Annotated in this window: 70 protein-coding genes (1 of these 70 running past the window's edge); 47 read left to right on the forward strand and 23 right to left on the reverse strand. The window is 69.0% G+C overall.

From position 1 onward, the window contains the following. The 22 genes from FJM51_RS11310 to rpmD all read left to right on the forward strand — a co-directional run. Positions 1-93: EF-Tu C-terminal domain-related protein (locus FJM51_RS11310; protein ID WP_140454258.1), on the forward strand; the 93-nt coding region annotated here is incomplete at its 5' end. A gap of 81 nt (positions 94-174) precedes the next feature. Then, entirely contained in the window at positions 175-483 is a 309-nt protein-coding gene (gene rpsJ, locus FJM51_RS11315) for a 30S ribosomal protein S10 (protein WP_140454259.1), read from the forward strand. Between the two features lie 13 nt (positions 484-496). Further along, on the forward strand, positions 497-1,327 hold the full coding sequence (rplC, locus tag FJM51_RS11320) for a 50S ribosomal protein L3 (RefSeq protein WP_140454260.1): 831 nt from the start codon (positions 497-499) through the stop codon (positions 1,325-1,327). After that, entirely contained in the window at positions 1,324-1,944 is a 621-nt protein-coding gene (gene rplD, locus FJM51_RS11325) for a 50S ribosomal protein L4 (protein ID WP_140454261.1), read from the forward strand. The genes rplC and rplD overlap by 4 nt, the downstream gene beginning before the upstream one ends. Further along, the gene (locus tag FJM51_RS11330) at positions 1,941-2,237 is read left to right on the forward strand and encodes a 50S ribosomal protein L23 (RefSeq protein ID WP_140454262.1); all 297 of its coding nucleotides are present in this window, start codon (positions 1,941-1,943) and stop codon (positions 2,235-2,237) included. Before rplD ends, FJM51_RS11330 begins: the two co-directional genes overlap by 4 nt. Before the next feature lie 114 nt (positions 2,238-2,351). Next, complete coding sequence (gene rplB / locus FJM51_RS11335) at positions 2,352-3,188, forward strand: 50S ribosomal protein L2 (RefSeq protein WP_140454263.1); 837 nt, start codon at positions 2,352-2,354, stop codon at positions 3,186-3,188. A 9-nt stretch (positions 3,189-3,197) separates the two neighbouring features. Next, a complete protein-coding gene (gene rpsS, locus FJM51_RS11340) occupies positions 3,198-3,476 on the forward strand; it encodes a 30S ribosomal protein S19 (protein ID WP_140454264.1) in 279 nt (92 codons plus the stop codon). Between the two features lie 3 nt (positions 3,477-3,479). Next, on the forward strand, positions 3,480-3,863 hold the full coding sequence (gene rplV, locus FJM51_RS11345) for a 50S ribosomal protein L22 (protein ID WP_140454265.1): 384 nt from the start codon (positions 3,480-3,482) through the stop codon (positions 3,861-3,863). Then, positions 3,863-4,585 carry a 30S ribosomal protein S3 gene (gene rpsC, locus FJM51_RS11350; protein ID WP_140454266.1) on the forward strand — a complete coding sequence of 241 codons (723 nt, stop codon included), beginning with the start codon at positions 3,863-3,865 and terminating at the stop codon, positions 4,583-4,585. Before rplV ends, rpsC begins: the two co-directional genes overlap by 1 nt. Before the next feature lie 19 nt (positions 4,586-4,604). Further along, positions 4,605-5,018 carry a 50S ribosomal protein L16 gene (gene rplP, locus FJM51_RS11355; protein ID WP_140454267.1) on the forward strand — a complete coding sequence of 138 codons (414 nt, stop codon included), beginning with the start codon at positions 4,605-4,607 and terminating at the stop codon, positions 5,016-5,018. A 188-nt stretch (positions 5,019-5,206) separates the two neighbouring features. Next, on the forward strand, positions 5,207-6,721 hold the full coding sequence (locus FJM51_RS11360) for a peptide MFS transporter (RefSeq protein ID WP_140454268.1): 1,515 nt from the start codon (positions 5,207-5,209) through the stop codon (positions 6,719-6,721). Positions 6,722-6,882: 161 nt separating this feature from the next. After that, positions 6,883-7,095: a 50S ribosomal protein L29 gene (gene rpmC, locus FJM51_RS11365; protein WP_140454269.1), complete on the forward strand. Its 213-nt coding sequence runs from the start codon at positions 6,883-6,885 to the stop codon at positions 7,093-7,095. A 3-nt stretch (positions 7,096-7,098) separates the two neighbouring features. Continuing rightward, the gene (gene rpsQ, locus FJM51_RS11370) at positions 7,099-7,347 is read left to right on the forward strand and encodes a 30S ribosomal protein S17 (protein ID WP_140454270.1); all 249 of its coding nucleotides are present in this window, start codon (positions 7,099-7,101) and stop codon (positions 7,345-7,347) included. A gap of 58 nt (positions 7,348-7,405) precedes the next feature. Continuing rightward, the gene (gene rplN / locus FJM51_RS11375) at positions 7,406-7,774 is read left to right on the forward strand and encodes a 50S ribosomal protein L14 (protein ID WP_140454271.1); all 369 of its coding nucleotides are present in this window, start codon (positions 7,406-7,408) and stop codon (positions 7,772-7,774) included. Beyond that, positions 7,774-8,079 (forward strand): 50S ribosomal protein L24, encoded by a 306-nt coding sequence (gene rplX, locus FJM51_RS11380; protein ID WP_140454272.1) that lies wholly within the window; start codon positions 7,774-7,776, stop codon positions 8,077-8,079. The genes rplN and rplX overlap by 1 nt, the downstream gene beginning before the upstream one ends. After that, entirely contained in the window at positions 8,079-8,639 is a 561-nt protein-coding gene (gene rplE / locus FJM51_RS11385; protein WP_140454273.1) for a 50S ribosomal protein L5, read from the forward strand. Before rplX ends, rplE begins: the two co-directional genes overlap by 1 nt. 19 nt (positions 8,640-8,658) lie before the next feature. Then, a complete protein-coding gene (gene rpsN, locus FJM51_RS11390) occupies positions 8,659-8,964 on the forward strand; it encodes a 30S ribosomal protein S14 (RefSeq protein WP_140454274.1) in 306 nt (101 codons plus the stop codon). Between the two features lie 12 nt (positions 8,965-8,976). Beyond that, on the forward strand, positions 8,977-9,375 hold the full coding sequence (rpsH, locus tag FJM51_RS11395; protein ID WP_181164534.1) for a 30S ribosomal protein S8: 399 nt from the start codon (positions 8,977-8,979) through the stop codon (positions 9,373-9,375). 10 nt (positions 9,376-9,385) lie between these two features. Further along, positions 9,386-9,919 (forward strand): 50S ribosomal protein L6, encoded by a 534-nt coding sequence (rplF, locus tag FJM51_RS11400; RefSeq protein ID WP_140454276.1) that lies wholly within the window; start codon positions 9,386-9,388, stop codon positions 9,917-9,919. A gap of 11 nt (positions 9,920-9,930) precedes the next feature. After that, complete coding sequence (rplR, locus tag FJM51_RS11405) at positions 9,931-10,290, forward strand: 50S ribosomal protein L18 (RefSeq protein ID WP_140454277.1); 360 nt, start codon at positions 9,931-9,933, stop codon at positions 10,288-10,290. Between the two features lie 11 nt (positions 10,291-10,301). Further along, the gene (gene rpsE, locus FJM51_RS11410) at positions 10,302-10,877 is read left to right on the forward strand and encodes a 30S ribosomal protein S5 (RefSeq protein ID WP_140454278.1); all 576 of its coding nucleotides are present in this window, start codon (positions 10,302-10,304) and stop codon (positions 10,875-10,877) included. Positions 10,878-10,888: 11 nt separating this feature from the next. Then, positions 10,889-11,074: a 50S ribosomal protein L30 gene (rpmD, locus tag FJM51_RS11415; protein ID WP_140454279.1), complete on the forward strand. Its 186-nt coding sequence runs from the start codon at positions 10,889-10,891 to the stop codon at positions 11,072-11,074. A gap of 82 nt (positions 11,075-11,156) precedes the next feature. Here rpmD and FJM51_RS11420 read toward each other — a convergent pair whose 3' ends face one another. Continuing rightward, a complete protein-coding gene (locus FJM51_RS11420; protein WP_140454280.1) occupies positions 11,157-11,879 on the reverse strand; it encodes a carbonic anhydrase in 723 nt (240 codons plus the stop codon). A 274-nt stretch (positions 11,880-12,153) separates the two neighbouring features. Next, positions 12,154-12,963, reverse strand: coding sequence for a class I SAM-dependent methyltransferase (locus FJM51_RS11425; protein ID WP_140454281.1), 810 nt, complete (start codon positions 12,961-12,963; stop codon positions 12,154-12,156). A 272-nt stretch (positions 12,964-13,235) separates the two neighbouring features. Here FJM51_RS11425 and rplO point away from each other — a divergent pair, with 272 nt between their 5' ends. The 7 genes from rplO to rplQ all read left to right on the forward strand — a co-directional run bounded on the left by rplO (position 13,236) and on the right by rplQ (position 18,650). Continuing rightward, positions 13,236-13,721, forward strand: coding sequence for a 50S ribosomal protein L15 (gene rplO / locus FJM51_RS11430; protein ID WP_140454282.1), 486 nt, complete (start codon positions 13,236-13,238; stop codon positions 13,719-13,721). A gap of 103 nt (positions 13,722-13,824) precedes the next feature. Further along, complete coding sequence (gene secY, locus FJM51_RS11435) at positions 13,825-15,177, forward strand: preprotein translocase subunit SecY (protein ID WP_140454283.1); 1,353 nt, start codon at positions 13,825-13,827, stop codon at positions 15,175-15,177. Further along, entirely contained in the window at positions 15,174-15,821 is a 648-nt protein-coding gene (locus FJM51_RS11440) for an adenylate kinase (RefSeq protein ID WP_140454284.1), read from the forward strand. Before secY ends, FJM51_RS11440 begins: the two co-directional genes overlap by 4 nt. Before the next feature lie 338 nt (positions 15,822-16,159). Next, on the forward strand, positions 16,160-16,528 hold the full coding sequence (rpsM, locus tag FJM51_RS11445; protein WP_140454285.1) for a 30S ribosomal protein S13: 369 nt from the start codon (positions 16,160-16,162) through the stop codon (positions 16,526-16,528). 12 nt (positions 16,529-16,540) lie between these two features. Continuing rightward, positions 16,541-16,930, forward strand: a complete 390-nt coding sequence (gene rpsK / locus FJM51_RS11450; protein WP_140454286.1) for a 30S ribosomal protein S11 — start codon at positions 16,541-16,543, stop codon at positions 16,928-16,930. Positions 16,931-17,051: 121 nt separating this feature from the next. After that, complete coding sequence (locus tag FJM51_RS11455; protein WP_140454402.1) at positions 17,052-18,068, forward strand: DNA-directed RNA polymerase subunit alpha; 1,017 nt, start codon at positions 17,052-17,054, stop codon at positions 18,066-18,068. Positions 18,069-18,230: 162 nt separating this feature from the next. Continuing rightward, a complete protein-coding gene (gene rplQ, locus FJM51_RS11460; protein WP_140454287.1) occupies positions 18,231-18,650 on the forward strand; it encodes a 50S ribosomal protein L17 in 420 nt (139 codons plus the stop codon). 97 nt (positions 18,651-18,747) lie between these two features. On the opposite strand, the gene FJM51_RS11465 is transcribed toward rplQ, so the two are convergent. Beyond that, positions 18,748-19,245, reverse strand: coding sequence for a GNAT family N-acetyltransferase (locus FJM51_RS11465; RefSeq protein ID WP_140454288.1), 498 nt, complete (start codon positions 19,243-19,245; stop codon positions 18,748-18,750). A 105-nt stretch (positions 19,246-19,350) separates the two neighbouring features. Between FJM51_RS11465 and FJM51_RS11470 the strand changes: the two genes are divergently transcribed. The 10 genes from FJM51_RS11470 (at position 19,351) to FJM51_RS11515 (ending at position 28,992) form a co-directional block, all read left to right on the forward strand. Then, the gene (locus FJM51_RS11470) at positions 19,351-20,721 is read left to right on the forward strand and encodes a replication-associated recombination protein A (protein ID WP_140454289.1); all 1,371 of its coding nucleotides are present in this window, start codon (positions 19,351-19,353) and stop codon (positions 20,719-20,721) included. 41 nt (positions 20,722-20,762) lie between these two features. Continuing rightward, the gene (locus FJM51_RS11475) at positions 20,763-21,161 is read left to right on the forward strand and encodes a BLUF domain-containing protein (RefSeq protein ID WP_140454290.1); all 399 of its coding nucleotides are present in this window, start codon (positions 20,763-20,765) and stop codon (positions 21,159-21,161) included. Between the two features lie 209 nt (positions 21,162-21,370). Next, a complete protein-coding gene (locus FJM51_RS11480) occupies positions 21,371-21,817 on the forward strand; it encodes a BLUF domain-containing protein (protein WP_140454291.1) in 447 nt (148 codons plus the stop codon). 101 nt (positions 21,818-21,918) lie between these two features. Beyond that, positions 21,919-22,965: an RluA family pseudouridine synthase gene (locus FJM51_RS11485; protein ID WP_140454292.1), complete on the forward strand. Its 1,047-nt coding sequence runs from the start codon at positions 21,919-21,921 to the stop codon at positions 22,963-22,965. Further along, positions 22,962-23,648, forward strand: coding sequence for an HAD-IA family hydrolase (locus FJM51_RS11490; protein WP_140454293.1), 687 nt, complete (start codon positions 22,962-22,964; stop codon positions 23,646-23,648). Before FJM51_RS11485 ends, FJM51_RS11490 begins: the two co-directional genes overlap by 4 nt. Beyond that, on the forward strand, positions 23,645-24,370 hold the full coding sequence (locus tag FJM51_RS11495) for an ATP12 family chaperone protein (protein ID WP_140454294.1): 726 nt from the start codon (positions 23,645-23,647) through the stop codon (positions 24,368-24,370). Before FJM51_RS11490 ends, FJM51_RS11495 begins: the two co-directional genes overlap by 4 nt. A gap of 197 nt (positions 24,371-24,567) precedes the next feature. Continuing rightward, positions 24,568-25,584, forward strand: a complete 1,017-nt coding sequence (locus tag FJM51_RS11500; protein WP_140454295.1) for an amino acid ABC transporter substrate-binding protein — start codon at positions 24,568-24,570, stop codon at positions 25,582-25,584. Between the two features lie 75 nt (positions 25,585-25,659). After that, on the forward strand, positions 25,660-26,874 hold the full coding sequence (locus tag FJM51_RS11505) for an amino acid ABC transporter permease (protein ID WP_140454296.1): 1,215 nt from the start codon (positions 25,660-25,662) through the stop codon (positions 26,872-26,874). Position 26,875: 1 nt separating this feature from the next. Next, positions 26,876-28,174 (forward strand): amino acid ABC transporter permease, encoded by a 1,299-nt coding sequence (locus FJM51_RS11510; RefSeq protein ID WP_140454297.1) that lies wholly within the window; start codon positions 26,876-26,878, stop codon positions 28,172-28,174. A gap of 11 nt (positions 28,175-28,185) precedes the next feature. Beyond that, complete coding sequence (locus FJM51_RS11515; RefSeq protein WP_140454298.1) at positions 28,186-28,992, forward strand: amino acid ABC transporter ATP-binding protein; 807 nt, start codon at positions 28,186-28,188, stop codon at positions 28,990-28,992. Between the two features lie 28 nt (positions 28,993-29,020). Here the strand turns inward: FJM51_RS11515 and FJM51_RS11520 are convergent, their stop codons facing one another. The 3 genes from FJM51_RS11520 to argB are packed head-to-tail and all read right to left on the reverse strand — an operon-like array spanning position 29,021 to position 31,078. Next, complete coding sequence (locus FJM51_RS11520) at positions 29,021-29,518, reverse strand: SixA phosphatase family protein (RefSeq protein WP_140454299.1); 498 nt, start codon at positions 29,516-29,518, stop codon at positions 29,021-29,023. Next, entirely contained in the window at positions 29,515-30,180 is a 666-nt protein-coding gene (locus FJM51_RS11525; RefSeq protein WP_233713080.1) for a ferredoxin, read from the reverse strand. Before FJM51_RS11525 ends, FJM51_RS11520 begins: the two co-directional genes overlap by 4 nt. Position 30,181: 1 nt before the next feature. Beyond that, positions 30,182-31,078, reverse strand: coding sequence for an acetylglutamate kinase (argB, locus tag FJM51_RS11530; RefSeq protein WP_233713081.1), 897 nt, complete (start codon positions 31,076-31,078; stop codon positions 30,182-30,184). 120 nt (positions 31,079-31,198) lie between these two features. Here argB and FJM51_RS24390 point away from each other — a divergent pair, with 120 nt between their 5' ends. Both FJM51_RS24390 and FJM51_RS11540 read left to right on the forward strand, forming a co-directional pair. Then, on the forward strand, positions 31,199-31,729 hold the full coding sequence (locus tag FJM51_RS24390) for a hypothetical protein (RefSeq protein WP_233713082.1): 531 nt from the start codon (positions 31,199-31,201) through the stop codon (positions 31,727-31,729). Positions 31,730-31,739: 10 nt separating this feature from the next. Next, complete coding sequence (locus tag FJM51_RS11540; protein WP_140454302.1) at positions 31,740-32,306, forward strand: hypothetical protein; 567 nt, start codon at positions 31,740-31,742, stop codon at positions 32,304-32,306. 15 nt (positions 32,307-32,321) lie between these two features. On the opposite strand, the gene FJM51_RS11545 is transcribed toward FJM51_RS11540, so the two are convergent. The 9 genes from FJM51_RS11545 to FJM51_RS11585 form a co-directional block, all read right to left on the reverse strand. Further along, positions 32,322-32,777: a molybdenum cofactor biosynthesis protein MoaE gene (locus FJM51_RS11545; RefSeq protein WP_181164535.1), complete on the reverse strand. Its 456-nt coding sequence runs from the start codon at positions 32,775-32,777 to the stop codon at positions 32,322-32,324. 5 nt (positions 32,778-32,782) lie between these two features. Next, positions 32,783-33,028: a molybdopterin converting factor subunit 1 gene (gene moaD, locus FJM51_RS11550; RefSeq protein ID WP_140454404.1), complete on the reverse strand. Its 246-nt coding sequence runs from the start codon at positions 33,026-33,028 to the stop codon at positions 32,783-32,785. Positions 33,029-33,030: 2 nt separating this feature from the next. Further along, the gene (gene pgsA, locus FJM51_RS11555) at positions 33,031-33,648 is read right to left on the reverse strand and encodes a CDP-diacylglycerol--glycerol-3-phosphate 3-phosphatidyltransferase (RefSeq protein WP_140454304.1); all 618 of its coding nucleotides are present in this window, start codon (positions 33,646-33,648) and stop codon (positions 33,031-33,033) included. Positions 33,649-33,701: 53 nt separating this feature from the next. Further along, entirely contained in the window at positions 33,702-35,600 is a 1,899-nt protein-coding gene (gene uvrC, locus FJM51_RS11560) for an excinuclease ABC subunit UvrC (protein ID WP_438502753.1), read from the reverse strand. Between the two features lie 328 nt (positions 35,601-35,928). Continuing rightward, positions 35,929-36,711: an SDR family oxidoreductase gene (locus FJM51_RS11565; protein ID WP_140454305.1), complete on the reverse strand. Its 783-nt coding sequence runs from the start codon at positions 36,709-36,711 to the stop codon at positions 35,929-35,931. A 17-nt stretch (positions 36,712-36,728) separates the two neighbouring features. Beyond that, positions 36,729-36,923: a hypothetical protein gene (locus FJM51_RS11570; protein ID WP_140454306.1), complete on the reverse strand. Its 195-nt coding sequence runs from the start codon at positions 36,921-36,923 to the stop codon at positions 36,729-36,731. Next, the gene (locus tag FJM51_RS11575; RefSeq protein ID WP_140454307.1) at positions 36,923-37,741 is read right to left on the reverse strand and encodes a S49 family peptidase; all 819 of its coding nucleotides are present in this window, start codon (positions 37,739-37,741) and stop codon (positions 36,923-36,925) included. The genes FJM51_RS11570 and FJM51_RS11575 overlap by 1 nt, the downstream gene beginning before the upstream one ends. An 83-nt stretch (positions 37,742-37,824) precedes the next feature. Continuing rightward, complete coding sequence (locus FJM51_RS11580; RefSeq protein WP_140454308.1) at positions 37,825-38,643, reverse strand: metallophosphoesterase family protein; 819 nt, start codon at positions 38,641-38,643, stop codon at positions 37,825-37,827. A gap of 3 nt (positions 38,644-38,646) precedes the next feature. After that, complete coding sequence (locus FJM51_RS11585; protein ID WP_140454309.1) at positions 38,647-39,585, reverse strand: diacylglycerol/lipid kinase family protein; 939 nt, start codon at positions 39,583-39,585, stop codon at positions 38,647-38,649. A gap of 127 nt (positions 39,586-39,712) precedes the next feature. On the opposite strand from FJM51_RS11585, the gene FJM51_RS11590 reads away from it, so the two are divergent. Next, complete coding sequence (locus FJM51_RS11590; protein WP_140454310.1) at positions 39,713-40,849, forward strand: CaiB/BaiF CoA transferase family protein; 1,137 nt, start codon at positions 39,713-39,715, stop codon at positions 40,847-40,849. Positions 40,850-40,888: 39 nt separating this feature from the next. Here the strand turns inward: FJM51_RS11590 and FJM51_RS11595 are convergent, their stop codons facing one another. From FJM51_RS11595 to FJM51_RS11625, 7 genes are all read right to left on the reverse strand, one after another. Continuing rightward, positions 40,889-41,821 (reverse strand): pirin family protein, encoded by a 933-nt coding sequence (locus FJM51_RS11595; RefSeq protein ID WP_140454311.1) that lies wholly within the window; start codon positions 41,819-41,821, stop codon positions 40,889-40,891. A 58-nt stretch (positions 41,822-41,879) separates the two neighbouring features. Then, positions 41,880-42,173, reverse strand: coding sequence for a GNAT family N-acetyltransferase (locus tag FJM51_RS11600; protein WP_140454312.1), 294 nt, complete (start codon positions 42,171-42,173; stop codon positions 41,880-41,882). Continuing rightward, the gene (locus FJM51_RS11605; protein WP_140454313.1) at positions 42,170-42,799 is read right to left on the reverse strand and encodes an alpha/beta hydrolase; all 630 of its coding nucleotides are present in this window, start codon (positions 42,797-42,799) and stop codon (positions 42,170-42,172) included. Before FJM51_RS11605 ends, FJM51_RS11600 begins: the two co-directional genes overlap by 4 nt. After that, positions 42,796-43,722: a VOC family protein gene (locus tag FJM51_RS11610; protein WP_140454314.1), complete on the reverse strand. Its 927-nt coding sequence runs from the start codon at positions 43,720-43,722 to the stop codon at positions 42,796-42,798. Before FJM51_RS11610 ends, FJM51_RS11605 begins: the two co-directional genes overlap by 4 nt. Positions 43,723-44,051: 329 nt before the next feature. Then, positions 44,052-45,089, reverse strand: coding sequence for a choline ABC transporter ATP-binding protein (gene choV, locus FJM51_RS11615; RefSeq protein WP_140454315.1), 1,038 nt, complete (start codon positions 45,087-45,089; stop codon positions 44,052-44,054). A gap of 10 nt (positions 45,090-45,099) precedes the next feature. Further along, complete coding sequence (choW, locus tag FJM51_RS11620) at positions 45,100-45,921, reverse strand: choline ABC transporter permease subunit (RefSeq protein ID WP_140454316.1); 822 nt, start codon at positions 45,919-45,921, stop codon at positions 45,100-45,102. A 4-nt stretch (positions 45,922-45,925) separates the two neighbouring features. Beyond that, positions 45,926-46,870: a choline ABC transporter substrate-binding protein gene (locus tag FJM51_RS11625; RefSeq protein ID WP_140454317.1), complete on the reverse strand. Its 945-nt coding sequence runs from the start codon at positions 46,868-46,870 to the stop codon at positions 45,926-45,928. Positions 46,871-47,016: 146 nt separating this feature from the next. Between FJM51_RS11625 and betI the strand changes: the two genes are divergently transcribed. The 5 genes from betI (at position 47,017) to FJM51_RS11650 (ending at position 51,962) form a co-directional block, all read left to right on the forward strand. Then, a complete protein-coding gene (gene betI / locus FJM51_RS11630) occupies positions 47,017-47,625 on the forward strand; it encodes a choline-binding transcriptional repressor BetI (RefSeq protein WP_140454318.1) in 609 nt (202 codons plus the stop codon). Next, positions 47,622-49,094 (forward strand): betaine-aldehyde dehydrogenase, encoded by a 1,473-nt coding sequence (betB, locus tag FJM51_RS11635; RefSeq protein ID WP_140454319.1) that lies wholly within the window; start codon positions 47,622-47,624, stop codon positions 49,092-49,094. The genes betI and betB overlap by 4 nt, the downstream gene beginning before the upstream one ends. Then, positions 49,094-49,750 (forward strand): glutathione S-transferase family protein, encoded by a 657-nt coding sequence (locus FJM51_RS11640; RefSeq protein WP_140454320.1) that lies wholly within the window; start codon positions 49,094-49,096, stop codon positions 49,748-49,750. The genes betB and FJM51_RS11640 overlap by 1 nt, the downstream gene beginning before the upstream one ends. Then, positions 49,750-51,399, forward strand: a complete 1,650-nt coding sequence (betA, locus tag FJM51_RS11645; RefSeq protein ID WP_140454321.1) for a choline dehydrogenase — start codon at positions 49,750-49,752, stop codon at positions 51,397-51,399. Before FJM51_RS11640 ends, betA begins: the two co-directional genes overlap by 1 nt. A 77-nt stretch (positions 51,400-51,476) precedes the next feature. Further along, the gene (locus tag FJM51_RS11650) at positions 51,477-51,962 is read left to right on the forward strand and encodes a two pore domain potassium channel family protein (protein WP_140454322.1); all 486 of its coding nucleotides are present in this window, start codon (positions 51,477-51,479) and stop codon (positions 51,960-51,962) included. A 12-nt stretch (positions 51,963-51,974) separates the two neighbouring features. Here FJM51_RS11650 and FJM51_RS11655 read toward each other — a convergent pair whose 3' ends face one another. Beyond that, positions 51,975-52,397: the 3' end of a LysR family transcriptional regulator gene (locus tag FJM51_RS11655; protein ID WP_233713083.1), read on the reverse strand. 486 nt of this gene lie beyond the right edge of the window; only the last 423 of its 909 coding nucleotides appear in the window; its start codon lies off the right edge, out of view; the stop codon is at positions 51,975-51,977.

The raw sequence follows: 52,397 nt of genomic DNA on the forward strand, positions 1-52,397 counted from the left end.
TCGCCCATCGCCATGGAAGAGAAGCTCCGCTTCGCCATCCGCGAGGGCGGACGCACCGTCGGCGCCGGCGTCGTCTCCAAGATCATCGAGTAAATCGCCGAGAGGCATCCCCGTGGCCGGGGCGGAAGTCCCGGCCACGCGACGTTTCAACCCTTGAGCCGAGAGGCGAATAACATGCAAGGTCAGACTATCCGCATCCGGCTGAAGGCCTTCGACTACCGTGTCCTGGATGCCAGCACCTCGGAGATCGTGAACACCGCGCGGCGCACCGGCGCGCGCGTGCGTGGCCCGATCCCGCTGCCGAACAAGACCGAGAAATTCACCGTTCTGCGCGGGCCGCACATCGACAAGAAGAGCCGCGAGCAGTTCGAAATCCGGACGCACAAGCGTCTTCTCGACATCGTCGACCCGACGCCGCAGACGGTGGACGCGCTGATGAAGCTCGACCTCGCCGCCGGCGTCGACGTTGAAATCAAGCTCTGAGGGACTGGAAGAGATGCGTTCCGGAGTATTAGCAAGGAAGCTGGGCATGACCCGGCTGTTCATGGAAGACGGGAAGCAGATCCCCGTCACCGTTCTTCACATGGAGAACGTGCAGGTCGTCGCGCAGCGGACCGGCGAGAAGGACGGCTATTCCGCCGTTCAGCTCGGCGCGGGCGCCGCGAAGGCCAAGCGCACCAGCGCGGCCATGCGCGGCCACTTCGCCGCCGCCAAGGTCGAGCCGAAGCGCAAGCTCGTCGAGTTCCGGGTCTCCCCCGAGAACCTGATCGAGGTGGGCGAGGAGATCACGGCGGACCACTACTTCGCCGGCCAGTACGTCGACATCGCGGGCACCTCGATCGGCAAGGGCTTCGCGGGCGGCATGAAGCGGCACAACTTCGGCGGTCTGCGGGCCTCCCACGGCGTGTCGATCAGCCACCGCTCGCACGGTTCGGTCGGGCAGTGCCAGGACCCGGGCAAGATCTTCAAGGGCAAGAAGATGGCCGGCCACATGGGTTCGGTGCGGGTCACGACGCAGAACCTCGAGGTCGTGCGCACCGATGCCGACCGCGGCCTGATCATGGTCAAGGGCGCGGTCCCCGGTTCGAAGGGCGGCTGGGTCACGATCAAGGACGCCGTGAAGAAGGCGACGCCCGACAACGTCATCCTGCCGGCGGCGCTCCGCTCGGCGGCGAAGGCGGCGCACGAGGCGGCGATGAAGGCGGCCGAGGAAGCGGCGGCGGCCGAGGCCGAGGCGGCGCGTCTGGCGGCCGAGGCCGAGCAGGCCGCGATCGAGGCGGCCGAGACCCCGAACACGGCTCCGGGAGAAGGGACCGAAGAGAAATGAAGACCGATGTGATCAAGCTGGACGCGAGCGCGGCCGGGTCGATCGAGCTCGACGACTCGATCTTCGGCCTCGCGCCCCGCGCCGACATCCTGCACCGCGTCGTGCGCTGGCAGCTTGCGAAGCGCCAGCAGGGCACGCATTCGGTGCTCGGCAAGTCGGATGTGAGCTATTCGACGAAGAAGATCTACCGCCAGAAGGGCACCGGCGGCGCGCGGCACGGTTCGCGCAAGGCGCCGACCTTCCGGCACGGCGGCACCTACAAGGGGCCGACGCCGCGCAGCCACGCGCATGATCTGACGAAGAAGTTCCGGGCCCTCGGCCTGAAGCACGCGCTCTCGGCCAAGGCCGGCGCGGGCAACCTCGTCGTGATCGACACCGCCGAAGTCGCCGAGGCCAAGACGAAGTCGCTCGCCTCGACCCTGAAGAACCTGGGCTGGAAGCGCGTGCTCGTCATCGACGGCGCCGAGGTCAACGCGGATTTCGCGCGGGCCGCGCGCAACATCGAGGGCGTGGACGTGCTGCCGAGCATCGGCGCGAATGTCTACGACATCCTGCGCCGCGACACGCTCGTGCTGACGAAGTCCGCCGTCGAAGCGCTGGAGGCGCGTCTGAAATGAGCGTGAAGCCGGAACAGTACGACCTGATCCGCAGGCCGATCATCACCGAGAAGGCCACCCTGGCCTCGGAGAGCGGCGCCGTGGTGTTCGAGGTCCAGATGAGCGCGACGAAGCCGCAGATCAAGGAAGCGGTGGAGAAGCTCTTCAATGTCAAGGTGAAGGCGGTCAACACCACCGTCACCAAGGGCAAGGTGAAGCGCTTCCGCGGCCGCCCGGGCACCCGGCGCGACGTGAAGAAGGCCTATGTGACGCTGGTCGAGGGAAACACCATCGACGTCAGCACGGGTCTCTGATAAGGGGGCGCACCCCTCGGATCGACCGAGTCGCATGTCGCCGCCCCACCGGGCGGCGATTGAATTGAAGAGATCCCCTTCCCGAGGGGACGGAAAGCAACGGAAGACAGCAAGATGGCGTTGAAATCGTACAATCCTACGACGCCGGGCCAGCGAGGGCTGGTTCTGATCGACCGTTCGGAGCTGTGGAAAGGCCGTCCGGTCAAGACCCTCACCGAGGGTCTGTCGAGCCAGGGCGGACGCAACAACACCGGGCGGATCACGATGCGTCGGCGCGGCGGCGGGGCCAAGCGGCTCTACCGCATCGTGGACTTCAAGCGGCGCAAGTTCGATGTGCCCGGCAAGGTGATCCGGATCGAATACGATCCGAACCGCACCGCCTTCATCGCGCTCATCGGCTACGCCGACGGCGAGCAGGCCTACATCCTGGCGCCCCAGCGGCTCGCCCCCGGTGACTCGGTGGTCGCCGCGGCCAAGGCCGACATCAAGCCGGGCAATGCGATGCCCTTCACCGCGATGCCGATCGGCACGATCGTCCACAATGTCGAGCTGAAGGCCGGCAAGGGTGGCCAGATCGCCCGCGCCGCCGGCACCTACGCGCAGTTCGTGGGCCGCGACGGCGGCTACGCGCAGATCCGTCTCTCCTCGGGCGAGCTCCGCATGGTGCGCCAGGAGTGCATGGCGACGGTCGGCGCGGTCTCGAACCCCGACAACTCGAACCAGAACCTCGGCAAGGCCGGCCGCTCGCGCCACCTCGGCCTGCGGCCCAAGGTTCGCGGCGTCGTCATGAACCCGATCGACCACCCGCACGGCGGCGGCGAAGGCCGCACCTCCGGCGGCCGTCATCCGGTCACCCCCTGGGGCCGTCCGACCAAGGGCGCGCGCACCCGTTCGAACAAGGCGACCGCGAAGTTCATCCTGCGCTCGCGTCACCAGAAGAAGAAGCGGTAAGGAGCCATCATGTCACGTTCTGTCTGGAAGGGCCCCTTCGTCGACGCGTTCGTCCTGAAGAAGGCCGAGAAGGCCCGCGAATCGGGCCGCAACGAAGTCATCAAGATCTGGTCGCGCCGCTCGACGATCCTGCCGCAGTTCGTCGGCCTGACCTTCGGCGTCTACAACGGCAAGAAGCATATCCCGGTGAACGTCACCGAGGAGATGATCGGTCAGAAGTTCGGCGAGTACAGCCCGACCCGTACCTATTACGGGCACGCGGCCGACAAGAAAGCGAAGCGGAAGTAAGCCATGTCCAAGGAGAAGAATCCCCGTCGCGTGGCTGACAACGAGGCGATGGCCGTGAGCCGGATGCTGCGTACCAGCCCGCAGAAGCTGAACCTCGTCGCCGCGATGATCCGGAACAAGCCGGTCGACAAGGCGCTCTCCGATCTGACCTTCTCGAAGAAGCGGATCGCCGAGGACGTCAAGAAGACGCTGCAGTCCGCGATCGCCAACGCCGAGAACAACCACGGTCTCGACATCGACGAGCTGGTGGTGGCCGAGGCCTGGGTCGGCAAGAACATGGTCCTGAAGCGCGGCCGTCCGCGCGCCCGCGGCCGGTTCGGCAAGATCCTGAAGCCGTTCAGCCAGGTCACGATCAAGGTTCGTCAGGTCAGCGAGGAGACCGCGTAATGGGTCAGAAGATCAATCCGATCGGCCTGCGCCTGCAGGTCAACCGCACCTGGGACAGCCGCTGGTTCGCCGACGGCAAGGAATACGGCAAGCTGCTTCACGAGGACATCGCGATCCGCGACTACATCAAGAAGCACGCCTCCCAGGCCGGCATCAGCCGCGTCGTGATCGAGCGTCCGCACCGCAAGTGCCGCGTGTCGATCCATGCCGCGCGTCCGGGCGTCATCATCGGCAAGAAGGGCGCGGACATCGAGACGCTGAGGAAGGCGCTCTCGAAGTTCACCAAGTCCGAACTGCACCTCAACATCGTCGAGGTCCGCAAGCCCGAGATCGACGCCGCGCTGGTGGCCGAGAACATCGCGCAGCAGCTCGAGCGCCGCGTTTCGTTCCGCCGCGCGATGAAGCGCGCCGTGCAGAACGCGATGCGCATGGGCGCGCTCGGCATCCGCGTGAACGTCGGCGGCCGCCTCGGCGGCGCCGAGATCGCGCGCACCGAGTGGTATCGCGAGGGCCGGGTGCCGCTGCACACGCTCCGCGCCGATATCGACTACGCGCTCGCCGAGGCCTCGACCGCCTATGGCATCATCGGGATCAAGGTCTGGATCTTCAAGGGCGAGATCCTCGAGCACGATCCGCAGGCCCGCGACCGTCGCCACGCCGAGTTGCAGGAAGGCGGCGGCATGCGTCCGCAGCGCCGCGACCGCGACCGCGACGCGCGCTGAGCGGGGGAGATAGAGTAAGATGCTTTCACCGAAGCGCACCAAGTTCCGCAAGCAGTTCAAGGGCCGCATCCATGGCGATGCCAAGGGCGGCACCGAGATCACCTTCGGCCACTACGGCCTGAAGGCGACCGAGCCGGAACGCATCACCGCGCGTCAGATCGAGGCCGCCCGCCGCGCCCTGACCCGCCACATGAAGCGCCAGGGCCGCGTCTGGATCCGCATCTTCCCGGACGTGCCGGTCACGAAGAAGCCGACCGAGGTCCGCATGGGCAAGGGCAAGGGTTCGGTCGAATTCTGGGCCGCCAAGGTCAAGCCCGGCCGGATCATGTTCGAGATCGAGGGCGTGAACGAGGAGGTCGCCAAGGAGGCGCTCCGCCTCGCCGCGATGAAGCTCCCGATCAAGTGCCGGTTCGTCGCCCGCGAAGACTGGTAAGAGGCCGGCGGATCGCCGTCCCTCGGAAGGCCCCGGGAGACCGGGGCCTTTGTCGTTTCGATCCTCGGAACCGGCGGGCGCGGGTATCTTCGCGCGGCGCGTCGCGGTTGGGGGGAGCGGCCGAACGGATGGCGCGGACACTCGCTTTGCGCTAGGCTGATCCCGCGCGGCGACCGGGGGGACGGCCGATGAACTATCTCGCCAGATATCCGTCGGGGCTGCCCGCCCTGTTCCTCGTCGAGATGTGGGAACGGTTCAGCTACTACGGGATGCGCGCCATCCTCGTGCTGTTTCTCGTGGACAGGGCGGAGACCGGGGGGCTCGGCCTCGACACGGCCGAGGCCGCGGCGATCTACGGGCTCTATACCGCCTCGGTCTACATCCTCGCGCTGCCCGGCGGCTGGATCGCGGACCGCTTCTGGGGCTGCCGCCGCGCGATCCTGACGGGCTCCGTCGCGATCATGACCGGCCATGTGCTGCTCGCCGTCTCCGGCGAAAGGGCGGCGGTCTTCTACCTCGGCCTCGTCGCCATCGCGCTCGGCACCGGCCTGCTGAAGCCCAACATCTCGACCATGGTCGGCACGCTCTACGACAAGAACGACATCGGCGGGCGCGACGCGGGTTTCTCCTTCTTCTACATGGGCATCAATGTCGGGGCGATCCTCGGCGGGCTGATCGCCGGATATCTCGGCGAGACATGGGGCTGGCACTGGGGCTTCGGCGCCGCGGCGGTCGCCATGGCGCTCGGCTTCGTCAATTTCGTCCATGCCACGCGAACCTCGCTCAAGGGCAAGGGCGCGCCGCCGCGCCACCACGCCCATCCCGACACGGCCACCGGACGCCGCGACCACCTGTTCACGGCGCTGATCGTGGGCGCCGTCGCGCTCGTCATCGCGGCCGCGGCGCTGACCGGCCGGATCGACCTCGGCGGCGCCCAGGGGCTCGCGCGGGCGATGGGGCTGGTGATCGTCGCGGTGGCGGTCGGTTTCTTCCTCAACATCTATCTCGCCGGCGACCTGACCGGGCCGGAGAAGCGGCGAATGATCGTGCTCGCGATCCTCTTCGTCGCCGCGGCGCTGTTCTGGTCGGGGTTCGAGCAGGCCGGCTCCTCGCTCAGCATCTTCGCGAACGATCTCACCCAGCGACAGTTCGGGAGCTTCCTTGTTCCCGCGTCGTGGTTCCAGAACCTCAACCCGTTCTTCATCATCGTGCTGACGCCGGTCTTCGCCGGCTTCTGGATCTATGCCGAGAAGCGCTGGGAGATCCCGGTGATGGTGAAGTTCGGGATCGCGCTCATCGTCATGGGGCTCGGCTACCTGCTGCTCGTGCCGGCCGCGGGGACGGCGGCGACGGGCGCCAAGGTCTCGCTCCTCTTCCTCGTCGGCACCTATTTCCTCCACACGGTCGCCGAACTCCTGCTGAGCCCGGTCGGGCTCAGCACCTTCTCGCGGCTGGCGCCGGAGCGGTTCGTGAGCCAGATGATGGGCTTCTGGTTCGTCGCCGCCTCGCTCGGCAACCTGATGGCGGGGCTGCTCGCGGCCGGCATGGATACCGAACACGCCTCGGGCCTGCCCGAGGCCTTCTGGCGGATCTTCCTCACCAGCGCCGGTTTCGGTGTCGTGCTGCTCGTCCTCGCGCGGCCCGTCACCCGCTGGGCGCTCGGCGGGAGCGAGCGGCTGGAGGAGAGCGCCCCGGCGCGATAGCCTCCGCGCGCGCCGGCGAGACGCCGGGAGCCGCCGTTCCCGGCGTTTCGGCGTTGCATTTCCCCGCCGTTGCGGGTACACGGCCCGCTCACCATGAACTCCGCCAGAATCAGGGTGACCCAGCTTTGGGGGCCCTCTGGCGATGTTGAAAGGATAAACCGATGGCCACCAAATCGGCCGATCTGCGGGCGAAGACGCCCGACCAGCTGCGCGACCAGCTCGCCACCCTCAAGAAGGAATCGTTCAACCTGCGCTTCCAGCGGGCCACCGGCCAGCTCGAGAACACCGCGCGCATGGAAGCCGTCCGCCGCGACGCCGCCCGTGTCCTGACGATCCTGAACGAAAAGGCCGCCGCGGCGGCTTCGGAGGCCTGAGCCATGCCCAAGCGTATTCTCCAGGGTACCGTGACCAGCGACAAGAACGACCAGACGGTCACCGTCCTCGTCGAGCGTCGCTTCACCCACCCGGTGATGAAGAAGACCGTGCGTCAGTCGAAGAAGTATCGCGCGCACGATGCGAACAACCAGTTCAAGGTCGGCGACGTCGTGCGCATCCAGGAATGCGCGCCGGTGTCGAAGACCAAGCGCTGGGAAGTGCTCGTCGAGACGGCGCGGGCGGAAGCCTGAGTTCTCGGATTTTGACGAAACCGCGGGCTTCGTGCCCGCAGGTCGGGAGTAACGACTTATGATCCAGATGCAGACCAATCTGGATGTCGCTGACAACTCCGGCGCCCGCCGGGTTCAGTGCATCAAGGTTCTGGGCGGATCCAAGCGGAAGTACGCCTCCGTCGGCGACATCATCGTGGTGTCGGTGAAGGAGGCCATTCCGCGTGGCCGCGTGAAGAAGGGCGACGTGCGCAAGGCCGTGGTCGTGCGCACCGCCAAGGAAGTCCGCCGCGAGGATGGCACCGCCATCCGCTTCGATCGCAACGCCGCCGTGATCCTCAACAACCAGAACGAGCCGGTCGGCACCCGCATCTTCGGGCCGGTCGTGCGCGAGCTGCGGGCGAAGAACTTCATGAAGATCATCTCGCTCGCGCCGGAGGTGCTGTGATGGCCGCGAAACTCCGCAAGGGCGACAAGGTCGTCGTGCTCGCCGGCAAGGACAAGGGCAAGCAGGGCGAGATCACCCGGGTTCTGCCGAAGGACAACAAGGCCGTGGTCGAGGGCGTGAACGTCGCCATCCGCCACCAGCGCCAGACGCAGGCGAGCCAGGGCGGCCGGATCCCGACCGCCATGCCGATCGACCTCAGCAATCTCGCGCTCCTTGACGCGAACGGCAAGGCCACCCGCGTCGGCTTCCGTCTGGAAGGCGACCAGAAGGTGCGTTTCGCCAAGACCACCGGGGAGGCGATCTGATGCTCGACGCCACGAATTACACGCCGCGGCTTGAGACGCTCTACAAGGACACGATCCGCGCGGCGCTCAAGGAAGAGTTCTCCTACAAGAACGACATGCAGATCCCGCGTCTGGACAAGATCGTCCTGAACATGGGTGTCGGCGAGGCCGTGTCCGACTCGAAGAAGATCCGCTCGGCCGAGGCCGATCTCACGCTGATCGCCGGCCAGAAGCCGGTCATCACCAAGGCCAAGAAGTCGATCGCCGGCTTCAAGGTCCGCGAGGAGATGCCGCTCGGCGTCAAGGTCACGCTGCGCCGCGACCGGATGTACGAATTCCTCGACCGGCTGATCACCGTCGCGATGCCGCGCATCCGCGACTTCCGCGGGATCAACCCCAAGAGCTTCGACGGCCGCGGCAACTATGCCATGGGCCTGAAGGAGCACATCGTCTTCCCCGAGATCAACTTCGACAAGATCGATCAGGTCTGGGGCATGGACATTGTCATCACCACCACCGCGAAGACCGACGCGGAGGCGAAGGCGCTGTTGAAGGCTTTCAACATGCCCTTCACGGCGTGACGCGGGGGAAAGGTTAGAGATGGCCAAGGTTAGCATGATCAACCGCCAGAAGAAGCGTGAAGCTCTTGTGGCGAAATACGCGGACAAGCGCGCCGAGCTGAAGGCGATCGCCCGCGACGAATCCCGTCCGATGGAAGAGCGGTTCAAGGCGCAGCTCCGGCTCGCCAAGCTGCCGCGCAATTCCTCGGCGACGCGTCTTCACAACCGGTGCGAGGTCACCGGCCGTCCGAAGGCGTACTACCGCAAGCTCCGGATGTCGCGTATCGCGCTCCGCGACTTCGCCTCGCGGGGGCAGATCCCCGGCATGGTCAAGTCGAGCTGGTAAGGGGGAACGGATATGTCGATGAATGATCCCCTGGGCGATATGCTCACCCGCATCCGCAACGCCTCGATGCGCGGCAAGTCCACCGTCCGCACCCCGGCCTCGAAGATCCGCCGCTGGGTCCTCGACGTGCTGAAGGACGAGGGCTACATCCGCGGCTACGAGGACGTGACCTCGGCGAAGGGCCTGCCCGAGATCGAGATCTCGCTGAAGTATTTCGACGGCGCCCCGGTCATCCGGGAACTGAAGCGCGTGTCGAAGCCGGGCCGCCGCGTCTATTCGGCCGCGAAGGAGATTCCGCAGATCCGCCAGGGTCTCGGCGTCGCCATCGTCTCGACCCCGAAGGGCGTGATGACCGACGCGCATGCGCGCACCGCCAATGTCGGCGGTGAAGTGCTGTGCATGGTGTTCTGAGGAGAGGGCAATGTCTCGTATTGGGAAGAAACCGGTCGAGCTGCCTGGTGGCGTCAGCGCCACCGTCTCCGGCCAGACCGTCTCGGTGAAGGGGCCGAAGGGCACCCGCGAATTCACCGCGACCGACGACGTGACGATCGCGCTGGCGGAGAACGCGGTGACGGTGACGCCGCGCGGCACCTCCAAGCGCGCGCGCCAGCAGTGGGGCATGTCCCGCACGCAGGTCGCGAACCTCGTCGACGGCGTGACCAAGGGCTTCAAGAAGGAAATGGACATCACCGGCGTCGGTTACCGCGCCGCCGTCCAGGGCAAGGTCCTGAAGCTCTCGCTCGGCTACTCGCATGACGTGGATTTCGCGATCCCGGAAGGCGTGACGATCACCACCCCGAAGCCGACCGAGATCATCGTCGAGGGCATCGACCAGCAGGTCGTCGGCCAGGTGGCGGCGAACATCCGTGAGTGGCGGAAGCCGGAACCCTACAAGGGCAAGGGCATCAAGTACCGCGACGAATTCATCTTCCGCAAGGAAGGCAAGAAGAAGTAAGGAGCGCTCAAATGGCGAACAGCAAGAGAGAGTTGTTCCAGAAGCGCCGCCTGCGCGTCCGGAACAAGCTGCGGTCGATGGCCAATGGTCGTCCGCGCCTCAGCGTCCATCGGTCCTCGAAGAACATTTCCGTCCAGCTGATCGACGACGTCCAGGGCCGCACCCTGGCCGCCGCCTCGACGATGGAGAAGGATCTGGGCTTCGTCGGCAAGAACAACGTCGAAGCGGCCGCGAAGATCGGCGCCGCGATCGCCGAGCGCGCGAAGGCCGCCGGCGTCGAGGAGGTCTATTTCGACCGCGGCGGTTTCCTCTTTCACGGGAAGGTCAAGGCGCTCGCCGACGCCGCCCGTGAAGGCGGTCTGAAGTTCTGAGGGAGACGAGAATGGCAAGGGAAGACAATCGCCGGGATCGTCGCGACCGCGAGGAGAACCCGGAATTCGCCGACCGCCTGGTGGCGATCAACCGTGTGTCCAAGACCGTCAAGGGCGGAAAGCGCTTCGGTTTCGCCGCGCTCGTCGTCGTCGGCGACCAGAAGGGCCGCGTCGGTTACGGCAAGGGCAAGGCCCGCGAAGTGCCCGAGGCGATCCGCAAGGCGACCGAGCAGGCCAAGCGCCAGATGATCCGCGTGCCGCTGCGCGAGGGCCGGACGCTGCACCACGACATGGCCGGCCGTCACGGCGCGGGCAAGGTCGTGATGCGGGCGGCGCCCGCGGGTACCGGCATCATCGCCGGTGGTCCGATGCGCGCGGTCTTCGAGATGCTCGGCGTCCATGACGTCGTCTCGAAGTCGCTGGGCTCCCAGAACCCCTACAACATGATCCGCGCGACGATCGACGGGCTGCAGAGCCAGACCTCGCCGCGCCAGGTCGCGCAGCGCCGCGGCAAGAAGGTCGCGGACATCCTGCCGCGCACCGACGCGCCGGCGCCGGAGGCGACCGAAGTCGCCGCCGAGGCGTGAGGAGAGGGACAATGGCAACCATCGTCGTCAAGCAGATCGGCTCGCCGATCCGCCGCCCCAAGATCCAGCGCGCCACGCTGGTCGGCCTCGGGCTGAACAAGCTGAACCGCACCCGCGAGCTGCCGGATACCCCGGCTGTGCGCGGCATGGTCGAGAGCATCCCGCATCTCGTGACCATCGTCGAAGAGCGCGCCTGAGCGCGCCTTCGGGTTCCGGATCCGGCCCGCGGCGGAGACGCCGCGGGTTTCTTCGTTTCAGGGGGCGGGAAGTGCGCTCCGGTCACGCCTCGCCGAGGAAGCTCACGTGGCCGTCGTCGAGGTCGTAGACCGCGCCGACCACCTTCACCTTTCCCGCCGCGACGCCCTCGCGCACGATCGGGCTCTGGTCCGCGATGCTCGCGACCACGCGCCTCACGTTGGCGGCCACGGAATTGGCGATCAGGTCGCCCTCCATGCCGCGCGCGGCGAGGACCGCCGGCAGGATCGGCTCTACCATCTCGCCGATCCGCCCGGGAAACTCGGCATTCTCCTCCACGACCCCGATGGCGGCCTGGACCGCGCCGCAGCGCTCATGCCCGAGCACGACCACCAGCGGCACGCCGAGGGGGCCGACCGCGTATTCGATCGAGCCGAGCGCCGGAATGTCGACGGTGTTGCCGGCGACGCGGATGATGAAGAGCTCGCCCAGCCCCCGGCCGAACAGGAGTTCGGGTGAGACGCGGGAATCGGAACAGCCGACCAGGACCGCGAAGGGCATCTGGCCCGCCGCCAGTTCCAGGCGCCGCTTGCGGCCGATCGCGCCCCGGTAGGGGGCGTCGGTCTCGAAACTCGCGTTGCCCTCCTTGAGCAGGGCCAGGGCCTCGTCGGCGGTGAGCTGCGTGGTCACGGGATGCGAGGCCGTGTGCGCGGCCTGTTCCGCGCGGGCGGTGCCCGCGGTCAGCGCGGCGAGGCCGGCGACGGACCCGAAAAGCGCGCCCCGGCGCGTGGTTCCGGAATGGCTCATGTGGCGTTTCCTTCTGTATCATGCGTCGCGCCCTGGCGGAGCCCGGGGGCAGCCCCTCTAGGAGGGAACCGTCCCGTGAAGCGGTCGGGCGGGCGCGACGTGGTGTGTCGCTCCGCGCGGAACGATACTGGCATGCCAGATGCCAGAAAAAGACACTGAGCACCCTCCGCGGCGATTTGTCGCATGCGGCGCGATGGCGCCGCGGCGCGCCGCCGTCACGAGGAAGCGAGAGTGATGTTCCGGCCCCGTCGTTGGAGTCGCGGGGGTGCGAGGATCATGGCATCGCGGTCACGACCAAGGCGCGGATCCGGCCCGAGACCGGTCCGGCGCCATATTCCCGCTCGACCGCCCGCGCCGCGTGCGCGGTCACCGCTTCCAGCGAGGCGCCGCGCGCCTCGAGTTCGTTGCGCATCGGCGTTCCCTGGCAGAAGGCCGTCGCCACGTCCCAGGCTCGCGGCGCGGCGCTGATCGCGTCGAGGAAGTCGACGGCCACGGAGCCGAAGCCGGCGGCGGCGAGATCGCTCCGGATCCGCTCCGGATCATGGTATCCGTGGGGCGTGCGCTCCAGAAAGCGCGGCGGGTCGTCGGGATAGAGCTCGTCGACGGCGCGCGTCACGCAATGGGGCAGTTCGCTCAGTTCCAGCCGGTCCCAGGTGCTGAGGATGAAGCGCCCGCCCGGCCTCAGCACCCGCCGCGCCTCGCGGAAGCCCGCGACCCGGTCCGGGAAGAACATGACGCCGAACTGACAGCAGACCACGTCGAAGCTCGCCTCCTCGAAGGGCAGGGCGAGCGCGTCGGCCGCCTGCCAGACGAGGCGCGGAACTTCCGGCTGGCGGCTTCGGGCATGGTCGAGCATCGGCTGGTTCAGGTCGGGGACCACGTAGCGGCACTCCGGCCCGAGCCGGGGCGCGAGCGCGCGGGTCACGACTCCGGTCCCCGCCGCGATCTCGAGCACCGCGGCCGGATCGCCCTCGGCCACCCGCGCGGCCATGTCCTCCGCGGCCGCCTCGAAGATCAGCGGTACGAGGAACCGGTCGTAGAGCGCGGGAATCGATCCCGCGAAGAGCTTGTCGCCTTCCTGCATCGCGGCCCCTCCGACATCGCCGTCATCCTAGCAGGTTTCGACGCCTGCGCGCGGAGATTTCGCGGCATCCCGCCGTCTCGCAACCGCGACCAGCGACGGCGGGGGGAGAGCCGTGACGAGGCGAGCGGTGTGGCGCGTGGGGCGCGGAATCCCTTGCGGCCGCGCCCGGCCCGGTGTATCGACCGCTTTCCCTCCGGGGACTCATTGACACCAGTGCCGTGGCCGCCCGCATTCGTCGCTCATGGGGCGCGTCCGGCCAGAGGAGAAGCGACATGAAGCTGAACGAACTCCGGGACAATCCCGGCGCCTCCCCGTCGAAGAAGCGCGTGGCGCGCGGCCCGGGCTCGGGCAAGGGCAAGACCGCCGGCCGCGGCATCAAGGGCCAGAAGTCGCGCTCGGGCGTGGCGATCAACGCCTACGAGGGCGGCCAGATGCCGCTCTACATGCGGCTGCCGAAGCGCGGCTTCAACAAGCCGAACGCGAAGCATTTCGCCGTGATCAACCTCGGCATCCTGCAGAAGTTCGTCGAGGCGGGCAAGATCGACGCCGGCCAGCCGGTGACCGAGGAGATCCTCGTCGCCTCCGGCCTCGTCCGCCGCAAGCTCGACGGCGTGCGCCTGCTCGCCAAGGGCGAGATCACCTCGGCGATCAACCTGACCGTGACCGGCGCCTCGCAGGCCGCCGTCGACGCGATCGCGAAGGCGGGCGGCAGCGTGACCGTCACCGGCGCGAAGGCCGAGGCCGCGGCGCAGGAATAACGCTTGTGGCCGCTCCGGTGGCCGCATAAATCAGTGCTGTTTTCGCGCCGTCGGCTGCCCGGAAACCGGGTTCCGGCGGCGCTTCCACTTAAGGGGGCCTCGGATGGCATCGGCAGCGGAACAGATGGCCGCCAACCTGAGCTGGAGCACCTTCGGCAAGGCGAAGGACCTGCAGAGCCGCATTCTCTTCGCGATCGGGCTGCTGGTCGTCTACCGGATCGGCACCTACATTCCGGTGCCGGGCATCGACGCCTCCCGGCTGCAGAGCTTCTTCCAGCAGCAGAGCGCCGGCATCGGCGGCATGCTCAACATGTTCACCGGCGGCGCCGTGTCGCGGATGGCGATCTTCTCGCTCGGGATCATGCCCTATATCTCGGCCTCCATCATCGTGCAGCTGCTGACCTCGATGGTGCCCTCGCTCGGCGCGCTGAAGAAGGAGGGCGAGGCCGGACGGAAGAAGATCAACCAGTACACCCGCTACGGCACGGTGCTGCTCGCGACCTTCCAGGCCTACGGCCTCGCGGTCGGGCTCGAGAGCCAGGGGCTCGCGACGGATCCGGGCTGGTTCTTCCGCTTCGGCGTGATCATCACGCTCGTCGGCGGCACGATGTTCCTGATGTGGCTCGGCGAGCAGATCACCGCGCGCGGCATCGGCAACGGCATCTCGCTCATCATCTTCACCGGCATCGTCGCGAACTTCCCGCACGCGTTGGCGCTCTTCTTCACGCAGGGCCGCTCCGGCGCCCTCTCCCCGGCGCTCATCCTCGGCGTGATGGTGCTCGTGGTCGCGGTGATCGCCTTCGTGGTCTTCATGGAGCGGGCGCTGCGCAAGATCCACATCCAGTATCCCAAGCGCCAGGTCGGGATGAAGATCTATGGCGGCGAGAGCTCGAACCTGCCGATCAAGGTGAACCCGGCGGGCGTGATCCCGGCGATCTTCGCCTCCTCGCTGCTGCTCCTGCCCGCGACGATCACCACCTTCGCCGGCTCGGCGGGGAGCGGGTCGGGCTGGCTCAGCTACGTCGCGGCCTACATGGGCCACGGCCAGCCGCTCTATCTCGTGCTCTTCGGCGCGCTGATCGTCTTCTTCAGCTACTTCTATACGGCGAACGTCGCCTTCAAGTCGGACGACGTCGCGGACAATCTGAAGAAGCAGGGTGGCTTCATCCCGGGCATCCGGCCGGGACAGCAGACCATCGACCGTCTTGACTATATCGTCACGCGTATTCTCGTGATCGGTTCGGCCTATCTGGCGGCGGTCTGCATGCTGCCGGAGGTACTCATCTCGCGGTTTTCGCTGCCTTTCTACTTCGGGGGCACTTCCCTTCTGATCGTCGTCTCGGTAACCATGGACACGATCACGCAGATACAGTCCCACATGCTCGCGCACCAATACGAAGGACTGATCGAGAAATCGCGGCTTCGCGGGAAGGGACGAGGGAAACCGAGGCGATGAACATCATTCTGTTAGGCCCGCCCGGCGCCGGCAAGGGAACGCAGGCCCGGCGGCTGGTCGAGGAGCATGGCATGGTCCAGCTCTCCACCGGCGACATGCTCCGGGCGGCCAAGACCTCCGGCACCGAGATGGGCAACAAGGTGGCCGAGGTGATGGCGCGGGGCGATCTCGTCACCGATGACATCGTGATCGGCCTGATCGCGGAGCAGCTCGACGGCGAGGCCGGCAAGCAGGGGCTGATCTTCGACGGCTTCCCGCGCACGCTCGCCCAGGCCGACGCGCTCGACAAGCTGCTCGCCGAGAAGGGCAAGACGCTCGACGCGGTGATCGAGATGAAGGTCGACGACGAGGTTCTCGTCGACCGCGTCTCCGGACGCTTCACCTGCGCCAAGTGCGGCGAGGTCTACCACGACACGACCAAGCCGACGAAGGCGGAGGGCGTCTGCGACGTCTGCGGCTCGACCGAATTCACGCGCCGCGCCGACGACAACGCCGAGGCGATCCGCGTGCGGCTCATGGCCTACTACCGCTCGACCGCGCCGCTCATCGGCTACTACTACGCCAAGGGCAAGCTGGTCACCGTCGACGGACTCGCCGAGATCGAGACCGTGGCGAAGGAGATCAAGGCCGGCCTCGGCCTCTGAGCCGGTCCCGATTCGAAAAGGCCCCGGGTGCGCCGGGGCCTTCTTGCGTGGCGGCGGCGCCGCGGGGGCCGGGACGGCCTTGTTTTCCCGCCGATCGTCGCCATTTCGGCCTTGTGGGCCGGCGTCAAAATCCGTGCCAACCGCTCTTGACGCCGGATTAGGTATTTCTATACTCCGCGCTCTCTCGAAAGAGAGTCGTTCCCCTTCCTTTCACCTCGGGGGACGCGGGATGCTTGGCCCAGGGATGAGGGTACTCGAAAGCCCGCCGTCGGGATCGGCGGGCTATGGCTTTTGGATAGGGGCAGGCTGACGGCCCGAAGGATGAACGGAGCATAACCTTGGCGCGCATAGCTGGCGTTAACATTCCCACGAACAAGCGGGTGCAGATCGCACTCACCTACATCACCGGTATCGGCAACACGACCGCGAAGCAGATGTGCGAGGCTCTCGACATCGCCGACAATCGCCGTGTCAACGACCTGACCGATGCCGAGGTGCTGAAGATCCGCGAGTATATCGACGCGAACCTGATGGTCGAGGGCGACCTTCGGCGCGAGACGTCGATGAACATCAAGCGGCTCATGGATCTCGGCTGCTACCGCGGCCTGCGCCACCGCCGGGGCCTCCCCGTGCGCGGCCAGCGCACGCATACCAACGCTCGCACGCGCAAGGGCCCCGCGAAGGCCATCGCCGGCAAGAAGAAGTAAGGAGGCCGGACCATGGCTCGCGAAAAGGCGCGTCTGAAGCGCAAGGAACGCAAGAACATCTCGACCGGCGTCTGCCACGTCAACGCCAGCTTCAACAACACGAAGATCCTGATCGCCGACGCGCAGGGCAATGCCATTGCCTGGTCGTCCGCCGGCACGATGGGCTTCAAGGGCTCGCGCAAGTCGACCCCCTACGCCGCCCAGATGGCCGCCGAGGACGCGGGCAAGAAGGCGCAGGAGCACGGCGTGCGCACGCTCGAGGTCGAGGTCCAGGGTCCGGGTTCGGGCCGCGAGAGCGCGCTGCGCGCCCTCTCCGCCGTCGGGTTCCAGATCACCGCGATCCGCGACGTGACGCCGATCGCGCACAACGGCTGCCGTCCGCCGAAGCGCCGCCGCGTCTGACGGACCAGTCCATTCGGGCCGCCGCTCCGCGATCGGAGCGCGCGGCCCGTTTTCGCGTTTCCCTCGGGCGTTCGCTGGCTACCGGGATCGGCCAGCGGACAGGAATGGAGGATAGAGCATGCTGATCCACAAGAACTGGCAGGAGCTGATTCGGCCCACCGCCCTCGAAATCAAGGTCGGCGCCGACCCCCTCCGTCAGGCCACCGCCGTCGCCGAGCCGCTGGAGCGGGGCTTCGGCCTGACGCTCGGCAACGCGCTGCGCCGCGTGCTCCTGTCCTCGCTCCAGGGCGCCGCGATCACCAGCGTGCAGATCGACGGCGTGCTGCATGAATTCTCGTCGGTGCCGGGCGTTCGCGAGGACGTGACCGACATCGTGCTGAACCTCAAGGGCGTCGCGCTCAAGATGGAGGTCGAGGGTCCGAAGCGGGTCGAGATCCGCGCCACCGGCCCCGGCGTCGTCACCGCCGGCGACATCCAGGTGACGAACGGGATCGAGGTGCTGAACCGCGATCACGTGATCTGCCATCTCGACGACGGCGCCTCGCTCTTCATGGAACTGACCGTGGAGCAGGGCAAGGCCTACGTCCCGGCCGACCGCAACCGGCCAGAGGACGCGCCGATCGGCCTCATCTCGGTCGACGCGCTGTTCTCGCCGATCAAGAAGGTGAGCTACAAGGTCGAGCCGACCCGCGAGGGCCAGGTGCTCGATTACGACAAGCTCACGCTGAACGTCGAGACCGACGGCTCGGTGAAGCCCGAGGATGCGATCGCCTACGCGGCCCGCATCCTGCAGGACCAGCTCTCGGTCTTCGTCAACTTCGAGGAGCCGACCGCCGGCACCCGGATGGACGAGGCGGACGATCTCGAGTTCAACCCGCTCCTCCTGAAGAAGGTGGACGAGCTCGAGCTTTCGGTGCGTTCGGCGAACTGCCTGAAGAACGACAACATCGTCTATATCGGCGACCTGATCCAGAAGACCGAGGCGGAGATGCTCCGGACCCCGAACTTCGGCCGCAAGTCGCTGAACGAGATCAAGGAGGTCCTGACCACGATGGGCCTGCATCTCGGGATGGAGATCGTCGACTGGCCGCCGGAGAACATCGAGGATCTCGCGAAGAAGTACGAGGACCAGTTCTAAGGAGCAGGCGGACCGAAGTCCGCCCTACGGGCGCCGATGGGGGGCGGACCTTGGTCCGCCTGCTCCCGGCGCCCGACGACCCCGGGCAATCCCGCCCCAAGGAGGCGGTCCCACGAGAGGGCCGCCGGACAAAGCACAACCTGAGACGATAGGAAGAACGACATGCGCCACGGCAACGGCTACCGCAAGCTGAACCGCACCCACGAGCATCGCAAGGCGATGTTCGCCAACATGGTCTCCTCGCTCATCGAGCACGAGCAGATCAAGACCACGCTCCCGAAGGCCAAGGAGCTGAAGCGGATCGCGGACCGGATCATCACGCTCGGCAAGCGCGGCGACCTGAACTCGCGCCGCATCGCCAGCTCCGAGCTGCGTCAGGACGCGGCGGTGAAGAAGCTCTTCGACACGCTCGCGCCCCGCTACAAGGAGCGCAACGGCGGCTATACCCGTGTGCTGAAGGCCGGCTTCCGCTATGGCGACGCCGCGCCGATGGCGATCATCGAACTCGTGGATCGCGACCCGGCCGCGAAGGGCGCCGCCGACAAGGCCCGCGTCGAGGCGGAACTGGCCGCCGAGGCCTGATCGCCCGATCCATCCGGTTTCGCGGAAGGCCGTCCTTCGGGGCGGCCTTTGGTCTTTCCGGGGGGAGGCGTGGCGGACCGCGATCCGCCGTCGGACCTCAGAGCGTGCGGTACATCACCAGCGCGTCGACGTCGCCGAGCCGGGGATGCGCGAAGGCGCCGGGCAGGCGCCCGACGGTCTCGAACCCCATCCTCTCCCAGAGCCGGATCGCCCCTTCGTTGGTCGAGACGACGAAGTTGAACTGCATCGCGCGGTAGCCGCGCGCGCGGGCGAGATCGAGCGAATGCGCGCACATGGCCCGCGCAACCCCTTGGCCCCGCGCCGCCGCGCCGGTCACGTAGCCGCAGTTGCAGACATGCGCGCCGCCCCCCGGCTGGTTCGCCCGCAGGTAATAGGTGCCGAGCGCCTCGCCGTCGCGCTCGGCGATGAAGGTCTCGCGATCGGGGCCGAGCCAGTAGGCGAGGGTTTCCGCCTCGGAGAAGTCGCTCGGGATCGTGTAGGTGTCTCCCGCCCGGACCATCGGTTCGAGGATCGACCAGAGCGCGGCGCGGTCGCGCGCCTCGGCGGGGCGGATGACGAGGGGAGAAGCAGGCATCGGCATGTCCATCTGAATCCTGGGGCGCACCTGCGCACAATGCGCGCGCGGCGGCAAGACGCGCGCCCTTCCCCCCGGCGAAGCCAGGCCCTAGATGTCCTGATCATGGCCGACCTGTTCGACGACCTTCCCCCGCCCACGCCGAAGCCGCGCCGCGCCGCCGCCGCGCCGCCGCCCGCGGAGCCGCGCGCCCCCCGCCGCGAAGGGCCGCGGCCGCTCGCGGACCGGCTTCGCCCCGTCACGCTCGACGAGGTGGTGGGGCAGGATCACCTGCTCGGACCCGGCGCGCCGCTGCGACGCATGCTCGCCGAGGGCAAGCTCGGCTCGATCGTATTCTGGGGCCCGCCCGGGGTCGGCAAGACGACCATCGCGCGCCTGCTCGCCGATGCGACCGACCTCTCCTTCCAGCAGGTGAGCGCGATCTTCACCGGGGTCGCGGACCTGCGCAGGATCTTCGAGGCGGCGCGGATCCGGCACGACAACGGCAGGGCGACGCTGCTCTTCGTCGACGAGATCCACCGGTTCAACCGCGCGCAGCAGGATGCCTTCCTGCCGCTGATGGAGGACGGGACCATCGTCCTCGTCGGCGCGACGACCGAGAATCCCTCCTTCGAACTCAACGCGGCGCTCCTGTCGCGCGCGCGGGTGCTGACCCTGCGCCCGCTGGTACCCGAAGCCCTCGGAAAGCTCGCGGCTCGCGCGGAGGCGACCCTCGGCCATCCGCTGCCGCTGACGCCCGAGGCGCGGAGCCAGCTCTTCGAGATGGCCGATGGCGACGGGCGCGCTCTCCTCAACATGATCGAGCAGATCGCCGAGGCGCGCGAGACCCTCGATGCGACGGCGCTCGGCGAGCGGCTGAGCCGACGGGCGATGCGTTTCGACAAGTCGGGGGAGGAGCATTACAACCTCATCTCCGCCCTGCACAAATCGGTGCGCGGCTCGGATCCCGACGCCGCGCTCTACTGGTTCGCGCGCATGCTGCGGGGCGGCGAGGATCCGCGTTTCCTCGCCCGGCGGATCACCCGGATGGCGGTCGAGGACATCGGCCTCGCCGATCCCGCCGCGCAGCGCCTCTGTCTCGACGCCTGGAACACCTACGAACGCCTCGGCTCACCCGAGGGGGAACTCGCGCTGGCGGAGGCGGTTATCTATCTGGCGCTCGCGCCGAAATCGAACGCCGCCTACACCGCCTACAAGTCGGCGGTCGCCCTGGCGGAGAAGACAGGGTCGCTGACGCCGCCGAAGCACATTCTGAACGCGCCGACCCGGCTGATGAAGGACGAAGGATACGGCAAGGGCTACATCTACGATCACGATCTCGCCTCCGGTTTCTCCGGCCAGTCCTATTTTCCGGAGGAGATGGAGCGGCCCGCGCTCTACCGGCCGGCGGGACACGGGGTCGAGCAGGATCTGAGGCAAAGGCTGGACTTTCTGGCCGAGGAGCGTGAAAGACTGCGAGGTTCCGCCCCGGATTGATCTGAAACGTGTCCTTGCACGCGGAGGAGGAAACCGGCCAGATGGCGGCCAGAAACCCGAGGGCGACACGCCCCGTTCTGCGGCTCACCTATGTCAGCCGTGCTTCCCGCCCGCTCGATCCGGAGGAACTCGCCGCGATCGGCCGGGCGGGGGAGCGCCGGAACGCACCCCTCGAACTCACGGGAATGCTGATGCACAGGGGAGGGCGCTTCTTCGCCGTGCTGGAGGGACCGGAACCGGCGGTGCTCGGGCGGATGGAAGTCATCATCACCGACCCCCGTCACCGCGACCTCCGGATCCTCAGCGAGCAGCGGGTGCCGACGCGGCGATTCGAGAACTGGACCTTCGCCGCGCTGCCGGCGGCGGGCGGGACCGAGGCGGAAAGCGCGCTGCTCGCCATGCTCGCCGGAGGTTTGCCGCTTGGCATGCCTGATGACTGAATGCCGGATGGTCAAAATACCTCTCACGCGCGAAGGTTGCAGTGTGCTTCACCTGGACACTTGACATAAAACTTTATCGAATAAAAACATGGGCGCCGGAAGGGTTGTGGCTAATCGCATGACGCCACGTCGCCGTTTCGGAACAAAAATCGAGTGCCGGCCGCCTGGGTGACTGCCAGTCCCAAGTCGCCGCTTACGGGAGGGCGATCATGGGGTGCGGCGGCGACGTCTCATTCGTTCACTTCAGCTTCGTGTCGCGGGTCGCCCCCGCCTTGCCGGAGGCCGCGCTGCGGCGGATCGCCCGCGCCGCGACCCGGCGCAACCGGGAGCTGGGCCTGACGGGAGAGCTGCGCTTCGAGGGAAGCCGCTTCGCCCAGGTGATCGAAGGCCCCTGCGACGCGGTCATGGTCGTGGCCTGCGACATCCTGGCCGATCCCCGGCACCAGCGGATCGAGGTCCGGCGCTTCGAACCGGTCGAGAGCCGGAGCCACGCGGAATGGCAGGTGGTCGGGCTCGACGATTCGCAGCTGTTCTGCGCGCTGCGCGCCGCGAGCGCGACGCCGGCGGAGACCGCCGGACCGAGGATCGGCCGCCTCGCCGCCGTGGTGACGGAACCCCACGCCTCGCCGCGGGCGCTGGCCGACCGGCGCGCTTGACATTCGGCCGCGCGCGGCGCCTTTGAACGCCTCGGGAAAAGGGGGCGAACGGTGGACGTGCGCGATCTGACAGGCCGGGTTCCGGTGGGCGCGGGGCCGCGATGAGCGGGGTTCAGCGTATCCTGGTGACGCCGGACGAGGGCGAGCAGCGGCTGGACCGCTGGCTCCGCCGTCGCTATCCGCATGTGCCGCAATCGCTGGTGGAACGGCTCTGCCGCAAGGGCGAGATCCGGGTCGACGGCGGGCGGGTCCGCGCCGCGACGAAGCTCGAGCCCGGCCAGGAGGTGCGCCTGCCGCCGCTGCCCGAGGCGGCGCAGGCCTCCGAGCGTCCCCGGGAGACGCGGATCTCGGAGGCGGACGCGGAGATGATGCGCGCGAGCGTCATCTATCGCGACGCCGACGTGCTGGCGCTCAACAAGCCGCCGGGACTCGCGGTCCAGGGCGGCTCGGGGCAGAGCCGGCATGTCGACGCGCTGGCCGAGGCGCTGAGGTTCGAGCGAGAGGACAAGCCCCGCCTGGTCCACCGCCTCGACCGCGACACCTCCGGCGTGCTGCTCCTCGCGCGCAGCCCGAGGGCGGCGCAGGGGCTCGCGAAGGCCTTCCAGGCGCGGGACGCGCGCAAGATCTACTGGGCGGTGGTGGCCGGCAGGCCGGCGCCGGAACTCGGCACGATCCGCTACGGCCTCGTCAAGGCGCCGGGCCATGGCGCCGGCGGCGAGGGCGAGAAGATGCGGGTGGTCCCGCCCGATCAGGTCGCCGCGGTGGAAGGCGCGCGCCGCGCGACGACGGACTACCGCGTGATCGAGGCCGCGGGAAACCGCGCCGCCTGGGTCGCGCTGGCGCCGATCACGGGCCGCACGCACCAGTTGCGCGCGCATATGGCGGCGATCGGGCATCCGATCATCGGCGACGGCAAGTACGGCGGCAACAGCCAGGTGAACGAGGGCGAGGGCTGGGGGGCGCAGCTCGGCGGCGGGATCAGCCGCAAGCTGCACCTGCACGCCCGTCATCTCGAGATCCGCCACCCCGTCACCGGCGCGCGGCTGAGCCTGACCGCTCCCTTGCCCGAGCACATGCGGCGGACCTGGGACTTCTTTGGCTGGCGCGCCGAGGACGCCGCCAGCGATCCATTCGAGGAATTGAGATGACCGAGACGCAGCTTGTCGTCTTCGATGTCGACGGCACGCTCATCGACAGCCAGCACCTGATCGTCGCGGCGATGGAGGAGGGATTCCGCGCCGAGGGGCTCGCGCCGCCGTCGCGCGCGGAGATCCTCGGGATCGTCGGCCTCTCGCTGCCGCGCGCGGTCGAGGCGCTGGCCCCGGAGCTTCCGGAGGCGACGCTGGAACGGCTCGCGGAGGGCTATCGCCAGGCCTTCGTCGCGGCGCGCGAGCGCGGCGGGGCGGAGGCGCACGCGCCGCTTTATCCGGGCGCGCGGGAGGCGCTCGACCGGCTGCGCGCCGATCCCGGCGTCCTGCTCGGCGTCGCGACCGGCAAGGCGCGGCGCGGGCTCGACCATGTGCTGGAGAGCCACGACCTGCGGGATCTCTTCGTGACGACGCAGACGGCGGACGAGCATCCCTCGAAGCCGCATCCCTCGATGCTCGAGACCGCGCTCGTCGAGACCGGGGCGCGGGCGGAGCGCGCGGTGATGGTCGGCGACACGGAATTCGACATCGCGATGGGCCGGGCCGCGGGTTTCGCGACGATCGGCGTCGCCTGGGGCTATCATCCGCGCGCGCGGCTGGAGGCCGCCGGGGCCGACCGGGTGATCGAGGATTTCGCGGCGCTCGACGCCGCGCTGGCAGCGCTCCTGGGAGAGCGGGCATGAGCTGGAAGCCGCGGCGGAAGTTCTGGGACGAGGTCAGCGTCGCGCCGGCGGAGGCGGGCCACACGGTCCGGCTCGATGCCCGCGAACTCCGGACCCCGGGCCAGGCGCCGCTCGTCGTCCCGACCGCCGCGCTCGCCGAGGCGATCGCCGGCGAATGGCGCGCGATCACCGGCGAGATCGATCCCGAGATCCTGCACTATACCAAGGCGGCCAATACCGCGATCGACCGTGTCTCGCGCGAGCGGGAGGCGGTGATCGACGCGATCGCCGCCTATGGCGACAGCGACCTGCTCTGCTATCGCGCGGAGGAGCCGGAAGGGCTGGCGGCGCGGCAGAAGGCCGCGTGGCAGCCCTGGCTCGACTGGGCGGAGGCGGCATTCGGCGCGGCGCTGGTTCCCGTCCGGGGCGTGATGCACCGCGCCCAGGACGCGGCGAGCCTCGCGGCGCTGCGGCGCGAGGTCGCCCGCTTCGACGCGCTCGGCCTCACCGCGCTCTACGATCTGGTGACGCTCTCCGGTTCGCTCGTTCTCGGGCTCGCCGTCGCCCGGGGCGCGCTCGCCGGCGCCGAGGCCTGGGAGATCTCGCGCCTCGACGAGATCTGGCAGGCCGAGCAATGGGGCGTCGATCTGGAGGCCGAGCAGGCGGCGGAGGTGCGCCGCGTGGCGTTCCTGCGCGCCGAAACGCTGCTCGGGCTGCTGGGGACCGACGAGATATCGTCCTGATCTGCGCTAATACCACTCAAGCTTGTGCCCGGTTGCCTGAGGCGCGGACAGATCAGCGCGGGATTCATGGTCGCGCTGCCTTTTCCTTGACCTTTTGAACGGTCCTGTCAATTTTCTGGCAACGCCCGCGGGGAAACCACCCCCGGGCCTTGCCCCTCGCGTCCAGGCTGGCGCGCGACAGAACCAAAAGGGTAGCCATGAGACATTCTCTGATCCTCGGAACCACGCTCGCGCTGACGCTCGGGGCGGTGAGCGCGGCCTCGGCCGCGACGCTCGATGAAGTGAAGGCGCGTGGCACGCTCAAATGCGGCTCGAACCCCGGCCTCGCGGGCTTCGCGGCGCCCGACGCCAACGGCGTCTGGCACGGTTTCGACGTCGACGTGTGCTACGCGCTGGCCGCGGCCATCTTCGGCGATCCCGCGAAGGTCGAGTTCACGCCGCTCTCGGGCGAGACGCGCTTCACCGCGCTCGCCTCGGGCGAGGTCGACGTTCTGGTGCGCAACTCCACCTGGACCTTCTCCCGCGACGTCGACCTGAAGCTCGATTTCGTCGGCGTGAACTACTACGACGGGCAGGGCTTCATCGTCTCGAAGGATCTCGGCGTCACCTCGGCGAAGGAGCTCGACGGCGCCACGGTCTGCATCCAGACCGGCACCACGACCGAACTCAACCTCGCCGATTTCTTCAAGGCCAACGGCATGAGCTACCAGCCGGTGCCGATCCAGACCGAGGCCGAGGCGCGGCAGCAGTTCCTCGCCGGCGCCTGCGATTCCTATACGACCGACGCCTCCGGCCTCGCCGCCGTCCGCGCGACCTACCCGAACCCCGAGAACTACATCATCCTGCCCGAGATCATCTCGAAGGAGCCGCTCGGCCCGGCCGTGCGCCACGGCGACAACCAGTGGGGCGACATCGTCCGCTGGACATTCAACGCCCTGGTCGAGGCCGAGGAACTCGGCGTGACCAAGGACAATCTCGACGAGATGAAGAATTCCGACAATCCGGAGATCCGCCGGCTGCTCGGTGTCGAGGGCAATCTCGGCGGCATGTTCGGGCTCAGCCCCGACTGGGCCTATAACGCCATCAAGGCGAACGGCAACTACGGCGAGATCTTCGCCGCCACGATCGGCGAGGGCACCCCGTCCAACCTCGCCCGCGGGCTGAACGCCCAGTGGAAGGACGGCGGCCTGATGTACTCGCCGCCGTTCCGCTGATTCCGACGGCGGGCGGCCCGGGCGCACCTGCCCGGGCCGCGAATTCGAACCGGATTTCGCAGAGGGGGGTGTCGCATGGCCATTACCGAGGCTCACAGCCGGGAGCCATTCCGTCTCGGGATGCTCCTCTACGACACGCGATACCGATCGATCACCATCCAGATCATCGCGCTGATCGCCGTCCTGACCTTCTTCGGCTGGATCGTGCACAACACGGTCGCCAACCTGCACGCGCTCGGCAAGACCTTCGATTTCGGCTTCCTCGGCCAGCGGGCCGGCTATGACATCAGCCAGACCCTGATCCCCTATACCAACGACAGCACGCACGGGCGCGCCGCGCTGGTCGGGATCCTGAACACGCTGCTGGTCGCCTTCCTCGGCTGCGTCACCGCCACGATCATCGGCGTCTTCATGGGCGTGCTGCGCCTGTCGTCGAACTGGCTGATCGCCCGGCTCGCCTCCGTCTATGTCGAGATGTTCCGCAACGTGCCGGTCCTGCTCTGGATCCTGGCGCTGATGGCGATCATCACCGACACGCTTCCGGCGCCGAGCGCCTTCCGGGGCGAGAATGCGAGCGCTTCGATGCTGTTCGGCGACACCGTCGCCCTGACCAACCGGGGCGCCTATGTCCCCTGGCCGATCTTCGGACCGGGCTGGCAGGTGGTGGCCGGTGTCTTCATCCTCTCGCTGATCGCGATCCTCCTCTTCCGCCGCTACGCCCATGCGCGGCAGGAGGCGACGGGCCAGGCCCTGCCGGTCTTCTGGATCAGCCTCGCGCTCTTCTTCCTGCCCGCGCTCGCCGCGGACGCGGTGGTGGGCGCGGTCACCCTCGACGTCCCGACGCTGCAGCGGTTCAACTTCGAGGGGGGCGGCCTGATCGACAAGTCGCTGGTCGCGCTCTGGTTCGCCCTCGCCCTCTATACCGGCGCCTTCATCGCCGAGATCGTGCGCGGCGGCATCCAGGCGATCTCGCGCGGCCAGAGCGAGGCGGCGGGGGCGCTGGGGCTCCGGCCGAACCGGATCATGAGCCTCGTGATCCTGCCGCAGGCGCTGCGGATCATCATCCCGCCCCTGATCTCGCAATACCTGAACCTGACGAAGAACTCGTCGCTCGCCATCGTCGTCGGCTACGCGGACGTGCGCGCCACGCTCGGCGGCATCACGATGAACCAGACCGGGCGGGAGCTCGAATGCATGCTGCTGATGATGGGCTTCTACCTGCTCATCAGCCTCGCGATCTCGAGCCTGATGAACTGGTACAACTCCTCCATCGCCCTGAAGGAGCGCTGAGATGGCCAACCAAGCGATGCCCTTCAGCCGCTCCGAGATGCTGCCGCCCGAACCGCCCCCGGGCAGCGCGGTGGGCGTGGTCGGGTGGCTCCGCGCGAACCTCTTCTCCTCGATCGGCAACAGCATCCTGACGATCTTGGCGCTCGCGCTGATCTGGCTGGTGCTGTCCCATGTCTGGCCATGGCTCGCCCACGCGGTCTGGAACGCCGACTCCTACGCCCAGTGCCGCCAGATCATCGCGGACACCTGGGGCCCCGACGCGGGCGGCGCCTGCCTCGCGGTGATCCGCGAGCGATGGAAGCAGTTCATGTTCGGCTTCTATCCGATCGAGGCCTACTGGCGCCCGACGCTCGCCTTCATCCTGATGTTCGTGGCACTCGCGCCGATCCTGTTCTCGGCCCTGCCGCGGAAGATGCTGTGGTTCTCGCTGATCTTCCCCGGACTCGCCTACTGGCTGCTCTGGGGCGGGTCGATCTTCGTGCCGATCGTGATCTACGCCGGTTTCGCCGCCGGCTGGCTCGGCTTCCATCTCGGGGCGCGGGCGAGCGCCGCCTTCGTCGCGCCGCTGCTCGCCGCGGTATTCGCGCTCGTCTGGTGGTTCTTCATCGCCTCGCCGCTCATCAACCTGCTCCCCGACATCGGGCTCATGCCGGTGCAGTCGAAGCAGTTCGGCGGCTTCATGCTGTCGGTCACGATCGGCGTCACCGGCATCGCCTTCTCGCTGCCGCTCGGCGTGCTGCTGGCGCTCGGCCGGCGCTCCGACCTCGTCTTCGTGAAGGCGATCTGCGTCGGCTTCATCGAGTTCATCCGGGGCGTGCCGCTGATCGCGCTCTTGCTCGTCGCGTCGTTCCTGCTGAACATCTTCATGCCGCCGGGCACGAATTTCGACATCATCCTGCGCGTCATCATCATGGTCACGCTGTTCTCGGCCGCCTACATGGCCGAGGTGATCCGGGGCGGCCTCGCCGCGCTGCCGAGGGGCCAGTACGAGGGCGCGGACGCGCTCGGCCTGAATTTCTGGCAGGCGACGCGGCTCGTGATCATGCCGCAGGCGCTGAAGATCTCGATCCCCGGTATCGTCAACACCTTCATCGGGCTCTTCAAGGACACGACGCTGGTCGCGATCATCGGCCTGCTGGACCCGATCGGGCTCATCACCTCGATCCGGGCCAACGCGGCCTGGAACGGCATGGTCTGGGAGCTCTACGGCTTCGTCGCCGTGCTCTTCTTCGTCTGCTGCTTCGGCATGTCGAAATATTCGCAGTATCTGGAGCGCAAGCTCCGCACCGACCATCGCTGAGGAGGCCCGCCATGTCCGAACCCCACCCGCTCGACGCCTCCGATCTCGAACCCGTGCACCCGGACCGGCTCAAGGTCTCGGATCAGGTGGCGATCCAGATCATCGAGATGAACAAGTGGTACGGCCAGTTCCACGTGCTTCGTGACATCAACCTCACGGTGAACCGGGGCGAGCGGATCGTCATCGCCGGCCCCTCGGGCTCGGGCAAGTCGACGCTGATCCGCTGCGTCAACCGGCTGGAGGAGCATCAGAAGGGCAAGATCATCGTCGACGGGACGGAACTCACCTCCGACCTCAAGAACATCGACAAGATCCGCTCCGAGGTCGGGATGGTGTTCCAGCACTTCAACCTCTTCCCGCACCTCACGATCCTCGAGAACTGCACGCTGGCGCCGATCTGGGTCCGCAAGGTCCCGAAGAAGGAGGCGGAGGAGACGGCGATGCATTTCCTGCGCAAGGTCAAGATCCCGGAACAGGCGAACAAGTATCCCGGCCAGCTTTCGGGCGGGCAGCAGCAGCGCGTGGCGATCGCCCGCTCGCTCTGCATGAAGCCCCGGATCATGCTCTTCGACGAGCCGACCTCCGCGCTCGATCCCGAGATGATCAAGGAGGTGCTCGACACGATGATCGAGCTCGCCGAGGAGGGGATGACGATGCTCTGCGTGACCCACGAGATGGGCTTCGCCCAGGCGGTGGCGAACCGGGTCATCTTCATGGACCAGGGCCAGATCGTCGAGCAGAACGAGCCGCGGGAATTCTTCAACAACCCGCGCAACGAACGCACCAAGCTGTTCCTGAGCCAGATCCTCGGGCACTGAGGCGCGCGGAGCGGGCCCCGGCCCGCTTCTACCGAGCGAGCCGCTTCGGGGTCATGAAGTCCACGAGCCGCCCCGAATGCCAGTCCACCGCGTCCCAGCCGGAGGCGAAGTCGATCACCGCCGTCGCGCAGGTCGGGAAGCGTTCGTAGTCCGGGTCGTCGGGCGGGAGGCCGAGCAGGCGGGTCGCGAAGGCGCCGATGCCCGGATTGTGTCCGACCATCAGCACCCTCTCGCCCCGGGCGCCCCGGAGCGCGCCGAGCATCACCGCCGTGTCGGCGAGATAGAGCGCGTCGAGGAAGCGCGCCGGCGGCGGAGTGGCTCCCTGGAACAGCCGGGCGAAGGTCTGGACCGCGCGGGCGGCGCTCGATACCAGCGCGGCCTCGGGTTCATGTCCCCCGGCCCGCAGCCAGGCCCCCATCGCGGGCGCGTCGCGTCGGCCGCGCTTGCCGAGCGGCCGGTCGAAATCCTCGAGTTCCGGGTCGTCCCAACTCGATTTCGCATGACGGACGAGAATCAGCCGCGTCATCGGGCGGCTCCGGGATGGAAGGCGGTCATGTGGAACTCCGATTGCCGGGCCTCCCGCGCCCCGGCGCCGACCGGACAGGCGCGGCGCGCGGCGCAACCCCGGCTCAGGCAGTCGCGCCCGGCCTCGGTATCGAGATGGGCGTGGCAGCGGGCGATGTCGTAGCCCGCCGCGCCGAGCGCGTCGACCGGGCAGCCCCCCCGGCAGGGCGCCGCGCAGGCGGTGCAGGGCGGGCCGGCGGGGGGCGGGAGCGCGAGCCGGGGCGCGAGTGCGATCGCCCCCCGGAACGAGACGAAGAGCCCGGCGGTCCGGTGCACCAGCAGGCCGACCGGGGATTGCCAGACCTGCCCGCCGCGGCGCGCCCAGGCGATGAAGGGATGCCAGGGCGGCCCCCCGAAGGGAAAGAGCGCGAGACCGCCGAGCGCCTCCGCCTGCCCCCCGATCACCCGCGCCGACCAGCGGTCGAGCGGATCGGGGCGCCCGTCGGCGTATTCCGCCGAGGCGGAGAAGACGTTCCAGAACTCCGGCCCGGGGCCGAGCAGGACCAGCGTGCCGTGTCCCTCGGGCACCCCGTCGTCCGGCCCGGGGTGGAAGGCGTCGAGCGGGACGAGCCCGTCCGCCGCCACCCGGGCCGCGAGGGAGTCGAGCCCGGGGGCGGCCGCCATCTCAGCCCCGGATCAGCGTGCCCGCGCCATGCGCGGTGAAGAGTTCGAGCAGCACCGCGTGGGGTGCCCGGCCGTCGAGGATCACCACGGCGCGTACCCCATCATCGATCGCGTCGAGCGCGGTCTGGGTCTTCGGGATCATCCCGCCGGCGATCACACCGGCCTCGGTCAGTTCGCGCACCTGTGGCGGGGTGATCTGGGTCAGAAGCTCGCCCTCGGCGTTCTTCACCCCCGCCACGTCGGTCAGCAGCAGCAGCCGGTCGGCCTTCATCGCGGCGGCGATGGCGCCGGCGGCGGTGTCGCCGTTCACGTTGAAGGTCTCGCCGTCGCGTCCCATCGCGACCGGCGCCACGACGGGAATGAAATCCGAGCGGAGGAAAGTGTGAAGCACCTCCGGATGCATCTCGACCGGCTTGCCGACGAAGCCGAGATCGACCGTGACCTCCGCGCCGTCGCGCAGCACGGTGGCGAGATCCTTCTCGCAGATCATGAGATTGGCATCCTTGCCCGAGAGGCCGACCGCCTTGCCGCCGGCGGTGTTGATCGCCTGCACGATGCGCTTGTTGATCCGGCCGGAGAGCACCATCTCGACCACCTCGACGGTGGCGGCGTCGCTCACGCGCTTGCCCTCGACGAATTCGGATCGGATCTCGAGCCGCCTCAGCATCTCGTTGATCATCGGTCCGCCGCCGTGGACGATGATCGGATGGACGTTGCACTGCTTCATCAGCACGACGTCGCGGGCGAAGTCGGCCATCGCCTCCTCGCTGCCCATCGCATGGCCACCGAGCTTGATCACGATGGTCGCGCCGTCATAGCGCTGGAGATAGGGCAGGGCCTCGCTCAGCGTGCGCGCGGTCGCGATCCAGTCGCGCGTATGGGCGGTCGATTTCTCCACGTCTCTCTCCGGGTCCGGGGCGCGGGCTCGCGCACGAGGAGTTGCGCGGGCCCCCGCGTTGCCAAGGGACGGGCGCGGGAATACAGTCTCGCCGTCCAGCGGACAAGGAGATTGGCAGGAATGGCCGCTCGTCACCAGATCCCGGCGCTCGCCGCCGCGATGATCATCCTCTGCGCCGCGGCGCCGAGCCGGGCGCAGGATCCGTCCAACCCGGACTGTCCCGAAAGATTCCAGCTCTACGAGACCGCGACGCATTCGGTCGCGGCGTTCGGCAATCAGCAATCGCGCACGGTGGCGCCGCGGGTCAGGGCGGCGGCCCGGTGGCTCCGGATGGCGAACTGCCTCACCTTCTCCGATCAGCTGGCGCCGATGAGCGCGCTCGGGCCGGAAGCGGGTCTCGCCGCGCGGACGCCCTCGGGGCCGGTGATCCCGCCGACGGATCTGCATGTCGGCATCGTGACCAGCACCGCCGACGAGACCCGCGCGATCACCTTCTTCGCCGCGCAGGGTCTACGGGCCCGGGGGATCGGCGCGCCCTATCTCGGGCGGCGGATCTATGTCGGCCCGTTCACGACGGCCGGCGCGCTCGAAGGCGGCGCGGCGCTCGCCCGGGCGGCCGGCTTCGCCTATCCCTATCCGGGCAAGATGTGAGGGAAAGCGGATGCGCGCCGGAACGGTCCTCGTCCTGATCGCGGGACTTCTGCCTCTGCTTGGCTGCGCCAGCCTGCCGCCCCGGCCGCCGCGCGGCGATCCGGCGAACTGCCGCGTACTGTTCCAGAACTACGACCGGGCGGCGAGCCTGTTCCAGCCCTATACCTACAGCGCCCGGCTCGACGGCCGCTCGACCCAGACCCCGGCGCTGAGCGTCGCGAGCAATGCCATCATCAGCAACGGCTGCCTGACCACCACCGCGGATCTCAAGGGGCTCGAATCGCTCCAGATGAAGCTCGGGCCGCGCAAGCCCGCGGAGTCCGGCGCGCCGATCCCGCCGACGGCGGTGCATGTCGGCATCCTCACCGGCGGCTTCAGCGACGCGGGCCGCGCGACCGCCTTCTTCCAGAGCCAGGGCTACGAGACGCGGACGATCGGCGCGGAGAAGCTCGGGCGCCGGCTCTACATCGGGCCGGTCAGGAGCGAGGGCGCGCTCGACCAGGCGATCGCGCTCGCGGCCGAGGCTGGCTTTCCGAGCGCCTACCCGTCCGACCTGTTCCACTTCTGGAAGTACTGAGAGGCCGGCGGCGCGTCAGCGGTCCCAGGCGGCGAGCGCTGCCTCGTCCTCGTCGCGGGCCGCGACCCAGTGCGCGCCGTCGGGCCGGGTTTCCTTCTTCCAGAACGGCGCGCGGGATTTCAGGTAGTCCATCAGGAATTCCGCCGCCGCGAAGGCCGCCGCGCGGGATTCCGACGCGGTGGCGACCATCATGATCTGGTCGCCGGGGTGGAGCAGGCCGTGGCGATGGATGATGAGGCTGGCGCGCAGCGGCCAGCGCGCCGCCGCCTCGGCCTCGATCGCGCCGAGCGCTCTGAGCGTCATCGCGGGATAGTGTTCGAGCTCCAGCGCGCTGATCGCCCCCGCCCCGGCGGTGACGTCGCGCACGAGCCCGGTGAAGCTCACCAGCGCGCCGATATCGGTGCGACCGGCACGGAGCGCCGCGAGTTCGGCGCCAAGGTCGAAATCCTCCGCCTGGACCCGGACCGACACCTTGCTCAGCCGCCCGTCATCGGCGGGAAGAAGGCCACTTCCCGCGCGCCGGCGAGGGGCGCCGCGAGATCGGCCAGTTCCTGGTCGACCGCGACCCGCACGGCGCGCATGTCCGAAAAGGCGAGCGCGTAGCGCGGCTCGCGTTCGCGCAGTTCGGCGACGAGATCGGCGACGGTCGCCGCGGAGGTTTCCACCCGCTCCTCCGATTCTCCGATGCGTTCCCGGAGCCAGGCGAAATAGAGGACGGTCAGACTCACCGCTTGCGGTCCCTCAGGAAGGGCAGCGCCTTCATCAGATAGTCGATGCCGGTCATGAGCGTCAGCAGCCCCGCCACCCAGATGAGCAGCAGCCCGCCGTTCTCGAGCAGCCAGCCGAGCCAGTTGTGGAGCCAGTGGCTGTACCAGTACTGCCCGTGCCGCCGGTCATATTCGAAGACGCCCGCGAGCAGCAGCACCGGGATCGCGACCATCTGCGCCGTGGTCTTCCACTTCGCGAGATTGGTGACCTTGAGCCGGCCGGCGCGGGAGCCGAGGAATTCGCGCAGGCCCGAGACGAAGACCTCGCGCAGCAGGATGAAGGCGACCGGCACGAGGATCAGGCCCTTTATCCCGGAAATGCCGACGATCACGGCGAGCGCGATCACCACCATCGCCTTGTCCGCGATCGGATCGAGCATCCGGCCGAAGTTCGATTCCTGCTTCCAGGCGCGGGCGAGGCGCCCGTCGATATAGTCGGTCAGCGCGGCGAGGATGAAGAGCGCGATCGCGACCCAGTCGGCCGCGGGCCGCGGGAACACGACGAAGGCGAGCGCGACTCCCGGCGCGGCCAGAAGGCGCAGCACTGTCAGGATATTCGGAATCGTCCAACGCATCGCAGCAACCGTCCCCCGGGCGGATCCGGAACCGCCCCTTCCTATGTAGCGAATTAGCGCTCTCCATGGAAGAAGCCATAGATCTGCTCGGCCAGCGCGTCCGAGATTCCGGGCGCCGCGCGCAGGTCCGCGAGGCCCGCGCGCGCGACGGCCTTGGCGGAGCCGAAATGCGCGAGCAGCGCGCGCTTGCGCGCCGCGCCGACCCCCGGCACCTCGTCGAGCGGCGTGGCCCGCGTCTGCGCCGCGCGCCGGGTCCGGTGCGCGCCGATCGCGAAACGGTGCGCCTCGTCGCGCAGGCGCTGGATGAAGTAGAGCACCGGGTCTCGGTAGGGCAGCGCGCGCGGCGGCTGGCCCGGGACGTGGAATTCCTCCTTGCCCGCGTCGCGGTCCACGCCCTTGGCGACGCCGATCAGCGCCACGTCCTCGACGCCGAGATCGGCGAGCGCCGCCTCGGCCGCGGCGACCTGGCCCGCGCCGCCGTCGATCAGCACCAGATCGGGCCAGGCGTCGCTCCGCCGGTCCGGATCCTCCTTCACGAGGCGCGAGAAGCGGCGCGTCAGCACCTCGCGCATCATCCCGAAATCGTCGCCCGGGGTAAGCTCGGTGGAGCGGATGTTGAACTTGCGGTACTGCGACTTCACGAAGCCCTCCGGCCCCGCGACGATCATGCCACCGACCGCGTTCGTGCCCATGATGTGGCTGTTGTCGTAGACCTCGATCCGCCCGGGCGCCCCGTCGAGTCCGAAGGCCTCCGCCAGCCCTTCGAGCAGCGCCTGCTGGCTCGCGCTCTCGGCCATGCGCCGCGCCAGCGCCTCGCGCGCGTTGCGCGCCGCGTGCTCGACGAGCCGCGCCTTTTCGCCGCGTTGGGGCAGAGCGAGCTCCACCTTGCGGCCAAGCTCCGCGGTCAGCGCATCGGCCAGCAGGTCGGGGTTGTCGGGAGCGTGGCTCATCAGGATGAGCCGGGGCGGGGTCTTGTTGCCGTAGAACTGTCCGAGGAATGCCTCGAGGATCTCGCCCGGCTCGGCGCCCGAGCCGGTGCGCGGGAAATAGGCGCGGTTGCCCCAGTTCTGATGCGCGCGGATGAAGAAGACCTGCACGCAGGCGTGCCCCCCCTCCTGATGCAGCGCGACGACATCCGCCTCCTCCACGCCCTCGGGATTGATCCCCTGGTTCGCCTGGACGGTGGTCAGCGCGCGGATCCGGTCGCGCAGCGCCGCGGCGCGCTCGAATTCCATCGCCGCGCTCGCCTGTGCCATCTCCGCCGCGAGATGCTCCTGCACCTTGGTCGAGCGGCCGCGCAGGAAGTCGGTCGCATCCTCGACCAGCGCCGCGTAATCGGCCTCGCCGATCAGCCCGACGCAGGGCGCGCTGCACCGCCGGATCTGGTAGAGCAGGCAGGGCCGGGTGCGGGCATCGAATGTCGCGTCGGAGCAGGAGCGCAGCAGGAAGGCCTTCTGCAGCTGGTTCAGCGTCCGGGTGACGCTGCCCGCCGAGGCGAAGGGGCCGAAATACTGGCCGGGCTGGCGGCGCATGCCGCGGTGCTTCTCGATCCGGGGATAGGGATGATCCCCGGTGACGAGAATGTTCGGAAAGCTCTTGTCGTCGCGGAGCAGGACGTTATAGCGAGGGCGCAGCTGCTTGATGAGATTCTGTTCGAGCAGCAGGGCTTCCGTCTCGGTCTCCGTGGTCAGGAACATCATCGACGCCGTGGCGCCGATCATTCTACTTATGCGCGAATTGTGCCCGGTCGGCTTGGCGTAGGAAGCCACGCGCCGCTTCAGGTTCCGCGCCTTGCCGACATAGAGAACCTCGCCTTTCGCATCGAGCATCCGGTAGACGCCGGGGCGCTCCTCGAGCCGCCGCAGATAGTCGCGGATCACGAGATGGCCGGTCGGCGCCGCCGCCGCGCCGGCCCCTTCCTCGATGAATCCGCTCTCCGTCTGCTCCGTCACCCGCCCGTCTCCATTGGTACGATTGATTCCCGACCTCGCTGCGCCCGGCCGCCCGGATTTTCAAGCGCAAAGCTTTCCACCGTTTCGGTGCATAACCATGTGGAAAACTTGGTGGCTTCCCGGTTTTTCATTGGAAAACAAGGCCCTTCCTCCATATGGTCAAATTTTAACCACTTTTGCAAGCGGCTGATTTTCCTGCGGATTTTTTATGGCCAACGGTAAAATTATGGAATCGTTGACAGAATCAACACGCTTTTGTGACGCCGCCAACGGGGTGGAAAAGTCAACGGGCGGGGCCGCGTGGCGGCCGTTTCCAGGCCGCCCAAGCCTATTCCAGACCACGCACATCCGGTGTTCTCCAGCCCAGATGCTGCCCGCCATCCACGCAGAGCAACTGCCCGGTGAAGCCCGGGGAGTCGAGGATGAAGCGCAGCGCCGTCCGGATTTCCTCCGGATTGGAGCCGCGTTCCAGGATGGTGTTCGCACGCTGCCCGGCGAAGTGCGCGGCCGACTGGCGCGCGGCGATCAGCGTCGGCCCGGGACCGATCGCATTGACGCGGACATGGGGCGCGAGCCCCTGCGCCGCGGTCCGCGTCAGCGCCCAGAGACCCATCTTTGCAATCGTATAGGTTGTGAACTCGGGCGTGAGCTTCAGCACGCGCTGGTCGATCATGTTGACGACCGAGGCGCGGGCGACCGGCTCGCCCCGGGCATCCTCGACCGCGCGCGGCGCCTGGGCGGCGAAGGCCTGGATGAGTTCGAAGGGCGCGCGCAGATTGGCGCCGATGTTGCGGTCCCAGCTTTCCCAGGTCGCGGTCGCGATCCGGTCATGGTCGAAGATCGAGGCGTTGTTCACGAGCACCGTCAGCGGCCGCCCGAGCGCGGTGGCCGCGCGCGCCACCAGCGAGCCCGTCTCCGCCCGGTCGAGCAGGTCGGCGCCGAGCGCCACGGCGCGCAACCCCTCGTCCCGGAACTCGGCCGCCAGCGCCTCGGCCTCCTCGGCGCCGGTGTGGTAGTGGATCGCGAGGTCGAGGCCGCGCTCGGCGAGTTCGCGCGCCATCGCGCGGCCGAGGCGCCGCGCGCCACCAGTGACGAGGGCCGCTCCTGTCATCGTGCCATCTCCGGAATTCAGCGCCCCGACGGGCAGCCAGGCGTGGGGCATCGTCCGTCGCCGAGCCGGTAGGCTCCGCAGACGGGGCATTTGCGCGCGGTCTCGACCCGCCGCTTCCCGCCGGAAGCCGCCGGGGGGCGGGGCAGGACCGACCGGATCACCATGCCGACGAGGAGCCCGATCAGAATGACCGTGGTCGCGACCTTCAGCATCAGGGCGCCCGCGTGCCGAACCGCGCCCAGAGCGCGCCATCCTCGAGCCGCGCCATCGTCTCCGAGACGCCCGGAAGGCCGAGGCGGCGCAGCAGCGGACGTCGCGGCGCCATCGGCTGGAACCGGACCTTCTCGCCATAGAGCGCCTTCATGGTCGGGACGAGATGGCCGAGCGCGTCGGCGAGGCCAAGCTCGATCGCCTGCTCGCCGAGCCAGAAGTCGCCGGTGAAGAGCCCGTCCTCCCTGAGGAGCGCGCCCCGGCGCGAGCGGACCTGATCGATGAAATTGCGGTGGATCACCGCCTGAAGACCCTCGAGCCGGGCGACATCCTCCGCCCGCTCCGGCCGGAACGGATCGAGCATGCTCTTGTCGGTGCCCGCCGTGTGCACCCGCCGCTCGATCCCGTGGCGGGCGATGAAGTCCTGGAAGCCGAAGCTCGCCGAGATCACCCCGATCGAGCCGAGGATGCTGTTGCGGTCGACATGGATCCTGTCCGCGGCGGTGGCGAGCCAGTAGCCGCCGGAAGCGGCGACGTCCTCGACGAAGGCGTGGACCGGGATCTTCTTCTCGTCCGCGAGGCGGCGGATGCGCGCGGCGATCAGGCTCGACTGGGCGGGACTGCCGCCGGGCGAGTTGATCGCGATCGCCACCGCCTTCGGCCCGCCCCGGGTGAAGGCGGCCTCGATCAGCGGCGCCAGCGCCGCGTCGTTCAGCGCGGCCCCGCCGAGCCGGCCGCCGCCGCCGATCACCCCTTCCAGGCGCAGCACGGTGACGAGGGGGCGGCGCCCCCGGAAGCGGCTGAGGATGTTCTCGAACATGCGCGTGATCCCGATCATCGCCCCGATTTAGGCGCGCGGCCCCGAGCGGGCAAGGGGCGCCGCGCCCGGCTCATGTGCCCGGATCAAGCGGCGGGTGGCTGGCTGTGGAGCGCCCAGCCGCCGACGCCCGAGCGGAAGCGCGCCCGCGCGGCGGGCCGGAAAACGGCCGCCCCTTCCGGCGCGACGTAGCGGTCGACGATCAGTTCGTCCGGGGAGAAGCTCAGCAGGTTGAAGTCGTTCTCCTCGCCGCGTAGCCGGTTCGAGAGCCCGGTTCCGGCCTGCACCTGGACGAGCCCGGCCCGCCCTTCCCGATGCGCGAAGGGTTCCGCCCGCCAGCTGTGCAGATGGCCCGAAAGCACGACGTCGGCGCCCGCCGCGGCGAGCGCGTCGACCGCGCGTTCGGCCCCGCGGGTCAGCGCCTTGCGCTCGTCGGGAAGATGTTCGAGCGGGTGGTGCATCACGATCACGCGCGCCCGGTCCGGCGGAGTCCGCGCCAGCACCCGGCGAACGCGGGACAGCGCCCGGCGCGCGACCCAGCCGCGCTGCCAGACGAAGGGATTGACGCTGTTGACGCCGACCAGCGTCATCTCGTCGTCCGACCAGACCGGTTCGAGATCGCGGCCGAAGGCCTCGCGATAGCGTCGCCAGGGCCGGAGCAGCCGGCTCACCGGCCGGTCGAGCGGCACGTCGTGATTGCCCGGCACGATCAGGCAGGGCGCCTCCAGCCGCTGGACGAAGGCGCGGGCGGCCGCGAACTGCCGCCGACGCGCGCGCTGGGTCAGGTCGCCCGAGATCGCGATGGCGTCGGGGGCGAGGTCGTTGACGGCGGCGATCAGCGGCTCCAGCAGTTCGGGCCGGTCGCGGCCGAAATGCAGGTCGGAGAGATGGACGAGGCGGCGCATGGCTCAGGCGACCTTCTCGCCGGAGGATTCGCGCTGCTCCGCGCGCGGCACGAGCACCGTCAGCCCCGCCCGGCGCATCTCGAAGCGGAAGGGCGCGTCCATCCGCGACCGCTCGCCGTCGCGCGCGACGAGGCGGGTTCGCCGCGCCGTCTCGATCACGATCTCCCGGCCGCAGACCAGTTCGAAATCGCGGTCGGGCTTCAGCCGGCCGAGGCCGAGGCCGAGCGCGAAGCCGATCAGTTCGCGCGGCGTGCCGTCGGGGGCGAGGAACAGCGCGAACTGGCCGTCGCGCACGCAATCCGCGCCCGCGAGGCTGAACTGCTCGAGCTGGTAGGCGTTCGAGGCGACGAAGGCGAGGGGCGTGCGCGCGCGCCGGACCTCGCCATCGACGCTCACGCGCAGCACCATCGGCGCGCGGCTGTCGGCGAGGGTGACGAAGACCGACCAGAAGGCGGCGAGCCGGCTGCGCCCGAAGCGCCTGTAGATCCCCTCGCGCCGCTCGAGAATGCGCGCATAGGCGCCGAGGCTCGCGTTGTTGAGGAAGACCTGGCCGTTGACCGAGCCGATGTCGATCGCCTTCGGCACGCCCTCGACCAGCACCCGGACCTTCTCCTCTGTCGATTCGGGCAGGTCGAGCGAGCGGGCGAAATAGTTGAACGTGCCGAAGGACAGCACGCCCATGCGCGCCTTCGTCCCGGCGAGGCCCTGGGCGACGCCCGAGAGCGTCCCGTCGCCGCCGCAGGCGACCACGGTCTCGAAGCCTTGCTCGACGGCGCGGCGGGCCTCCGCCGCGATGTCGGTGCCGGGTTTCACGCGCAGCAGGTCGAACCGGCCGGGGTAGCGGCCGAATTCCGTCTCGAGTTCCTCGATCAGCGCCGGTCCCCGACGCTTGCCCGAACCGATGTTCAGGATGACGCGGATGTCAGGTTTCTGGGGTTTCACGGGAGAGAGCTCACGGTTTGCATCGGGGCTTCAATGCGCGGCGGAGGGTTTTGGTTGCATCGCGGCCATTGCATTCGGCGCCCCGGCGGGGGAGCAAGGAGCGGGGAATCCGCGCGGGGGAAGGGCGATGGAACGGCCGTTGGCGGGGTTGCGGGTGCTCGAACTCGCGCGGGTGCTGGCGGGGCCCTGGATCGGGCAGACGCTCGCCGATCTCGGCGCCGACGTCGTGAAGGTCGAGAGCCCCGGCGGCGACGAGACGCGCGGCTGGGGGCCGCCCTTCGCCCCGGACGGCGCCGCCGCCTATTTCCACGCCGCCAACCGCAACAAGCGCGGCATGACGCTCGACTTTCGCGACGCCGGCGACCGTGCGCTGGCTCTCCGGCTCGCCGCGGCGGCCGATGTGGTGATCGAAAACTTCAAGGTCGGCGGGCTGGTGAAATTCGGGCTCGACCACGCCTCCGTCGCCGCGCTCAATCCGCGCGTCGTCTATGTCTCGGTCACGGGCTTCGGCCAGGACGGCCCGCTCGCCGCCCGCCCGGGCTATGACTTCATCATCCAGGGCATGGGCGGGATCATGGACCTGACCGGGGAGCCGGACGGCCCGCCGGAAAAGGCGGGCGTCGCCTTCGCCGATCTCTTCACCGGCCTCTATGGCGTGATCGCGGTGCAGGCCGCGCTCGCGCTCCGCGAGCGGACCGGGGCGGGGCAATGGATCGACATGGCGCTCTTCGACACGCAGCTCGCGGTGCTCGCGAACCAGGCGGCCAACCACCTGATCGGCGGTGCGACGCCCCGGCGGCTCGGCAACGCGCATCCCAATATCGTGCCCTATCAGGTCTTCGCCGCCTCGGACGCGCCGCTCGTGCTCGCCTGCGGCAACGACGCGCAGTTCGCGCGGCTTTGCGCGGGGCTCGGCCTCGCCGAGGATCCGCGCTTCGCCACCAACCGGGGCCGGGTCGGGCATCGCGCCGAGGTCGTGGCGCTGCTGGCCGCGCGGATCGCGGAGCTGCCGCGGGCCGAGGCGCTCGCGATCATGGACCGGGCCGGCGTGCCGGCCGGGCCGATCAACACCGTCGCCGAGGCCTTCGCCGAGCCGCAGGCGCTGGCGCGCGGGATCGCGCGCGACATCGGCGGCTCGCGCGCGCCGCGGCCGCCGATGCGCTTCTCCGCCGCCGAACTCGCCGCCGACCGCCCGCCGCCCCGCCTCGACGAGCACGGCCCCGCGATCCGCGCCGCCCTCGCCTCCGGACAGGACTGGCCGTAGGGCGGACATCTGTCCGCCATCCGGCGCGGGAAGCGTCCCCTACGGCAGCGGAATGAATTCCGCCTCGTCGCCCGGGGGCAGGCGGAAGCGGCCATGCTGGAAGTCGCCCGCGCGCCAGGCTTCCTTCGCCGCCTCGATCCGCTCCTGCGAGGAGGCGACGAAGTTCCAGTAGATGTAGCGCGGCCCGCCCATCGTCGCGCCGCCGAGCAGGATGAGCCGCGCCCCCTCCGGCCCGGCACGGAGCCCGATCCGGTCGCGGGGGCGGAAGACCAGCATCCGGTCGCTCTCGAAGGTCTGTCCCGCCACATCGATCGAGCCGCGCGCGACATAGGCGCCCCGGTCCTCGTGGTCGTCGGGCAGCGGCAGGATCGCGCCGGGGGCGAGTTCGACATCGAGATAGAACATTTCCGACGAGGTCGTGACCGGCGCCCGCTGGCCATAGGCGTGGCCGAGGATCAGCCGCGCCCGGATCCCCTCCGCGTCCAGCATCGGCAGGCTGTCGCGCCCGGCATGCTCGAACCGCGCGGGTGCGTCCTCCGCGGATTCGGGCAGCGCGACCCAGGTCTGGATCCCGAACATCCGGCTGGGATTCGCCCGCGCCTCCGCCGTGGTGCGTTCGGAATGCGTGACGCCCTGGCCCGCGGTCATCCAGTTCACGTCGCCCGGGTGGATCAGCTGGTCGGCGCCGGTCGAATCGCGGTGCCGGAAGGCGCCGTCGAAGAGATAGGTCACGGTCGCGAGCCCGATATGCGGATGCGGCCGCACGTCGATCCCGCCGCCGGTCAGGAATTCGACTGGCCCGATCTGGTCGAAGAAGATGAAGGGGCCGACCATCTGGCGCTTCGCCGAGGGCAGCGCGCGGCGCACCTCGAAGCCGCCGAGATCGCGCGCGCGCGGGATGATCAGCGTCTCGATCGACTCCATCGCGGTCGCATCGGGGCAGATCGGGTCGAGTGTCGGGTTCCAGCTCATTGGCAGTCCTCCGCTTCGGGATCGGCCTGTCCGGGCCGCTTCTCCCGGGCGCGCGGGGTCACGCGCTCAGGACATCGCTCCAGTCGGGGTGGCGGCGAAACTGCGCCGCCACGAAGGAGCAGAGCGGCACGATCTTCCGCCCTGCCAGCCGCGCGTCGGCGACCGCGCGCCTTGCGAGCGCCGCGCCGACGCCCCGGCCCTCGAAGGCCCGGGGGACGCCGGTGTGATCGACGATCCAGAGATCGCCGGCCTTCGAGAAGGTGAGTTCCGCCTCGGCGCCGTCCAGATGATAGACGTAGCGGCCGCGCGTGTCGTTCTCTTCCAGCGTGATCGCCCCGGGCTCTCGTGTCATGCGGCCGTCCTTCCTCGTTCCCGCTCCAGGAACCGCGAGATGGCGGTGATCTCGCTCCGGTCAACCTCGTGGCCGCCCGGATGCCAGTGGAGCGTCGTCGGCGCCCCCTGGTCCTCGAACCAGCGGGCGAGCCGGGCGGTGAGCGGCGCGGGGCAGATCGGATCGCGCTCACCGGCGGTGATCAGCACGCGCGTCGCGATCGGGACCGGCGCCGGCTCCCAGGGGATCAGCGGATGCAGGAGCACGGCGGCGTCGAAGAGGTCCGGCCGCGCGAGGATCACGCTCGCGAGAATGTTCGCGCCGTTGGAATAGCCGAGCCCGATGACCGGTCCGCCCCCCTCCGCCTTCCGCGCGGCGACGAAATCCGCCATCCGCGTGGTCCGCGCCGCGAGGTCGTCCATGTCGTAGACGCCCTCGGCCGCGCGGCGGAAGAAGCGCGGCGCGCCGCCCTCCGACACGTCGCCGCGCGGCGCGATCAGCCGCGCGCCGGGCAGGAGCTGGCGGGCGAGCGGCGTGAACTGCCGTTCGTCGCCGCCGGTCCCGTGGAAGAGAAGGAACGTGGGCGCGCCCTCGCTCCCCGCCTCCTCGGCATAGGCGTAGCCGTCGGCCCTCCGGAGCGCGCTCATGACAGCGGCTCCAGATGCTGCTCGAGGAACGGCCGCAGATGCGCGTGCTGCCGGGGCAGCCGCAGCGCCTCGCCGAGATGGGCGGTGTCCTCGTCCCGGTCGAAGCCGGGCTCGTTCGTCGCCACCTCGAAGAGCACGCCGCCGGGGGTCCGGAAGTAGATCGCCCAGAAGTAGTCCCGGTCGATCACCGGCGTCACCTGATAGCCGGTGTCGAGGAGCGCGCGGCGCACCTCGAGCTGCGCCGCGCGGTCGGGCACGGCGAAGGCGATGTGATGCACCGAGCCCGCGCCGAGCTGCGCCCGGGGCGCGCCGGGCAGCGTCTCGACATCGACGATGTCGGCGCCGTTGCCGCCCGGGATCACGAAGCGGGTCACGCCATCGCGCCGCTCCGCCGCCTCGTAGCCCATGAAGCGCAGCAGTTCCCCGGTCGCGCCCTGGTCGCGGAGCCGGAGCGCGGCCCCCTGGAAGCCCCGGATCGCCACCTCCTCCGGCACGCCGCCCTCCGTCCAGGGCGCGCGGTCGTCCTCCGCCTCGACGAGTGCGAATTCGTCGCCGTCGGGGCCCTTGAAGCGCAGGCGCCTCTCGCCGAAATGCGTTTCCTCGACGAGGCCCGTCGCGCCTAGCGTGGACAGCCGGTCGCGCCAGAAGCCGAGCGCGCCTTCCGGCACGGCGAAGGCGGTCAGCCCGACCTCGCCGGCGCCGGGCTTGCGCGGCCCGATCCCGGGGAACGGAAAATAGGTCATCACCGATCCCGGCGTGCCGGCGGCGTCGCCGTAATAGAGGTGGTAGACGTCCGGCGCGTCGAAATTCACCGTCTTCTTGACGCGCCGCAGGCCCAGCGTCCCGGTGAAGAACCGGTTGTTCTCCGCCGCGGCCGAGGCCATCGAGGTCACATGATGCAGTCCCTTGATCTGATCGAGCATGACATCCTCCATCGAATGCGTTGTCCCGAAGATAGAGGGCCGTGTTTCGGAAACAAAGCGCCGAAACGTCACATGATTGTCTCCGAATTTCACAAGAGATCGGCAAATTTCCGCCGATTTACCGCGCCTTAAGTCCGCGGGGGCTATTCCGGTCCGGCGTCGCGCCGGGAACGGGGCGGAGCGGATCGAACGGCCGGTGTTTTCCGAGTAACTGGTTCGGCCGGGGCAACCCGCCGCTTTCGGGTCGAACGATCGGGATGGGGGAGTTCGCGGGGAGCCCCGCCCATCCCGTTGCTTCGCCCGCCTTGGCGCGGCGCACCCCGCCGCGGTCAGGCGGCGCGGCGCGCCAGCGCGCGGAAGACCGCCTGCGGCGTGAGGGTTCCGACCGCGCGGCCGTCGGGATCGGTGACGGCGAGCGGCGCCTCGCTCTCGGCGAAATGGCGGAGCGCCTCGCGAAGCGGCAGGTCGGCCGGCACGCTCGGTCCCGGCCCGGCCATGCCCGCGCCCGGCTCCATCACATCCTCCGCCCGGAGCACGCTCAGCGGATTGAGATGCGCGACGAAATCCGCGACGTATTCGTTGGCCGGCCGCAGCACGATGTCCTCGGGCTTGCCGGTCTGCACGATCCGCCCGCCCTCCATGATCGAGATCGTGTTGCCGATCTTCACCGCCTCCTCGAGGTCGTGGCTCACGAAGACGATCGTGCAGTGGATCTTCTCCTGCAGCTGAAGGAGTTCGTCCTGCAGCCGGGTCCGGATCAGCGGGTCGAGCGCGGAGAAGGGCTCGTCCATCAGCAGGATCTCGGCGTCGGTCGCGAAGGCGCGGGCGAGGCCGACGCGCTGCTGCATGCCGCCGGAGAGTTCGGAGACCTTCTTGTCGCCCCAGTCGCCGAGGTTGACCGTGCCGAGCACCTCGCGCGCCTTCGCCATCCGCTCCTCGCGGCCGACGCCCGCGAGTTCGAGCCCGAGCGCCACGTTCTCGAGCACCGTGCGCCAAGGCAGCAGGCCGAACTGCTGGAAGACCATCGCGACGCCGCCCCGGCGCAGCCCGCGCATCGCCTGCGCGCCGCAGGTCGCGACGTCGACCGGCTGGCCGTCCTTGCCCCGCACGACGAGCGCGCCGCGCGTCACCGGATTGAGTCCGTTGACCGCGCGCAGCAGCGTGGACTTGCCGGAGCCCGAGAGGCCCATCAGCACGCTGATCTCGCCCCTCCGCACGTCGAGCGAGCAGTTGTGCACGCCGAGCACCTGGCCGGTCGCCTGCTGAATCTCGCTCCGGCTCTTGCCGCGGTCCATCAGCGGCAGCGCCTCGTCCGGCTCGCCGCCGAAGACGATGCTGACGTTGTCGAACTTGATCATCGGTTCCATCGCCGCCTCCTCAGTCGCGCCGGAAGACGCGGTCGAGCACGATCGCGACCACGACGATGACGAGCCCCGCCTCGAAGCCGAGCGCGGTGTTCACGGTGTTGAGCGCGCGCACCACCGGCACGCCGAGCCCGTCGGCGCCGACAAGCGCCGCGATCACCACCATCGAGAGCGACAGCATGATCGTCTGCGTCAGCCCGGCCATGATCTGCGGCAGCGCGTAGGGCAGTTCGACCTTGCGCAGCAGCTGCCCCGGCGTCGCGCCGAAGGAGAGCCCCGCCTCCTTCAGTTCCTTCGGCGTGGAATTGACGCCGAGATAGGTCAGCCGGATCGGCGCCGGGATCACGAAGATCGTCGTCGCGATCAGCCCCGGCACCATGCCGATGCCGAAGAAGACGATGGCCGGGATCAGATAGACGAAGGTCGGCAGCGTCTGCATCAGGTCGAGGAGCGGCCGGAGCCAGCTGTAGAATCGCGGATGATGCGCGGCGTAGATGCCGATCGGAACGCCGAGCCCCATGCAGACGATGACCGAGCAGAGCACGAGGGTCAGCGTCTGCGTCGTCTCCTCCCAGTAGTCCTGGTTGAGGATGAAGAGGAACCCCAGCACAACGAGCGCGACCGTGGTCCAGGAGCGTTGCAGGTACCAGGCGAGCGCGGCGAAGATCGCGACCACGACCAGCGCCGGGGGCGCCTGCAGCGCCCACTGGATCCAGTCGATGAGCCAGTTCACGATGTTCGCGAGGCCGTCGAAGAACCACGCGCCGTTGATCGTCAGCCAGTCGACGACGGTGCTCGCGATGTCGCCGACCGGGATTTTCGGAATACTCTCCATCCGCTCACGCGCCCAGCGCGGACTTGACCGCCGCGGCCGCGTCGCCGCCGTCGCGCGTCGTCACGCCTTCGAGCCAGGGCGTGACCGCGTCGGGATGGGCCTTCAGCCATTCGGCGGCGGCGGCCTCCGGCTTCTCGCCGTCGTCGGTGATCTTGCCCATGATCGTGCCCTCCATCTCGACCGTGAAATCGAGGTTCTTCAGGAACTGGCCGACGTTCGGGCATTCCGTCACATAGCCGGCGCGGGTGTTGGTATGGACCTTCGCCTCGCCGAAATTCGGCCCGAACACGTCGTCGCCCCCGGTCAGGTAGGTCATCTTCAGGTTCTGGTTCATCGGATGCGGCGCCCAGCCGAGGAAGACGATCCCCTTGCCCTGCCGCTCCGCGCGCGCGGCCTGCGCGAGCATTCCCTGTTCCGAGCTTTCCACGAGCTCGAAGTCGCCCAGCCCGTACTTGTCCTCCTTGATCATGTCGAGGATCAGGCGGTTGCCGTCGTTGCCCGGCTCGATCCCGTAGATCTTGTGGTTCAGTTCGTCGCCGAACTTCGCGATGTCGGAGAAATCCTTCAGTCCCTCGGCGGCGAGACTGTCGGAAACCGCGAGCGTGTATTTCGCGCCCTCGAGATTCACCCGCACCGAATCGACCGTGCCGTCCTTCAGGAACGGTTCCACGTCCCCGGCCATGGTCGGCATCCAGTTGCCGAGGAAGACGTCGACATCGCCCCGCGCGAGGCTCGCGTAGGTCACGGGCACCGAGAGCAGATCGACGCTCGTCTCGTAGCCGAGCGCGTCGAGGATCGTGCGCGCGGTCGCCGTCGTCGCGGTGATATCCGTCCAGCCCACATCGGAAAACCGCACCTTGGCGCAACTTTCGGGCTCGGCGGCGAGGCTCGGGGGCGCGGCGAGGAAGGGGAGGGCGGCGATGGCAAGAGCGGTCAGGGTATGCTTCATTCGACAGGCTCCCGTGGCTTGCGGCGCGGGGCGGGGCGGGATTCCTGGACCCGTGCCGTCTCCTTTACGCTCGCGTGAATTCGTTGACCCGGGCAAGGAAAACCTTTATTGATTGATCAGTCAATAAACTTTTTCGAGGAGGGGCCATGTCTCCCCGTATCGCCGTGACGGAAATGCGACGGCGCGCGCTGATCGGCGCCGCGCTGCGCGAGATATCCGACCGGGGCACGCTCGATGTCACCGTGGCCCAGATCGCCAGCCGCGCGGGCGTCTCCTCCGCCCTCGCGCACCATTATTTCGGCGGCAAGGAGGATCTGATCCTCGCGACGATGCGCCATCTCCTCGCGGAATTCGCCGACGGCGTGCGCGAGCGGCTGCGGCAGGCCGCGACGCCGCGCGAGCGGCTTTCCGCGATCATCGCGGGCAGTTTCGGCGAGGACCAGTTCCATCAGGCGACGATCACCGCCTGGCTCACCTTCTATGCCAAGGCGCTCTCCTCGCCCGGGGCCGCGCGGCTGCTCGCGATCTACCAGCGCCGCCTGCACACCAACCTGCGCCATGCGCTGCGCGGCCTCGTGCCCGCGGCCGATGTCGACCGCGTGGCCGAGGCGATGGGCGCGCTGATCGACGGCGTCTATCTGCGCGAGGCGCTGCGCGGGCGCGTCGTCGCGCCCGAGGCGGCCATCGCCATCGTCGAGGATTACGTAGATTGCCATCTCGCCCGAACCATCGACCGGCCGGAGGTCTCCGCATGAGCCAGCACGACGTTCAGCCCCGGGGCTCCCACTGGATCGGCGGCGCGCTTCTCGCGGGGGAAGGGGGCGCGGCGCTGCCCGTGCTCTATCCCGCCACCGGCGAGGTGATCGCGACGCTCGCCGAGGCGACGCCGGCCGTGATCGACGCGGCGGTCGCGAGCGCGCGCGAGGGCTTCACCGTCTGGTCCCGCACCCCGCCGGCCGAGCGCGGCCGCGTGCTGCGCCGGGCCGCGGACATCATCCGCGCGCGCGGGGCCGAGCTTGCCCGGCTCGAGACGCTCGACACCGGCAAGCCGATCCAGGAGACCGAGGTCGCCGACTGGCCCTCGGGCGCCGACGCGCTCGAATATTTCGGCGCGCTCGCGGCGACCATGACCGGCGAGATGATCGATCTCGGCGGCGATTTCGTCTATACCCGGCGCGAACCGCTCGGCATCTGCGCCGGGATCGGCGCCTGGAACTACCCGAGCCAGATCGCCTGCTGGAAGGCCGCGCCCGCGCTCGCCTGCGGCAATGCGATGATCTTCAAGCCCTCGGAGGTCACGCCGCTCGGCGCGCTGAAACTCGGGGAGATCCTGAGGGAGGCCGGGCTGCCCGACGGTGTCTTCAACGTGGTCCAGGGCACCGGCCCGGTCGGGGCCGCGCTCGTCTCCCACCCGATGATCTCCAAGGTCTCCGTCACCGGCTCGGTCGGCACGGGCAAGCGCGTCTACGCCGGGGCCGCGGCGAGCCTGAAGCACGTCACGCTGGAGCTCGGCGGCAAGTCGCCGCTGATCGTCTTCGACGACGCCGACATCGATTCGGCGATCGGCGGCGCGATGCTCGGCAACTTCTACTCCTCCGGCCAGATCTGCTCGAACGGCACCCGCGTCTTCGTGCAGGACGGCGTGCGCGCGCGCTTCCTGACCCGCCTCGCGGAACGGGCCGAGGCGATCCGGATGGGCGACCCGCTCGATCCGGCGACGCAGATGGGGCCGCTCGTCTCCGCCGCGCAGGGGGAGAGGGTGATGGACTACATCGCGAAGGGGCAGGCGGAGGGCGCCTGGCTGCTGACCGGCGGCGCGCGCGCGGCGATGCAGGGTTTCGACGGCGGCTTCTTCGTCCAGCCCACGGTCTTCGCCGAGGTCACCGACGACATGACCATCGCGCGGGAGGAGATCTTCGGCCCCGTGATGAGCGTGCTCGGCTTCGCCGAGGAGGAGGAAGTGATCGCGCGCGCGAATGCGACGGATTTCGGCCTCGCCGCCGGCGTCTTCACCGCCGACCTCGCCCGCGCGCATCGCGTCGTGGGCCAGCTTCGCGCCGGCGCCACCTGGATCAACACCTACAACCTGACGCCCGTCGAGGCGCCCTTCGGCGGCGTCAAGGGCAGCGGGATCGGCCGGGAGAACGGCCACGCCGCGCTGGAACACTATAGCCAGGTAAAGTCCGTCTATGTCGGAACCGGCCCGGTGGAGGCACCCTACTGATGAACAAACCCGCGATCACCATCCTCGGCCGCGCCACCTCGATGAACGTGCAGGCGGTGCTCTGGGGGCTCGACGAACTCGGCCTCGCCTTCGAGCGGCGCGACTACGGCCACCATTTCGGCGGCACCGACACGCCCGAGTTCCGGGCGATGAACCCGAACGGCCTCGTGCCCGTCATGACCGACGGCGAGGTGACGATGTTCGAGAGCGGCGCGATCCTGCGCTATCTCGCCGCCCGCCACGGCCGCGCGCCGTTCTGGCCGCATGATCCGGTCAAGCGCGCCCCGGTCGAGATGTGGGCCGAATGGGGCAAGGTGACGATGCAGGCGCATTTCACCGCGCCGATCTTCTACCCGCTCTATTTCGTGCGCGCCGAACACCGGAACGCGGCCGCGGTCGAGGCGGCGCTCCGGACCTTCGACGCCGATCTCGCGATCCTCGAGGAACAGCTCGGCGACCGGCCCTACGTCACCGGCGACCACTTCACCCTGGCCGACATCATGATCGGCCAGTCGCTCTATCGCTATTTCACCATGGACATCCACCGCGAGCATCGTCCGGTCCTGTCCGCCTACTACAGCCGCCTCACGGACCGGCCCGGCTACCAGCGGCGTGTCATGCTCGATTACTCCTCGCTCAAGGTGCACGGCGCGTAATGGAAGCGGATTTCGTGATCATCGGCTCGGGCTCCGCCGGCTCGGCCATGGCGTATCGTCTGGGCGAGGACGGGACCACATCCGTCCTCGTGCTGGAATTCGGCGGTTCCGACATCGGCCCCTTCATCCAGATGCCGGCCGCGCTTTCCTATCCGATGAACATGGCGCGCTACGACTGGGGCTTCCAGACCGAGCCGGAGCCCCATCTCGGCGGCCGGAGGCTCGCGACGCCGCGCGGCAAGGTGCTCGGCGGCTCCTCCTCGATCAACGGCATGGTCTATGTCCGGGGCCACGCGCGCGACTTCGACCACTGGGCCGAGAGCGGCGCGTCCGGCTGGTCCCACGCCGACGTGCTGCCGTATTTCAAGCGGATGGAAAGCTGGCACGGCGGCCATTCGGCGCTGCGCGGCACCTCCGGGCCGCTCCATGTGACGCGGGGGCCGCGGCGCAATCCGCTCTACCACAGTTTCGTCGAGGCGGGCGCGCAGGCGGGGTTCGAGCTCACCTACGACTACAACGGCCAGAAGCAGGAAGGCTTCGGCGCGATGGAACAGACGGTCTGGCACGGCCGCCGCTGGTCCGCCGCCAACGCCTATCTGCGCCCGGCGATGCGGCGCGGCAATGTGAAGGTCCATCGCTGCCTCGCCGAGCGCGTGGTGATCGAGGACGGCCGCGCCGTCGGCGTCGAGGTCAGCCGCGACGGCGCGAAGGAGATCATCCGCGCCCGGCGCGAGGTGATCGTCGCCGCCTCCTCGATCAACACGCCGAAGATCCTGATGCTGTCGGGGATCGGCCCCGGGGCGCATCTCGCCGAGCACGGGATTCCCCTCGTCGCCGACCGTCCGGGCGTGGGCGCGAACCTGCAGGACCACCTGGAGCTCTACATCCAGCAGAAGAGCCTGCAGCCGATCACGCTCTACCGCTACTACAACTACCCGGCGATGGCGCGGATCGGGATGCAGTGGCTGCTCGCCAAGGTCGGGCTCGGCACGTCGAACCAGTTCGAATCGGCCGCCTTCGTCCGTTCGGCCCCGGGCGTCGACTACCCCGACATCCAGTACCACTTCCTGCCGCTCGCCGTGCGCTACGACGGCAAGTCGGCGGTCAAGGGTCACGGGTTCCAGGCGCATGTCGGCCCGATGCGCTCCCCCTCGCGCGGGACGGTGCGCCTCGCCTCCGCCGATCCCGCCGCCGCGCCCCGGATCCTCTTCAACTACATGAGCCACGAGAAGGACTGGGCCGACTTCCGGCACTGCATCCGGCTGACGCGCGAACTCTTCGCCCAGCCCGCCTTCGCCCCCTATTCCGGCGACGAGATCCAGCCGGGCGCGGCGGTGCAGTCCGACGACGAACTCGACGGCTTCATCCGCGAACATGTCGAGAGCGCCTATCACCCCTGCGGCACCGCCCGGATCGGGGCCAAGGACGATCCGATGGCGGTGGTCGATCCCGAATGCCGGGTGATCGGCGTCGCGGGCCTGCGCGTCGCGGACAGTTCGATCTTCCCGAGGGTGACGAACGGCAACCTCAACGCCCCCTCGATCATGGTGGGCGAGAAGGCGGCCGACCACATCCTCGGCCGGACGCCGCTCGCCCCGCTCGACGGCAAGCCCTGGATCAACCCGCGCTGGCGCGAGAGCGACCGCTGAGCCCGGACGGGCGCGTTGACTCCGCTCCGCGCGCCCGTCCAGGATGAGCCGCGCGGGGAGGGCGAGGGACGGGCGGCTTGGACATCATCGACCATCCCTATCTCGAATTCGCCTTCGGCGTCCTCGGGCTCATCTTCGTGATCTTCATCCATGGCGTCGGCGTGCGCCGGATCGCGCGCTGGTTCAGCGCGCGCTGGGCGCGGATCGGGCCGGGCGCCGGCCAGTGGAGCGTCAACCTGCTCTTCGCCAGCGTGATCGCCGCGCTGGTGCTCCTTCACCTCGTCGAGACGCTCGCCGTCGCGCTCGTGCTCACCGCCGCGCGCATCATCCCGGTGTTCCGCGACGCCTATTACTACGCGCTCGAGAGCTACACGACGCTCGGCTCCACGCTCGTGGCGGCGCCCGAGGGCTGGCGGCTGACCGGGCCGCTCATTGCCATGGCCGGTCTCTTCACCTTCGGCTGGACCGCCTCGGTCCTCGTCAGCGTGATGACCGACATCAGCCGGCTGGACCGGGCCGAGGCCGTCAGGAAGGTCCGGGACCACGCCGCGGGCGAGGATTGAGCCCCGCCCGCGTCACGCCTCCGGCGGGCCGAAGGCGCCATGGGACTCGCGCACGATCTCGGCGAGGAAATCGCTCATCACCCGGACCCGGCCGACGTCGCGCAGATCCTCGTGGATCGCCGTCCAGTACGACCGCGTGACCCGGTGCTCGCGGAGGACGGGGACGAGTTCGGGATGCGAGCGCGCGAGATAGTCGTGCAGCACCCCGATCCCGGCCCCGGCCCGCACCGCCTCGACCTGGCCGATGGCGCTCGAGATCTCGAAGCGCGACCGCCAGCTGCGCAGGAAGCTGGCGGAATAGCTGAGCGCCGGCGCGGTGATCAGATCCTCGACGTAGCCGACGAGATCGTGCCCGGCGAGTTCCGAAAGGCCCTCGGGCGCGCCCCGGCGTGCGAGATAGTCTCGCGAGGCGTAGAGGCCGAGGCTATAGTCGGT

It is taken from the genome of Amaricoccus solimangrovi, from assembly GCF_006385685.1.
GTDB classification, from domain to species: Bacteria; Pseudomonadota; Alphaproteobacteria; order Rhodobacterales; family Rhodobacteraceae; genus Amaricoccus; species Amaricoccus solimangrovi.

Bases quoted from the DNA above. Each gene is read 5' to 3' on its own strand.
- rpsJ (WP_140454259.1), top strand. From the start codon at position 175: ATGCAAGGTCAGACTATCCGCATCCGGCTGAAGGCCTTCGACTACCGT.
- rplC (WP_140454260.1), top strand. From the start codon at position 497: ATGCGTTCCGGAGTATTAGCAAGGAAGCTGGGCATGACCCGGCTGTTC.
- rplD (WP_140454261.1), top strand. From the start codon at position 1,324: ATGAAGACCGATGTGATCAAGCTGGACGCGAGCGCGGCCGGGTCGATC.
- FJM51_RS11330 (WP_140454262.1), top strand. From the start codon at position 1,941: ATGAGCGTGAAGCCGGAACAGTACGACCTGATCCGCAGGCCGATCATC.
- rplB (WP_140454263.1), top strand. From the start codon at position 2,352: ATGGCGTTGAAATCGTACAATCCTACGACGCCGGGCCAGCGAGGGCTG.
- rpsS (WP_140454264.1), top strand. From the start codon at position 3,198: ATGTCACGTTCTGTCTGGAAGGGCCCCTTCGTCGACGCGTTCGTCCTG.
- rplV (WP_140454265.1), top strand. From the start codon at position 3,480: ATGTCCAAGGAGAAGAATCCCCGTCGCGTGGCTGACAACGAGGCGATG.
- rpsC (WP_140454266.1), top strand. From the start codon at position 3,863: ATGGGTCAGAAGATCAATCCGATCGGCCTGCGCCTGCAGGTCAACCGC.
- rplP (WP_140454267.1), top strand. From the start codon at position 4,605: ATGCTTTCACCGAAGCGCACCAAGTTCCGCAAGCAGTTCAAGGGCCGC.
- FJM51_RS11360 (WP_140454268.1), top strand. From the start codon at position 5,207: ATGAACTATCTCGCCAGATATCCGTCGGGGCTGCCCGCCCTGTTCCTC.
- rpmC (WP_140454269.1), top strand. From the start codon at position 6,883: ATGGCCACCAAATCGGCCGATCTGCGGGCGAAGACGCCCGACCAGCTG.
- rpsQ (WP_140454270.1), top strand. From the start codon at position 7,099: ATGCCCAAGCGTATTCTCCAGGGTACCGTGACCAGCGACAAGAACGAC.
- rplN (WP_140454271.1), top strand. From the start codon at position 7,406: ATGATCCAGATGCAGACCAATCTGGATGTCGCTGACAACTCCGGCGCC.
- rplX (WP_140454272.1), top strand. From the start codon at position 7,774: ATGGCCGCGAAACTCCGCAAGGGCGACAAGGTCGTCGTGCTCGCCGGC.
- rplE (WP_140454273.1), top strand. From the start codon at position 8,079: ATGCTCGACGCCACGAATTACACGCCGCGGCTTGAGACGCTCTACAAG.
- rpsN (WP_140454274.1), top strand. From the start codon at position 8,659: ATGGCCAAGGTTAGCATGATCAACCGCCAGAAGAAGCGTGAAGCTCTT.
- rpsH (WP_181164534.1), top strand. From the start codon at position 8,977: ATGTCGATGAATGATCCCCTGGGCGATATGCTCACCCGCATCCGCAAC.
- rplF (WP_140454276.1), top strand. From the start codon at position 9,386: ATGTCTCGTATTGGGAAGAAACCGGTCGAGCTGCCTGGTGGCGTCAGC.
- rplR (WP_140454277.1), top strand. From the start codon at position 9,931: ATGGCGAACAGCAAGAGAGAGTTGTTCCAGAAGCGCCGCCTGCGCGTC.
- rpsE (WP_140454278.1), top strand. From the start codon at position 10,302: ATGGCAAGGGAAGACAATCGCCGGGATCGTCGCGACCGCGAGGAGAAC.
- rpmD (WP_140454279.1), top strand. From the start codon at position 10,889: ATGGCAACCATCGTCGTCAAGCAGATCGGCTCGCCGATCCGCCGCCCC.
- FJM51_RS11420 (WP_140454280.1), bottom strand. From the start codon at position 11,879: ATGAGCCATTCCGGAACCACGCGCCGGGGCGCGCTTTTCGGGTCCGTC.
- FJM51_RS11425 (WP_140454281.1), bottom strand. From the start codon at position 12,963: ATGCAGGAAGGCGACAAGCTCTTCGCGGGATCGATTCCCGCGCTCTAC.
- rplO (WP_140454282.1), top strand. From the start codon at position 13,236: ATGAAGCTGAACGAACTCCGGGACAATCCCGGCGCCTCCCCGTCGAAG.
- secY (WP_140454283.1), top strand. From the start codon at position 13,825: ATGGCATCGGCAGCGGAACAGATGGCCGCCAACCTGAGCTGGAGCACC.
- FJM51_RS11440 (WP_140454284.1), top strand. From the start codon at position 15,174: ATGAACATCATTCTGTTAGGCCCGCCCGGCGCCGGCAAGGGAACGCAG.
- rpsK (WP_140454286.1), top strand. From the start codon at position 16,541: ATGGCTCGCGAAAAGGCGCGTCTGAAGCGCAAGGAACGCAAGAACATC.
- rplQ (WP_140454287.1), top strand. From the start codon at position 18,231: ATGCGCCACGGCAACGGCTACCGCAAGCTGAACCGCACCCACGAGCAT.
- FJM51_RS11465 (WP_140454288.1), bottom strand. From the start codon at position 19,245: ATGCCTGCTTCTCCCCTCGTCATCCGCCCCGCCGAGGCGCGCGACCGC.
- FJM51_RS11470 (WP_140454289.1), top strand. From the start codon at position 19,351: ATGGCCGACCTGTTCGACGACCTTCCCCCGCCCACGCCGAAGCCGCGC.
- FJM51_RS11475 (WP_140454290.1), top strand. From the start codon at position 20,763: ATGGCGGCCAGAAACCCGAGGGCGACACGCCCCGTTCTGCGGCTCACC.
- FJM51_RS11480 (WP_140454291.1), top strand. From the start codon at position 21,371: ATGGGGTGCGGCGGCGACGTCTCATTCGTTCACTTCAGCTTCGTGTCG.
- FJM51_RS11485 (WP_140454292.1), top strand. From the start codon at position 21,919: ATGAGCGGGGTTCAGCGTATCCTGGTGACGCCGGACGAGGGCGAGCAG.
- FJM51_RS11490 (WP_140454293.1), top strand. From the start codon at position 22,962: ATGACCGAGACGCAGCTTGTCGTCTTCGATGTCGACGGCACGCTCATC.
- FJM51_RS11495 (WP_140454294.1), top strand. From the start codon at position 23,645: ATGAGCTGGAAGCCGCGGCGGAAGTTCTGGGACGAGGTCAGCGTCGCG.
- FJM51_RS11500 (WP_140454295.1), top strand. From the start codon at position 24,568: ATGAGACATTCTCTGATCCTCGGAACCACGCTCGCGCTGACGCTCGGG.
- FJM51_RS11505 (WP_140454296.1), top strand. From the start codon at position 25,660: ATGGCCATTACCGAGGCTCACAGCCGGGAGCCATTCCGTCTCGGGATG.
- FJM51_RS11510 (WP_140454297.1), top strand. From the start codon at position 26,876: ATGGCCAACCAAGCGATGCCCTTCAGCCGCTCCGAGATGCTGCCGCCC.
- FJM51_RS11515 (WP_140454298.1), top strand. From the start codon at position 28,186: ATGTCCGAACCCCACCCGCTCGACGCCTCCGATCTCGAACCCGTGCAC.
- FJM51_RS11520 (WP_140454299.1), bottom strand. From the start codon at position 29,518: ATGACGCGGCTGATTCTCGTCCGTCATGCGAAATCGAGTTGGGACGAC.
- FJM51_RS11525 (WP_233713080.1), bottom strand. From the start codon at position 30,180: ATGGCGGCCGCCCCCGGGCTCGACTCCCTCGCGGCCCGGGTGGCGGCG.
- FJM51_RS24390 (WP_233713082.1), top strand. From the start codon at position 31,199: ATGGCCGCTCGTCACCAGATCCCGGCGCTCGCCGCCGCGATGATCATC.
- FJM51_RS11540 (WP_140454302.1), top strand. From the start codon at position 31,740: ATGCGCGCCGGAACGGTCCTCGTCCTGATCGCGGGACTTCTGCCTCTG.
- pgsA (WP_140454304.1), bottom strand. From the start codon at position 33,648: ATGCGTTGGACGATTCCGAATATCCTGACAGTGCTGCGCCTTCTGGCC.
- FJM51_RS11565 (WP_140454305.1), bottom strand. From the start codon at position 36,711: ATGACAGGAGCGGCCCTCGTCACTGGTGGCGCGCGGCGCCTCGGCCGC.
- FJM51_RS11570 (WP_140454306.1), bottom strand. From the start codon at position 36,923: ATGCTGAAGGTCGCGACCACGGTCATTCTGATCGGGCTCCTCGTCGGC.
- FJM51_RS11575 (WP_140454307.1), bottom strand. From the start codon at position 37,741: ATGTTCGAGAACATCCTCAGCCGCTTCCGGGGGCGCCGCCCCCTCGTC.
- FJM51_RS11580 (WP_140454308.1), bottom strand. From the start codon at position 38,643: ATGCGCCGCCTCGTCCATCTCTCCGACCTGCATTTCGGCCGCGACCGG.
- FJM51_RS11590 (WP_140454310.1), top strand. From the start codon at position 39,713: ATGGAACGGCCGTTGGCGGGGTTGCGGGTGCTCGAACTCGCGCGGGTG.
- FJM51_RS11595 (WP_140454311.1), bottom strand. From the start codon at position 41,821: ATGAGCTGGAACCCGACACTCGACCCGATCTGCCCCGATGCGACCGCG.
- FJM51_RS11600 (WP_140454312.1), bottom strand. From the start codon at position 42,173: ATGACACGAGAGCCCGGGGCGATCACGCTGGAAGAGAACGACACGCGC.
- FJM51_RS11605 (WP_140454313.1), bottom strand. From the start codon at position 42,799: ATGAGCGCGCTCCGGAGGGCCGACGGCTACGCCTATGCCGAGGAGGCG.
- FJM51_RS11610 (WP_140454314.1), bottom strand. From the start codon at position 43,722: ATGCTCGATCAGATCAAGGGACTGCATCATGTGACCTCGATGGCCTCG.
- choV (WP_140454315.1), bottom strand. From the start codon at position 45,089: ATGGAACCGATGATCAAGTTCGACAACGTCAGCATCGTCTTCGGCGGC.
- choW (WP_140454316.1), bottom strand. From the start codon at position 45,921: ATGGAGAGTATTCCGAAAATCCCGGTCGGCGACATCGCGAGCACCGTC.
- FJM51_RS11625 (WP_140454317.1), bottom strand. From the start codon at position 46,870: ATGAAGCATACCCTGACCGCTCTTGCCATCGCCGCCCTCCCCTTCCTC.
- betI (WP_140454318.1), top strand. From the start codon at position 47,017: ATGTCTCCCCGTATCGCCGTGACGGAAATGCGACGGCGCGCGCTGATC.
- betB (WP_140454319.1), top strand. From the start codon at position 47,622: ATGAGCCAGCACGACGTTCAGCCCCGGGGCTCCCACTGGATCGGCGGC.
- FJM51_RS11640 (WP_140454320.1), top strand. From the start codon at position 49,094: ATGAACAAACCCGCGATCACCATCCTCGGCCGCGCCACCTCGATGAAC.
- betA (WP_140454321.1), top strand. From the start codon at position 49,750: ATGGAAGCGGATTTCGTGATCATCGGCTCGGGCTCCGCCGGCTCGGCC.